Here is a 57,450-nt window from a genome sequence, read left to right on the forward strand (position 1 = left end):
TCTGGCAACACCTGCGCATTGAAAAAGCTTCGTCTTTTGCTTATTGTTGGGCAGAAGCATGACTTTGTACGCGCGAATCATCTTCTCCCAGCCCCTTTTTGACTTTTTTTACATAAAATGATCATCAGATTTTTACAAAATTTTTATAAATATTTATACATTTATCATGAACAGTCAAAAGCCTCCCTTTTTTTGTACGTTGGTTGGGAGTGATAGACGACAGAAAGAGGGGAATCCCCCTCTCTGCCTTTTACAAATATCGGCGCAAAGTCTCCACTAATTGCGACACATGTACTTCTTCTGTTTCACCTGTTTTGCGAACTTTTACTTCGACAATTCCTTCACTTGCACGTTTTCCGACTGTTACACGCACAGGTAAGCCGATTAAATCGCTGTCAGCGAATTTCACACCCGGACGCTCGGCACGATCGTCATACAACACTTCAAATCCTTCTTGTTGCAAACGTACGTACCATTCATCAGCAAGTTCTCGTTGCTCGTCCACTTTCGGATTGACAGAAATGAGGTGGACGTGGAACGGAGCAACAGCTGTCGGCCAAATAAGTCCATGCTCATCATTATATTGTTCAGCAATCGCTGCAAGTGTGCGAGAGACACCAATACCATAGCAACCCATAATCATCGGTTGCGTACGTCCATTTTCATCTAAGTATGTTGCATTCATCGCTTCACTGTAACGCGTGCCGAGTTTAAATACATGCCCTACTTCAATTCCGCGCGCAAAGCGAATCGTTCCTTTTCCATCTGGTGATGGATCCCCTTCTTGAATGAAACGAACATCCGCGTATTGCGCAACAAAATCACGATCCGGATTGACCCCTTTATAATGATAGTGTGCTTCATTTGCCCCGCATACACCGTTGACAATCGCTTTTACCGCGTGGTCTGCCAAAACGAGCACATCGTTTCGGACACCGATTGGGCCAAGTGAACCGATTTCGCAATTCATCACTTGTTTCGTTTCTTCTGGTGTCGCCAACTCCACCACTGTTGCTTCTAATATATTTTTTACTTTTACGTCATTGACTTCATGATCGCCGCGCACAAGAACGAGCACATAGCGATCATCTACTTTAAATAATAGCGACTTAATGCATTTTTCTTTTGGCACTTGAAGGAATTGACTTACTTCTTCAATTGTACGTTGTTCTGGTGTATGCACTTTTTCAAGCGACTCATGCGGTTCATCGCTCCGCTCATATGTCGTAATGACAGGAGCCATTTCAATGTTCGCAGCATAGTCAGACGAGTCTGAATATGCAATTGTATCTTCACCGACATCGGATAAAACCATAAATTCATGCGTATCTTTTCCGCCCATCGCCCCAGAATCGGCAATGACAGCGCGGAAATTTAATCCGCAACGACGGAACACATTGGCATAAGCTTCGTACATTTTATTGTATACTTCATCCAAACTTTCGTGTGAAGCGTGAAATGAATATGCATCTTTCATAATAAACTCACGGCCACGAAGCAAACCGAAACGTGGACGCTTTTCGTCACGAAACTTTGTTTGAATTTGATAAAGCGTAAGCGGCAAACGTTTATACGATTTCACTTCATCACGCACAAGTGCCGTAATGACTTCTTCATGAGTTGCACCGAGCGCAAAGTCACGCTCGTGGCGATCTTTTAAACGCATTAATTCAGGTCCGTATGAATACCAGCGACCTGACTCTTGCCACAACTCTGCTTGTTGAAGCGCTGGCATTAGTAGCTCTACCGCGCCTGCTCGCTCCATTTCTTCACGAATGATCGCTTCAATTTTTTGTAATACACGTTTACCAAGCGGTAAGAAGCTATATACTCCGCTCGCGTTTTGACGAATAAAACCGGCACGGAGGAGAAGTTGATGACTTTTAATTTCTGCATCTGCCGGTACTTCACGTAATGTAGGAATAAACGACATGCTTTGTTTCATCTTTTTTAGCACCTCTTACTTCATTGATTTATAGGAAAAATTTTTGAATATCGTTCCATGTAACAACAAGCATAAGCAACATGAGAAGAGCAAAACCGATAAAATGTACAATACCCTCTTTTTGGCGATCAATTGGTTTTCCACGTAACGCCTCAATCGCAAAAAACGTTAATCGTCCGCCATCGAGTGCCGGAAGTGGAAGCAAGTTAATAATCCCTAAGTTAATGCTTAAAATAGCTCCCCATTTCATTAAGTAATACACGCCAGATTGGGCGACTTTGTGAGTCGAAACCGCAATACCAACAGGTCCAGATAACATATCAAATGAAAATTTCCCTGTCAATAAATGACCTAGCCCAACTATAATTTCTTTTGTCCAATAGTACGTTTCTAACGCTCCTTGTTTGATCGCACCTGCAATCGATTTTTCCATTGGCCCATACACACCGATTAGCCCAATCGTCTCACCTTCGATCGTTTTCTTTTCAGGTGTAACGATGAGATCAATTATTTGACCGTTGCGATTTACTTGAAACTGGAGCGGTTTTTCTGGGCTTTTCCGAATCATTGTCACCACATCCGTCCATGAAGACATCGACTGGCTATCAATCGAAATAACGATATCCCCTTGCTTTAATCCGGCTTTAAGCGCAGCCCCATCTTCCGTCAATTCACCAATGATCGGTTTATCGACAGGATAACCTTGTAATAGTCCAATAACAATGAAGATGACAAGCGCTAGCACGAAATTCATAAGCGGACCAGCGAAAATGGCCATCGCTCGCTGCCCGAGCGTTTTTGAACCAAACTGACGATGATACGGTGCAATTTGCACTTCTTCCCGATCAATAACGATGTAAGCTGGATCGCTTAATTCAAAGCGTTGTAAGTGATCATCATCACCTTCATAGCCTTCAATATATAGCTCATGTTCAAAGTCAGCGCGCTCCACTTCAATGATTTTGGCATCTCGATATTCGTCTTTATGATTGACGATTACTTTTTTCACTTTGCCTTCCGAGTCAAACAATAATCCGACAACTTGACCGCGCTTAACATCAATCATTTCAGGGTCTTCGCCAGCCATGCGCACAAAACCGCCGAGTGGAAGTAAACGAATGGTGTACGTCGTTTCCCCTTTTTTCATCGAAAACACTTTTGGACCAAATCCGATCGCAAACTCACGGCATAAAATGCCTGCCCGCTTAGCAAAAATGAAATGTCCTAATTCATGAAAAAATACAAGCGCACCAAAAATAACAATAAAAGAAATAACCGTTTCCAAAGTTTCAACCACCTTTTACATGTATAGTGATTTTACATATTGTCGCGTTTCGCGATCAACTGTACGAATCGTTTCCAAATCCGGATGAGCGATCGGTACGTGCCAATTCATTGCTTGTTCAATGTATTGTTCAATCGCTAAAAACGATATTCGTCCAGTTAAAAAGGCCGACACCGCTTCTTCGTTGGCCGCATTTAATACGGTCGGCATCGTTCCGCCGATTTTTCCTGCTTCATAAGCAAATTGTAAACAACGGAATCGGTCCATGTCCACTTTTTGAAAGTGCAACGTGGCTACTTGTGCTAAGTTTAGCCGTTCAATATGTAGCGGAAAACGGTCTGGGTATGTTAATGCATATTGAATCGGTACGCGCATATCTGGCGTTCCTAGTTGAGCGATAACACTTCCGTCGTGAAATTGCACCATCGAATGAATAATGCTTTCTTTATGTAACAGCACGTCAATTTGTTCATACGGTAAGTGGAACAACCAGTGTGCTTCGATCACTTCGAGTCCTTTGTTCATCATTGTTGCAGAATCAATTGTAATTTTCGCTCCCATCGACCAATTCGGATGTTTTAACGCCTCTTCCACCGTAACATGCTGTAGTTGTTCGCGCGTCCGATCGCGAAAACTCCCACCAGATGCCGTCAAAATAATATATTCGATATTTTTTTGTTGTTCCCCTTGCAAACATTGAAAAATAGCTGAATGTTCACTATCGACAGGCAAAATGGTTACGCCATAATCGGCAGCATGTTTCATAACAAGATGACCTGCGGTAACTAACGTTTCTTTATTCGCTAACGCAATCGTTTTTTTCGCCTCAATCGCCTTTAACGTAGGAACTAGCCCAACGCTCCCAACAACTGCGTTGACAACAATATCCGCTTCTTGAACTGTTGCTACTTCAATGAGCCCGTCTTCACCGAAAACGATGCGTACTCGTCCCTTATATTCGCTTTGTAACCGTTCAGCATCTTCCTTTTGCGCGACGCATACAACATTTGGTGAAAATTGCTCAATAATACGTCGAGCCTGCTCAATGTTTCGTCCGGCTGAAAAAGCAACGAGACGAAACGCATTAGAATGGGCGCGAATGACATCTAACGTTTGCATGCCGATCGAGCCAGTCGCTCCTAATAGACTAATTGCTCGCAAACTATTCACTCCTTTTTAAGCCACAAGGTAAAACAAATGTAAAATAGGCAAAATAAATAACAAACTATCGAAGCGATCTAAAATGCCGCCATGTCCAGGCAAAATCGCTCCTGAGTCTTTTACTCCGTAATGACGTTTAAAAGCGGATTCTACTAAATCTCCAAGCTGGCCGAAAACGGATAAAATGACTGTCGCAATGAGCAACATGAGAAAAGACGGGGAAAACGGCGATAGCCACTCATAAATACTCACAACAACAAGAGCACATACAATGCCACCAATCGCCCCTTCAACCGTTTTATTTGGGCTAATATGCTCCCATAACTTTCGTTTTCCGAATGCACGACCAATAAAGTATGCACCACTATCTGTTGCCCAAATTAAAAAGAGGGCATAAAAAATGTATGATAATCCGGCTTCACGCACTTGAACAAAAGAGTAAAAACCGACACCTACGTATAGTAAAGCGGCAACCATAAACGCTGCATCATCAAACGTAAACGCATTTTTCGATATGACCGTATAAATGAGCAACAAAAAGAGACTGATGATCAAGATCCATATATTTATCATATGTTCATGTGGATATAAAAAGAGCCATAATGAAAGAAAACTAACAACGCTAGGAAATGAAAACACGGACATGCGCTTCATACGAATGAGTTCAAATAAACCAACTGTAGCTAGTACATACGTTAAAACGAAAAATGGCCATCCGCCATATATGACGATTGGTAAAAAGATTGAAGCTGCAATAATTGCTGTTATAATTCTTTGTTTCATATGAAATTACACGCCTCCAAATCGACGGCTTCGTTGTTGAAATTCATGTACCGCCTGTAAAAAATGTTGTTCGGTGAAATCTGGCCACAATATATCCGTAAACCAAAATTCTGTATAAGCTAGTTGCCAAAGCATAAAATTACTTAAACGAATCTCACCGCTTGTGCGAATAAGCAAATCCGGGTCAGGCAAATCGTTTGTCATTAAATATGAATGGAATAGTTGTTCATTCACATCGCTTGCTTGAATCGCTCCGTTTTGCACATCGTCAACGAGCTTTTGAACGGCATGCACGATTTCTGCACGACTTCCGTAGTTTAACGCAAAGTTTAAGATTAACCCCGTATTTTGTTTCGTCTCTTCAATCGCCTTATTAACCGCACGCAGCGTATGTGAAGGTAATTGCTCTTTATGTCCCATGACGCGTACTTGCACGTTTTCCTCGATTAACTCTGGCAAAAATGTGTTCAAAAATTGTTCCGGCAACTGCATTAAATAATCGACCTCTGTTTTCGGTCGTTTCCAATTTTCTGTTGAAAATGCGTATAACGTTAACACTTTTACGCCGAGTTCATTCGCAAAGCGCGTAATTTTCCGAACCGTTTGCATCCCTTCATAATGCCCAGCCATGCGTGGCAATGCACGCTTTTTCGCCCATCGTCCGTTTCCATCCATAATGATTGCCACATGCGCAGGGATCGGACCTTGTAAAATCGTTTCTTTTTCATGCCCTTCTTCTTTGTTTTTCCATCTTTTCATCTTTTCAAACATTAGCGCGTATCCTCCAGCTTTGATCCAACATGATTAGGCTGTGCGCCCTATTTCGTAATTATAGCAAAAAACCCTCTATAAACATAGAGGGACTTATACTTCCATGACTTCTTTCTCTTTTTCTTTCGTAATCGCATCAATTTTTGCGATATGATCATCCGTCAATTTTTGGATATCCTCTGTATAACCACGTAACTCATCTTCTGTAATTTCGCCATTTTTTTCGAGTTTTTTCAACTCGTCGTTTGCATCGCGACGAATGTTGCGCACAGCAACTTTCGCTTCTTCAGCATATTTTTTTACAAGTTTAACAAGCTCGCGACGACGCTCTTCCGTTAGTGGCGGAATAGAGATGCGGATAACTGAACCGTCGTTTGAAGGTGTTAAACCTAAGTCAGATGCTAAAATCGCTTTTTCAATTTCTTTCAATACAGATTTGTCATACGGCTGAATGACAAGAAGACGCGCTTCTGGCACTTGGATGCCTGCTAATTGAATGATTGGTGTTGGCATGCCGTAGTAATCTACTGTAATTTTTTCTAACAACGCAGGATTGGCACGACCTGCACGAATGGTTGCGAGCTCACGCGAAAAAGCTTGAACAGCTTTATCCATTTTTTCTTTTGCGTTCGTTAATACTTGCATCTTATTTCCCCCTTACAATTGTTCCAATATTTTCGCCTAATACAGCACGTTTAATATTTCCTTCTTCCATAATCGAGAAAACGATAAGCGGAATATCGTTATCCATACATAACGATGAGGCGGTCGAATCCATGACGCCCAATCCTTGTTTAATGACGTCTAAATAAGATAGCTCGTCATATTTGACTGCATTTTTATCTACTTTCGGATCGGCACTATATACGCCATCTACGTTGTTTTTCGCCATTAAAATGACGTCTGCTTCGATTTCGGCAGCACGAAGCGCAGCTGTCGTATCCGTTGAAAAGTACGGGTTTCCTGTTCCTGCCGCGAAAATGACGACGCGTTTTTTCTCTAAGTGACGAATCGCTCGTCGACGAATGTACGGCTCTGCCACTTGACGCATGTCAATCGATGTTTGTACGCGCGTTTGTACCCCAAGTTGCTCGAGGCTGTCTTGCAAAGCGAGCGAATTCATGACTGTTGCTAACATACCCATGTAATCGGCTGTGGCGCGATCCATGCCCATTTCACTGCCGATTTTTCCACGCCAAATGTTCCCACCACCAACAACGACCGCTACTTCAACTCCAAGTTCCGCGACTTCTTTTACTTGTTGAGCAATCGATTTAATGACAGACGGATTAATGCCAAATCCTTGGTCACCAGCTAACGCTTCACCGCTTAATTTTAAAACGACACGTTTATACTTTGGGCTTTTCATTGTAAACCTCCATACCGTTCTTTAAAAATAGGGAACACGTATGTGTTCCCTATTTGTCTTCATTACTTACGAACTTGGCTCATAACTTCTTCAGCGAAGTTATCTTGACGCTTTTCAATGCCTTCGCCTACTTCGTAACGGATGAAGCTTTTTACAGTTGCGCCATTAGATTCTACAAATTGACGTACTTTCACATCAGGATTTTTTACGAAGCTTTGCTCAAGTAAGCAAATGTCTTCGAAAAATTTACCTAAACGACCTTCAACCATTTTTTCAACGATGTTTTCTGGTTTTCCTTCATTTAATGCTTGTTGTTTTAATACTTCACGCTCACGAGCGATTTCGTCTGCAGATACTTCATCGCGAGAAACGTATTTTGGATTAATAGCAGCAATGTGCATCGCTACATCTTTTGCAATGTCGCTATTTGTTGTGCCTTCTAGTACTGTTAATACAGCAATGCGACCACCCATGTGCAAATAGGCACCGAATGCTGCGTTGTCGCCTTTTTCTACAACAGCAAAGCGACGCAACGTAATTTTTTCACCGATTTTAGCAATCGCCGCGTTGATGTGCTCTTCTACTGTTGCACCGTTGTCCATTTTTTGTTGTAACGCTTCTTCTACTGTTGCAGGTTTATGTTTTAATAAATGATCCGCCAATTCTTTTACTAATGTTTTAAATCCTTCGTTTTTCGCAACGAAGTCTGTTTCAGAGTTTACTTCTAAAATGACAGCTGCATTTCCATCAACTTCGATTAATGTTGTTCCTTCAGCTGCAATGCGATCTGCCTTTTTCGCTGCCTTCGCCATTCCTTTTTCACGAAGCCAGTCGATCGCTTTTTCCATATCGCCGTTTGTTTCTGTTAACGCTTTTTTGCAGTCCATCATTCCTGCGCCAGTTTTTTCGCGCAATTCTTTTACCATTTGAGCAGTAATTGCCATGTTAAACATCCTCCTTTTTATGTGCCTCGTATGTATACAAACCGAAACGGTTCGCAGGCTTAGTATGCCCAACTTTCTTAAAAAAAGGTGATAAAAGGCTCCCCCCTCTTATCACCTTTCGCATGCTTACTCAGCTGTGACAACAGCTTCTTCGCCTTGCTTTGCTTCTAAAATCGCATCAGCAATTTTAGAAGTAAGAAGTTTCACAGCACGAATCGCATCGTCGTTTGCAGGAATGACGTAGTCGATTTCGTCTGGATCACAGTTTGTATCCACGATTCCGATGATCGGAATGTTTAATTTACGAGCTTCCGCAACGGCAATGCGCTCTTTGCGTGGATCGATGACAAACAATGCATCTGGCAATTCTTTCATTTCTTTAATACCGCCTAAAAACTTTTCAAGACGCTCTAACTCTTTCTTTAGTTTTACCACTTCTTTTTTAGGCAATACATCGAATGTGCCATCTTCAGCCATTCTTTCGATTTCTTTTAAGCGTTTAATACGCTTTTGAATTGTTGCAAAGTTTGTTAACGTTCCACCTAACCAACGTTGGTTCACGTAAAACATGCCAGAACGTTCTGCTTCTTCTTTCACAGAATCTTGCGCTTGTTTTTTCGTACCAACGAATAAAATTTTGCCGCCGTTTGCCGCAAGTTCTTTGACGAAGTTATACGCTTCTTCTACTTTTTTCACTGTTTTTTGCAAGTCAATGATATAAATACCATTGCGCTCAGTGAAAATATACTTTTTCATTTTTGGGTTCCAACGACGTGTTTGATGCCCGAAGTGAACCCCTGCTTCAAGCAACTGCTTCATTGAAATAACAGACATTTTTCATCCTCCTACACGGTTTTTTTCCTCCGCTCATGTCATTTTTAAGCAAGACTGCGATGCAGCACCGTTGCTTAAATCGATGAGCGTGTGTATTCACACCAAGTAGAACTATATCATAATTAAAAAACACATTCAACTACTTTTGGTGAAATTTAAGCAAAAGCTCCATTTCTGTCTTCCCACGTTTTAGTATTTTTGCGATTTCATCGATCGTTTTTCCTTGTTGTTGCAGTTTTAATGCTTCCGAAACGAGCGAGTCGAGCGATTGCTCTCCCTTTGGTGTAGTTGTTGATAACTCGATGCGGTCAACAACGTCGTCAATCGGAAGCGACGGTTGTTCTTCTCGAAGCGAAGGCGGAGTTTCTCTTTTCTTTTGACGAACAGCCGATGATGTGATTTGTTTAACAAAGCGCTCATTTTCCTCTTTAAATTGCATTAAATACGTTGTCATCATCGTTTCCATCTCACGAATAAGCTCCGCTTGCTCTCTTTCCGTCTCTTTAATTTTTACCCATTTTAAAGACAAAAGAATAATAAGAAAGAGCGAAATACCGTGCAAAACGAAGCTAGCAAACCATAAAAACGTCGTCATATCATCCCTCTTATCCGATAAAATCAATATGCGTTCCTTTGTAAGGATGTTTGCTTTTTTCTTTTTGCTCAGATTGTTTTTTCCATTTAGCACGCTCGCTTTGTTCAGCTTTCGTCACTTGTTGGCGAATGCGCTCGTCTTGTTTTTTCATTTCTGCTGCAAGCTGTTGTTGAGCAAGCTGTCCGTACTGTTGCATATGTTCTTGCCACTTCCCGAGCTCATGCGTTTTCGGTAACGCTATTTGTAACTCGATTAACTTTAAACTCATCGTTTTCACTTCCTTCATAAAGATTGATGAAGGACTGTCATACTGCTTGCTCAATCAATTTGCGCATTTTAAACAACGCTTTTGCATGGATTTGGGAAATTCGTGACGTCGACAGCCCCATAATATGCCCGATTTCTGTGAACGTCAGTTCCTCTTTGTAAAACAAACTAATCACTAACTGTTCTTTTTCATTCAATTGTTGGATGACTTGGGCCAATTGGGCAATTTGTTCTTCCCGCAATATATGTTCTTCAGGTGACGGTGAGTGATCGTCGCGTATCGTAAACGACGGTTGATCATCTTCATCGTCAAACGGCCGTTCATCAAGCGATAAAACATTCGCGAAAAACTGTTCATTCATGACCGCATACACTTCATCTTCTGATATATTTAACGCATCCGCCACTTCTTTGGCGCTCACGTCACGCATATGCATTTGTTGCAACCGCTCGATCGTCGCTTCGATTTTTTTTGCTTTTTCTCGTACGCTGCGCGGAAGCCAATCTTCTTTGCGCAATCCATCTAAAATGGCACCACGAATACGAAATGAAGCATACGTGTCAAACTTCAAATCACGTGAAGGATCAAATTTTTCTAACGCATCGTACAAGCCGAGTAACGCTAAGCTTTTCAAGTCTTCTTTTTTTACGCTTTTTGGAAGGGATGAAGCGATGCGTTGGACGTGATAATCGACAAGTGGCATGTACTTCTCAATAAGTTGATCACCCGCTTCACGATCGCGAGTATCTATCCACTTTTGCCAGCACAATATGTCATCCCCCCTAAGCTACGCTTTTGCATTTATTTTTCTTCGTGATTTAACAGTTGACGAATATACTCGGCTACTTTTTGTTGTTCTTCTTCGCTTAAGCTTTCCATCATCTGTTCAACTTCTATGTCGTTCGTTTGTGTAAATGAAACGTTCGGTGTTGATTCATCTCGTTGGATAAATGCGATCATCCAACGAATCATAAATGCAAAAACAAAGAACACGATAAATGTGATGAAAGCTCGAATCGTAGAAGTCCATATACTATTTTGTAGTAACGAAGAGAAAAAGGCGATCATACAGCCGAATAAAGCAAAGCTAACGTTAAATTTCCATGTACCAGCCATTACATTTCCCGTACCCCTTGATTTACTGTTCGAATGAGCAACATTCCTGTTTTCGGATGAAATTCAATCGTTCGTCCGCTATTTCCCCCGACATCTTCGGCGACAATCGGAATGCGAAAGCGCTGAAGCTGCTCACGAACAGCTTCAACGTTGCGTGGCCCGATACGCATCATATCCGTCGTCCCTGTACGAAATTGGAACATTTGTGCACCACCAGCCATTTTTGCTTTCAAATGACCGTTTCTTCCTCCTGCCCCAATGACGCGCCGAACCAATTCTTCTATTGCGGTATCGGCATATTTCGCTACATTCATTGTTTCGGATTTTGCTAACGATGAATCTGGCAACATCACGTGCGCCATGCCAGCCACTTCTTTCACTAAATCATATACAACAACACCGACGCACGAGCCGAGTCCACATGTACGGATGACATGTGGCGCCTTTACAACGTTCATATCAGCAATGCCGACTTTTACAACTTGAACAATTTCACTCATCACGGTCCACACCTAAAGCGCGAAAGATGATATGAAATGATTCAGGGTCGGGAAGCAAGAAAAAGTGGCCATTTACTCGATCATTCGGCTGATGCTCCTCATGAATTGCCGTATCAACGACGATGACATGGTCACCGACACGTGACATTTCTATTAATCCATAACCTAAAATTGCGCCGATCATATCGATGCTGAGTGCCGGAACAGATGGATATAAATTTAAACGTGTAAAGTCTGATAAAGATGATAAATACGAGCCTGCTAAAATGTTACCCAGCTCTTGCAATGCGGACAACGATAATTCCGAACAATCTTGTTCTAATTTAAATTGTTCGTCACCAATCATTTGTTGGATAAATCGTTCCGCTTGCTCGATCGATAATACAAAAAACATATTGCCAGGCGCATCCCCTTCAATGCGCAAAAAAACAGCAGCAACGACATTGTCAGCTCCTCCAACAATGTCCATCATTTCATCAAATGAAATGATGCGCACATCCGGAATCGTCATTTCAATTCTTTTATTTAACAGCTTTGATAACGCTGTTGCTGCGTGACCCGCACCAATATTTCCAATCTCTTTTAGTATGTCCATATGGACGGCATCCATCCGTTCAAAATATGACATGGACGATTTATCCTTTCTCTGTTTTTAATACTTTTTCTAAGTTTAATAAAATGAAAAGTCTTTTTTCAATTTTTACAACACCGTTAATATAATCTGCGGTTGTTGCATCAACCACTTCTGGTGGCGGTTCGATTGCTTCTGTCGAAATATCAACGACGTCGTTTGCAGCATCAACAATTAAGCCGACTTCAATGTCATCAAGCGCCACGATAATAACGCGCGTATGATCGGAAAATTGCGCTTCTTCTAACCCGAAACGCATGCGTAAATCAATAATTGGTGTAACGACTCCACGCAAATTGATAACACCTTTCACATATTTCGGAACGCGAGGAACGCGTGTAATATGTTGAATTTTTTCAATGGAGCGTACTTGTTGCACTGGAATCGCATATTCTTCGTCTTTTAATTGAAACACAATTACTTTCAGCTCAGCCACATCAAATTCCCCCTCTCGCTTGTCCCTACTTAATTAGCGCGTTGCAATCAACAATGAGCGCCACTTGTCCGTCACCTAAAATGGTCGCGCCAGAAATGGCAAACACAGACGTTAAGTAGTTGCCAAGCGATTTTAACACCACTTCTTGTTGACCGATAAACGAGTCGACGACAAGTCCAGCCATTTTCTCACCTTTTCGCACAATAACAACAGATAAGAAATCATCGTCTTCCTTCACAACAGGCACTTCAAAAATATCTTTCAAAAATAAGAGCGGAACAACTTTTCCACGGAAATCAATGACTTTTTGATTATGGGCATGTAAAATGTCTTCTTTTTTCACGATGGCTGTCTCGATGATCGATGACAACGGAATCGCATATTTTTCCTTTTGAATTTCAACGAGCATAACAGAAATAATGGATAGTGTAAGCGGTAGTTGAATCGAAAAGATCGAGCCGACTCCTTCCTCTGAATCAATCGACACGGATCCACCAAGCGATTCAATTGTATTTTTGACGACGTCTAAACCAACACCGCGTCCTGAAATATCCGATACTTTATCCGCTGTAGAAAAACCTGAAGCAAAAATAAGCTCATATACTTGTTTATCCGTTAAGTTCGCCGCATTTTGTTCAGAAATAATGCCTTTACTAATGGCTTTTTTCAGCACTTTTTCGCGACTAATGCCCGCACCATCGTCTTCAATTTCAATAAATACATGATTGCCACTATGATATGCTTTTAATTTGACTGTTCCCTCTTCCGGTTTTCCTTTTGCGCGACGTACATCTGGCGTTTCTATGCCGTGATCGATGGCGTTGCGCAATAAATGAACGAGCGGATCGCCAATTTCATCAATGACTGTTCGATCGAGTTCTGTTTCAGCACCGATAATTTCAAGATTAATTTTCTTTCCTAAATCGCGAGCTAATTGACGAACCATGCGCGGAAAGCGGTTAAATACCGTTTCAACGGGCACCATGCGCATATTTAAAATAATGTTTTGTAAATCTCCTGAAATGCGCGACATCCGTTCAACCGTTTCGTGTAATTCTGGATTGTTTAGCTCACGTGAAATTTGTTCTAAACGTCCACGGTCAATGACAAGTTCCTCAAACAAATTCATGAGTACGTCAAGCCGCTCGATGTTGACGCGAATCGTTTTGTTGCTCACTTGTTTGCCAGTCGTTTTTTCTTCTTGTGCTTCTTGTTTTTTCTCGACTGTTTTCTCAACAGTTTTCGTCTCTTCTTTTTGTTCCTCTTTTGATTCTTCTTTTTGCTCCACTAGAGGCTCAGATCGACGTAGGTCAACCGATCGGACGTTTACTTCTTCTACTTCAGACACTTTCATAATGCGCTTTTGTAATTCATCTTGTGACACTTTTGTCACGACGGTCACGACAAATTGATCGTCGAACTGTTCGGCCTCTAACATTTCAACGGTCGGAACAGATTTAATCACTTCTCCAATTTGTTCAATCACTTCAAAAATCATAAATACACGAGCAGCTTTTAATAGACAGTCAGAACGTAGTTTGATCGTGACTTCATAACTGTGGAATCCTTGTTCAGCGGACTGCTTTAAAATGGTATATTCAAATTCATCATACGTTTGTTCATACGTTGAGTTGCTTTTTTGAGGGACTGCAACAACATCCCCTTTTTCAATTTGCTTTAACTGCGCAACGACTTCGGTGACGTCACGCTTTCCGTCTCCACCTTCTGAAATAGAGACGACCATCGCTTCTAAATCATCAACAGCGCGAAAAATGACATCAAGCAGTTCAGGCGTAACCGCAATTTTCCCATTTCGTATTCCATCGAGTACATTTTCCATTTGATGCGTTAAATTTGCTAAGTCCTCAAATCCCATCGTTGCTGACATTCCTTTTAGCGTATGGGCAGAGCGGAAAATTTCATTAACGATCGCCACATCGTCTGGATTTTTTTCAAGTTCTAGCAGTTGCTCGTTAATCGTTTGTAAATGCTCTTTACTTTCATCAATAAACACTTCGAGGTATTGACTCATGTCCATTGTTCCTATCCCCCTCAAACTTGTACGTGTTTCATTACCACTTTAGCAATATCGTCAACGTGAACGATTTCATCAACAACGTTTGCAGCAATGGCTGACTTAGGCATACCAAACACAACGGAAGATTCAGCAGATTCAGCAACGACAAACGTGTTGCCAGATGCCTTTAACTGTTTTAATCCTGCTGTACCGTCTGACCCCATGCCTGTCATAATAACAGCTACTTTTTCGTAATCTGTTAAAGCGCTTAACGATTCAAACATCACGTCAACAGAAGGTCGATGCCCATTGCGCGGCGCTCCTTCATCTAAATGAATGGCTAACGATGTGCCTACGCGTTTCACATATAAATGATTCCCACCTGGGGCGATATATGCTGTCCCTTTTTGAATCACTTCTCCATCTTCTGCTTCTTTGACGCGAATGTTGCATAACGAATCAAGTCTTGTCGCTAACGATTTTGTAAACCCTTTCGGCATATGTTGGACGATTAAAATCGGCGCGTCAATGGTCGCTGGAAATTTCGTTAATACGTGTTGAAGCGCGCGTGGTCCGCCTGTTGATGTGCCGATGGCGATGATTTTTTTCTTTCCGATTGCGTTGTTCCGTTCGCTTATTCCTATTTTACTATATTGCTTTTGTGGCAACATAGACATTTTTTGCTTTATTTTCACTGTTCGCAAATTCGCTTCGCTTGCTAAGAGCACTTTTTCGATCATCTTGTCTTTAATTTTATATAAATCTAGTGAGATGGCCCCTGAAGGCTTCGCAATAAAGTCAACCGCCCCGTATTGCAACGCTAAAATTGTATTTTCCGCTCCTTCTGTCGTCGTACTTGAAATCATGACGACAGGAAGTGGCTTTTTTTGCATAATATGCTTTAACGTCTCAAGCCCGTTCATGACAGGCATCTCAACATCTAACGTCACGACATCCGGATTGAGTTGCTCAATTTTTTGCAACGCTTCTTGTCCGTCACGCGCTGTACCTACGACGTGCAAACGCGGATGTTCTGACAAAAAATCGCTAATTAATTTTCGCATAAAAGCAGAGTCATCAACGACGAGCACTTTCACCTTATTCACAGCGATGATAACCTACCTTTCCAAAAAGTATTGGCGAAGCTTTGCAAAAAAGTGAAACGGACGTTTCGTTTGCTCCTCGTGTTCCCCGTTCGCTAAGTAGCGATCAGTCATTCGCATAAGCGCCTTGCTTGCTTTTGCACTCGGATCAAATAAAAGGAAAGGCGTTTGATGAATGACAGCGTTACTTACCGTTCGGTCTTCAGGTACATATCCTAATGCGTGTAATTCTTTTCCTAAAAAACGTTTTGCCACTTGTTTTAAACGCTGTAGTGTCTCTACTCCTTCTTTATCCGAGCGTGCGCGATTGACTAACACATAAATCGGGAGTTGCGGATCTGCTAAGTGAATGTATTTCATCGTTGCATATGCATCTGTCAAAGCGGTCGGTTCCGGAGTTGTTACGATAAAAATATCATCAACCGCTTTGAGCAGCTGCAGACGATCTTCGGACATCCCTGCTCCCATATCGAAAATAAGATAATCGTATTGCTCGGAAACGAGTTGCAATTGTTCAATAAAATACTCGACTTTTTGTTCGTCCATATGAAAAATTTCTGTGAACCCTGTTCCGCCAGCAATGAAAGATAACTGTTCAGGTCCTGTCTTTATAATATCATGAATGGTGACGTTTGGACGAAAAATATCGATCATTGTATAAGATGACGATTGCCCAAGTAAAATATCGATATTCCCCATGCCAATATCCATATCAAACAACAATACATGTTTTTCGCGTTGGCGTAACGCCAATGAAAAGTTTAACGAAACGTTCGACTTTCCAACTCCGCCTTTGCCGCTTAATACAGCAATCGTTTTCGTTTCTGTTCCGTGCTGCATTTTTTTCACGCGTAAACGTAAGCTTTCCGCTTGATCTCTCATCATCGTAGCTCGACCCCGGTAACCATATTTGCAACAAGCTGTGGAGTGGCTTCAACAATATCATCGGGCACGTTTTGTCCGTGCGTCATGTACGCTGCGCCGATACGGCATTGAATCATCATATTTAACATCGCACCGTGTCGGCTCGTTTCATCTACTTTTGTAAAAATAAATTTATGAATCGGAATGAGTGAAAACTGTGTATAAATGTCTTTCATATCTCTCCATTTTGCTGTGAGTGATAACACAAGAAACGTTTCCATTTCCTCATTAAAGTCGATCATTTCTTTTAAGTCGTTCACATATTGAGCGTTGCGAAAATTTCGTCCTGCCGTATCAATAAATACAATGTCATACGATGCGAGCTTCTCTTTCGCTTTACGAAAATCGTCGAGATTGTAACATACTTCAAGAGGAACGTTTAAAATTTTTGCATATGTTTTCAACTGATCAATGGCGGCAATGCGGTACGTATCTGTCGTAATAAATGCGACTTTTTTCCGATGTTTAATGACGCAATCAGCGGCCATTTTCGCAAGCGTCGTCGTTTTGCCAACCCCCGTTGGTCCAACAACGTTAATAAATTTTTTTTGAAACGAAATTCCCCCAAACGAAAGCGAAGATAATGCACGAACGATTTCTTCATGAAGCCATTGCTTCACCTCGTCATATGTGGCGTTTTTTTCCGATGTATACCAACGCTGCAACAACGTGGACATCAGCATCGCTCGCACATCGTCGCTTATTTCTTGGTCGATTAAATGCGCATCGATTGCTTTTAATGGAGTAGGGTAATGCTCAACCCCTCCTCCTTGCGATAATTGACGAATCGTTGCTTTTAATTCATGGATTTCCTTTAATAACTGTTCATCACGCATCGATTCTGTGCGCTCTTTTCGTTTTTCTTTTATTTTTTGAACGGGCGGAGTGGCTGGTTTTGGATCAACAGCAGCAATCACTTCAATATTTTTTCGGGAAAATAATCCAAGAAAACCTTTTTTTTGCACAACTTTCGAATTTAAAATGACGGCGTCATTGCCAAGTTCCGCTCGAATCATTTTCATCGCTTCTGGCATAGACGAAGCGACAAACTTTTTTACTTTCATTCCACATTCACCACCCCAACACTTTGAACTTCCACATTTGCTTCAAGTTCATTATACGACAATACTGGAACGTGACGGAAATATCGTTCAGTCAATTGTCTCACATACATGCGCACAGCCGGTGAACAAAGTAAAATTGGCGTTTGATCTTGAAACGGAAATTGTTCAATTTGCATCGCAATCGCTTCAACGATCGCTTGCGAGACGACCGGATCAAGCGCTAAATAATTGCCATGTTCCGTTTGTTGCACACCTTCGGCAATCATTTTCTCTACTTTTCCTGATAATGTAATTACCCGTAATGGCTGTCCTTCAACAACGTATTGGCTCGTAATTTGACGGGCGAGCGCTTGACGAACATATTCTGTTAAAAGATCTGGATCTGTCGTCATTCGTCCAAAATCCGCAAGCGTTTCAAAAATAACCGGCAAATTGCGAATTGATACTTTTTCACGTAATAAGTTCGCAAGCACTTTTTGAATATCGCCAACGGATAACGGATTTGGCGTCACTTCTTCCACTAAAATCGGATACGACTCTTTCACATGGTCGATTAACTGTTTCGTTTCTTGACGACCGAGCAATTCATGTGCGTGCGCCTTCAACAGCTCAGTAATATGCGTAGATACGACAGATGGTGGATCAACGACCGTATAGCCAAACATTTCTGCTCGTTCTTTCATTTCTTCAGAAATCCATTTCGCTGGTAATCCGAACGCTGGCTCTACTGTATCAATTCCCTCAATGGCATCATCATCAATGCCAGGGCTCATCGCTAAATAATGATCAAGTAACAACTCGCCACGCGCCACTTCATTGCCTTTAATTTTTAATCGGTACTCATTTGGCTGCAGCTGAATGTTATCGCGAATACGAACAACGGGAATAACGATGCCGAGCTCTAAAGCGAGTTGTCGACGAATCATGACGATACGGTCTAATAAATCTCCACCTTGATTCGCATCAGCAAGCGGTATTAATCCGTATCCAAATTCAAACTCAATCGGATCAACGCTAAGTAAACTTACAACACTTTCTGGACTTTTCATTTGATCCATTTCGATTTCTTCTTCAGTCTCTTCTGTTGTTGCTTCAGGCGCATCGGCTTGTTTTGTAAATTGGTATGCCCCAAAAGCGAGCAACGAAGCAATCGGAATTGTTAACAAATCATTAATTGGGGTAAATAGCCCAAGTAGAAAAATCGTCCCTGCTGTCACATATAACATTTTTGGGTACGCAAACAATTGCCGCATAATATCGGCGCCTAAGTTGTCGTCCGAAGCGGCGCGCGTAACAACAATTCCTGTTGCAGTTGAAATTAATAGCGCTGGAATTTGGCTAACGATCCCATCCCCTACTGTTAGCAACGTATATCGTCTCGCCGCTTCGCCAATATCCATGCCTTGCTGTACCATGCCAATGACGATACCAAATAACATATTGATTAATACGATGATAATTCCTGCGATGGCATCACCTTTCACGAATTTACTTGCTCCGTCCATCGCTCCATAAAAATCAGCTTCTTGTGCAATTTTTTCGCGTCGTTCTCTCGCTTGTTGTTCGGAAATGATGCCAGCATTTAAATCGGCATCGATGCTCATTTGTTTTCCCGGCATCGCGTCGAGTGTAAAGCGAGCAGCCACTTCTGATACGCGCTCTGCCCCTTTTGTGATAACAACGAATTGGATAATAACTAAAATTAAAAATACGACGAAACCGACAACAACATTGCCACCAATGACAAACGTTCCGAACGTTTCAACAACTCCTCCCGCTTCTCCTTTGCTTAAAATTGAGCGGGTCGTTGAAACGTTTAAACCGAGACGGAATAAGGTAAGCAAAAGGAGGAGCGAAGGGAAGATCGAAAATTGGAGCGGTTCGCGCATATTCATCGACGTTAAGAGAACGAGCAACGCAAGAGAAATGTTCATAATAATGAGGACACTAAGCAACCATGATGGTAGAGGAATGATGAGCATCGCTACAATTAATACAACCATAATTAATACAGATAAGTCCCTTGCCGACATAAACGTTCTCTCCTGTTCGCATACATAAAATTAAAGTTTATTTTTCGTTTTGTAAACGTACGCTAAAATTTCTGCTACTGCTTTGAAAAAAGCTTCTGGAATGACCATCCCGACATCTGTTTGATCGTATAACGCACGTGCAAGCGGCCGATTTTCAACGATCATGACGTCATTTTTTTTCGCGATATCTTTTATTTTTTGCGCCATATAATCTGCTCCTTTCGCGACAACGATCGGAGCGTCTGCTTGCTGTTCATCGTACTTTAACGCCACAGCAAAATGCGTCGGGTTTGTAATGACGACATCTGCTTTCGGCACTTCTTGCATCATGCGGCGCATCGCCATTTCTCGTTGCTTTTGCTTAATGCGTGATTTAATTAACGGGTCTCCTTCTGTCTTTTTGTATTCGTCTTTAATATCTTGTTTTGACATACGAATATTTTTTTCAAAATCATACCGTTGATACAAATAATCGAACAGCGAAAGAAATAGTAAAGCGACAGAAGCAACAAGCCCCATTTGAATCGTTAAACGTCCAAGCGTCGCGGCAATTGCTCCAATTGATTTATGCGATAACGATAAAATATCATCGATGTTCATCCATAAAATAGAGAATGTGACAACACCAACAAACAATACTTTTAAAATCGATTTGAGCAATTCTACAAGGGCGCGGAGCGAAAAAATGCGTTTAAACCCTTGGATCGGGTCAAGTTTACTTAACTTCATTTGTAGAGGTTCCGTCGTAAATAAAAAACCGACTTGCACAAAATTAGCAAATAACGCCGCCGCGATCGCCGCTAAAAAAATAGGTCCAACGAGCAATGCAAGTTGCTGTAGGAGATCAACGAAAATGAGCTGTACAGAATCGATCGTCACATCCATGAAAAAATAATGTTGAAACGACTGGCGAAATAGCCGAGTAATTGCATCTCCCCACATACCGGAAGAAAAAGAGAGGACGAGAAAAACGATAAGCATTAAAAAGGCAGCTGTCACATCTGCACTTTTTGCTACTTGTCCCTTTTTACGCACTTCTTGCCGTTTTCTTGGCGTCGCTTTTTCTGTTTTTTCTCCTGCAAAAAACTGCAGATCGACCGACAACCAGCTCACGCTACGCCCCTCCTAACAATTTCATCATGCCGCGCATCGATATAAAAGCGAATTCAAACAATTGCTTTGTGACGGCAAACATACTTGAAAATACGATGACAAACAGCACAAAACTAACGATAATTTTTACGGGAAGACCGATCACAAAAATGTTCATTTGTGGGACAGTTCGCGCGACAATACCAAGTGCTACATCGACTAAAAACAAACATCCAACAATCGGAATAGCCATTTGTAAAGCAATGACGAACATCGCTTGAAATAAACGAACAACTTGTTCTGCGATTTGTTCATTTCCAAACGAAACGAGATGATCGAGCGGAATGAATTGATAGCTATAAAAAATACCGTCTAACAACATATGATGTCCATTGACGGCGAGTAAAAAAAACAAAGCGATCGTGTATAAATATTGTCCCATTAATGGGCTTTGGGCGCCTGTTTGCGGATCGATGACGTTTGCAATCGCAAACCCCATTTGAAAATCGATGAATCCGCCCGCAATTTGAATAGCCGACATAATGATAAATGCAACAAGCCCAATCAATAATCCGACAAGCACTTCTTTAATTAACAACATCATATACGTCCCGTCAATATCCAATGGCTTTGGATCAAGCGAAAAAAACATGAGCCAACTAATAAAAAAGGCAAAACCGATTTTATGAACGTTTGGCACGTTTCGATATGAGAAAAGCGGCATCGTCACAAAGAATGAAGCGACGCGCGCAAAAATAAGTAAAAAAGTTGGTACATACGTGTATAGCTCCATACGCTTCATCCTACAAATTTACTTAAGTTGCTAAAAATATTGTATGCATATGACACCATGCGCGAAAGCATCCACGGTCCGAAAAAAACGAGACCGAGTAACACGGCAACAATTTTAGGAACAAACGCTAACGTTTGTTCTTGAATTTGCGTCGTCGCTTGCAAAATGCTAATCAATAGCCCGACCGCAAGCGCAAGCAACATGAGCGGTCCGCATACGACAAGCACCATATACACACCGCGTTCCGCGACTTGAATGACAAAATCGGGACTCATTTTTCCCACCTACTTTAAAAGCTTTCTAATAATGATTTCACAACTAAATACCAACCATCCACAAGAACAAACAGTAAAATTTTAAACGGTAACGAAATCATGACCGGCGGTAACATCATCATTCCCATCGACATTAATACGCTTGCCACAATCATATCAATGACTAAAAACGGAATGAATAGCATGAAACCGATTTGAAACGCTGTTTTTAATTCGCTAATCGCAAAAGCAGGGACGAGCGCTGACATCGGAATATCTTGTACTGTTTTTGGCTGTTCAGCCCCTGCGTAGCTCAAAAATAAAGCTAAATCTTTTTGTCGCGTATGTTTGCTCATAAACTCTTTTAATGGTGCTTCGGCTCGTTCATATGCTTGCTCTAAATTAATTTTTTCATCAAACAGCGGCTGCAAGGCGTCACGATTAATTTGTTGAAACGTCGGTGCCATAATAAAAAATGTTAAAAATAAAGATAGCCCGATAATGACTTGGTTCGGCGGCATTTGTTGCGTGCCGAGCGCTGTTCTGACAAACGATAAGACGATCACGATGCGCGTAAACGACGTCACCATAATTAAAATGCCTGGCGCAATCGATAAGACCGTCAGCAACAATAACAGCTTCACAGATGTCGCTACGTTTTCGGGCGCGCTATTATTAAAAAACTGCATCACTTCATTCATGTGAATCCCTTTCTTTTTCCAGCGCTCTCATCGCTTGTTTTCGCTTCTCAACCAACTGTTGTAACTCTCGATCGAACAATTGGCGAAAACGAGGCTCGTTTGTTTTTCGCTGTAAAAGCGATTGCAATGATTTCCATACGTTTGTATCAAGCAATGAATCGAGGCGCGCTTCATGTTGCTTAAGCAACTCCTCAATTTCTTGCTCATCCGTAATTTCTTTGAGCAAGTGAATCGATTCACCTACACCAACAACTAACACACGCCGACCGACTTTCACAATTTGAATCGTTCGGTTTGTACCTAAACTTGTCCCACCTAAATGTTGAATGAGCCCTTTTCGCTCATAAAATCGGTTTTGTTTATTTAACCATTTTAAAAGCGCATATAACAAAAATATAACAAAAGCAGTTGCACCAATCAGTTTAACGAAATCCCAAACGGTAATCGGAGTCGATTCCGAAACTGTTGCCGTTTGAGTTGCCTCATTCGTTTGTTGTTCTTTACACTTTTCTGGATGTTCTACACATTCTTTTACGCTATTCGTTTGTTCTGCAAAAGCAGGAGAAACTGCTTGCAGAACAACGAACGCGCACAACATGATGATGCGAATATAGCGCAATGAATTCCACCTCTAACCGAGCGTTTTATTAATCGCTTCAATGACGCGATCTGCTTGGAACGGTTTGACAATAAAATCTTTTGCTCCTGCTTGAATCGCATCGATAACCATCGCTTGTTGCCCCATGGCTGAACACATAATGACTTTTGCGTTGCTGTCAATTTTTTTAATTTCTTTCAACGCCGTAATGCCATCCATCTCTGGCATCGTAATGTCCATTGTGACTAAGTCTGGGCGAAACTCTTTATATTTTTCGACCGCTTGCGCCCCATCAGCTGCTTCCGCAACAACTTCGTGCCCGTTTTTCGTTAAAATATCTTTAATCATCATTCTCATAAATGCTGCATCATCAACAATTAAAATTCTCGCCATTCTCCAAAAACCTCCCGAATTATCGTAATTTGTTTAACCGATCGCTTTGGCTAATAATGCTCGTCACACGCACGCCGAAATTTTCATCGATGACGACAACTTCACCTTTCGCGATCAATTTGTTATTAACTAAAATGTCAACCGGTTCACCAGCCAGCTTATCAAGTTCAATGATGGAGCCTGATGATAAACTTAAAATATCTTGCACAGAGCGCTTCGTTCGCCCGAGTTCCACCGTCACTTGCAACGGAATATCAAGCAACATATCAAGATTGCGTGATTCCGCTTCTGGCAATGGCGCTGGTTCAAAACTTGCAAAAGCAACAGGCTGGACGTTGACAGGCTGCTGCACGGCTCCCGTCCCAAAATGTTGAGGAGCTTCTTTTTGCGTTTGTTGAGCCGATGAAGGCGCTGGTTTCGTCTGTGCGGATGGCGCGGTTTGATGTGGCTCGTTCGTATTTATTGTAGCTGATGTTTCGGTCTTTGTACTAGACGGATTTAATAAATTTTCGACTAATTCTTTCGCAAAATGAATTGGCAACAGTTGCATAATATTCGAATCAATTAAATTGCCTACTTTTAAACGGAACGATACTTTAACAAGTACGTCGTCCGGCGGTAAATATTCAAATCCTTCGCCTTCCGATAAATCAAGTAAGTGTAAACTTGGTGGCGAAATATCAACTTTTTTGCTAAAGATCGTCGACATCGACGTCGCAGCCGAACCCATCATTTGGTTCATCGCTTCTTGTACAGCACTCAATTGAATTTCGTCCATAAAATCGGGTGGATTTGTGCCATCTCCCCCCATCATTAAATCTGCGATAATCGCAGCGTCAGATTGTTTAATGACAAGTAAATTTGTTCCTAAAAACCCTTCGGTATAGCTGACTTGAATCGCAACGTACGGATGCGGAAACTCTTCTGCTACGCGCGCACGTTCGATGAGTGAAACGCTCGGCGTTGTAATTTCAACTTTTTGATTTAATAACATCGATAACGCTGTCGCTGAACTACCAAACGAAATATTTCCAATTTCACCAAGCGCATCTTGCTCGATTGGTGTTAATACTTCATCGATCGACATTGTGCTAGACGGCATCGGGTCTTCGTCAATTCCTCGCAACAACGCATCAATCTCATCTTGAGATAACATATCGTCACTCATCATCGCCGTCTTCCCCCTTTATCACATCTAAAATTTGTATAGCTAATCGTTTATTCATTTTTCCTGGCTGCCCGATAAATTTCGGCACATCTCCTACTTTAATCACGAGTGGATCACGTACCGTTTGATCGAGTTGAATGACATCACCAACAGAGAGTTGCAAAAATTCTTGAATGGAGATCGTCGATGTACCGAGCTCTGCGATCATTGGCACCTTCGTTTGCTTTAATCGCTTTTGCAACGTCGCAACTTCTTCAGGTTCACGAGCCTTTTTTTGCGTTTGCATCCAATAATGAACAGATAATTTCGGAATGATTGGTTCTAACACAACGTGCGGAATACAAATGTTAATCATTCCGCTCGTATCACCAATTTGTGTATTTAACGAAATAACGACAACCGTCTCATTTGGTGATACCATTTGTAAAAATTGTGGATTGACTTCAAAATCTGTGAGCATCGGATCGATGTCTGCGACGGACTCCCACGCTTCACGCAAGTTGCTAAACGCTTTTTCAAACAAACTGGACATAATTTTTGTTTCAATTTCGGTTAAATTTTCGATTTTATTTAAACTTACACCTCTGCCTCCCAATACGCGATCAAGCATAGCATAGGCGATGTTTGGGTTGACCTCTAACAGCACGCGTCCATCCAAAGGTGGAACTTCAAACACCGTTAAAATCGTCATTTTCGGAATAGAGCGAATAAACTCTTCGTATGGCAATTGATCAGCCGATGCGACGGAAATTTGCACATATGTGCGCAATTGCGCGGAAAAAAACGTCGTCAATAGTCGAGCAAAGTTTTCATGTATGCGCGTTAAACTGCGAATTTGATCTTTTGAAAACCGCAACGCCCGTTTAAAGTCATACACTTTCACTTTTTTCTCTGCTTCTTCTTTTTTCAGCTCATCCGCGTCCATCTCTCCAGCAGACAACGCTGCAAGCAAGGCATCAATTTCACTTTGTGATAAAACTTCTCCTGACACTGTTCTCACCTCCTACTCCTATTCATTTTATTTACTGGAGAATAAAGGAGGTTATATAAATTTTCTCAACTTTTCCTTCTTGCATAAGCTCATTGATGCGTTCACGCAATTTTTTCTCTAGAAGCAGTTTTCCTTGTTTTCCTTTAAACTGTTCCGCCGTCATTTCGGATAATTCTTCAATAATGATGTTTTTAATTTGAAAATCGCGTTTTTCCGCTTCTTCTTTTGCTTTTTCGCTATCTGTTTGAACTTTAAACGCGATTTTAATAAAGCTTCCATCCATTAAATTCGTCATCATTTCCGGGACATCAAACGAGCTGGCGACGATTTCATCAACCGTCGGTTCTTTTGGCTCATTATTGCCCATAAATTTCATGACAACAACAAGGGCAACGACGCTAACAAGCGTAATCACTCCCATAATAATTAGCATCATCTTTAACATCTTATTGTCTTTCAACGTCGGATCCCTCCGCCTCTCTCCTTAATCCGAGCACAGAAATGTTACGATAAAACGTTTCTACTAGTAACATAACATCTTCTACAGACTCCCGCACGACAAACTTTTTGCCATTTGTTAACGTAATGGTCGTGTCTGGAAACGCTTCAACTTGTTCTATGTATATCGCGTTTAGTGTGAATTGTTTTCCATTTAACCGCGTTAATGTAATCATATGTATGCGGGCACTAGACAGAGCCTAGTGCCCTCCCCTCCCTTATTATTTCTTTAAGTTAACTAATTCTTGTAAAATCTCGTCCGATGTTGTAATAATGCGCGTGTTTGCTTGGAATCCGCGTTGCGCAACAATCATTTCCGTAAACTCTTCGGATAAGTCTACGTTCGACATTTCGAGCGCACCGGAAATAATTTCACCGGCACCGTTTAAACCTGGGCGCGACAACTCATTAATCGTCAAGCCGTCTGCATTGCGGTCAAGTTTACCAGAGTTGTTCGTTTCTTTAAACGTATTCCCCCCCATTTTCTCTAAACCTGTTGGGTTTGGAAATTGCGCTAATAAAATTTGACCTGCAATTTTTAATTGTCCATTGCTATCGATGAACGTCACTTTTCCATCCGCTGTAATCCCGAAGCTTTTCGCCGTTTTTGGAATTTGAATGAGGCCCGGTTCAAAGCTTGTGACATTTCCGTATTTCGGCTCGCTGTAGTCTTGCAACACTTGTTGAACACTTTCAACAAAACCACTAATTCCTTCTAAATATGGTCCCATCATTTTTTCTGCTTCTGCTAACGTATCCGGCCAATCCGCCCCGTTTGCTGGAAGCAAAGGAACAGGGTTAATGCTAGCTTTAGGAGATACGCGATCATTAAAATATGTCCCAGCTGCTGCAAGCGTTGTATCGTTCGGATCCGTCTTCCCTGTTATTTTCTCGTTTAAGGTGCTTAATTCATTGTTAAAGTTGTTAATAAAAGTAATAAAATCCGTTTGTGTCGTTGGATCGTTATCAGGATCTTTCGTGAACTCTTCTTTCCATTTTTTTATAAAGTTTACAAGACCGTTTGCACTATTAAGAAATGTTTCTAAATCACGTCTTGCTTGAGCTACATGCGGCGCATTCGTAATGACTGTATCCACATCTTTAATCGCTGCTTCACCGATCAAATATTGTCCATCGGAGTTCACAATATAACCATACTCATCTAAATAAAAGTTCCCTGCACGTGTAAAGCTTAAATTAAAGACGCGGTCAATAGGTACTCCTGTATTTACTTTATTTGTCCCTAGTTTTCCAGCTGGTCCGTCCATGCTAATTAATGTGACATCATTAATCGATCCGACAACGAAAAAACCGTCGCCACCGAGCGCTAAGTCAAGTGGACGTGATGTCGTTTGCGTCGATCCTTGCGTATGAATCGTTTCGATTGAACCGAGACCGCTTCCCAATCCGATTTGTTTACCGTTAATTCCCCCGCGCGTTCCTGTCGATGATGTCGCGGCGGAAATTTGTTGGGAAACGAGATCTTTAAATGTGACGCGCGCTTTTTTATAGCCATACGTATTGACGTTAGAAATATTGTTACCAATGACGTCTAATTTATATTGAAAGTTGCGAATACCACCAATTCCAGTAAACATGGAACGTAACATATAATCCTCTCCTTTTCTTTGTTTGAGCGGCTTCTGTCATTCCGCACGCTCGAAGGCTTCCTGTAAAGGTCCAGCCTTATATAATAATGGCTCCGTTAATATTCGTAAACAATTGGCTCTGTGCTTCATGGCGATCCATTGCAGTAATGACCGTTTGGTTTACTGCGCTAACAATTAATGCCGCCTCATTTGTAATGATGAGCGAGTCGCGTACCCCTTTTTGTTTTGCCTCGACAACTTTTTGTCCAATCAAGGCCCATTGTTCATCGTTAATATGAATATTTCGCTCTTGCAATCGTTGTTGGGCGTGTTTGCTTATTTTTAGCGTTTGCTCTGCTTTGACAAGCGCATCGCGAAACGATTGTTGCTCTGTTTGGACAGCCGCCTGTTTTTTCGGCGGAATCAACGGGGTGTGCGGGAAAAATTGAATGCGATTCATTTTCTCACCTCCTTTATTGCGACACTTTTGTGACGCGAGAGGCTAACACCGTTTCTCCTTGTTCAAGCTCTAACCATATGTCTGTTCCTTTTTGGACGACAGCTCTCACTACACCGCTTTGTTCATCCCATGTAACCGTCTTTCCAATCCATTCGCTATATTGAGCGAGCGACGGCGCAGACTGTTGCTGGATAAGCTTTTGCAATGCATCTAATGTGCCTACAAGTTTTTCCGATGTACCCGTTTGTGTCTCAATAAACTTGCTCATCATATTCGACATATTGACCATTTGTTCAAGCGATGAGAAATTCGCCATTTGTGAAATAAATTCACGGTCTTCCATCGGATTTAACGGATCTTGATGTTGCAATTGGGCAATTAAAATTTTTAAAAAATCATCTTTTCCTAATGAGCTTTTTCCTGTTTCACGCTGCGCGACTTGGCGTTGCGATAAAAGCAAACTTGGATCGATCGCAGTCATATGATCACCTCTATTCAAAGTCAAACCACTCTTTTAACCACTCATCAAACGATTGATCACGCTCATTCTTCTCTTCTCTCTGTTGCTCTTGTTGTTGCTGTTGCTGCTTTTGTTGCTGGAATGAATGATCGCGAAATTTCGCTTGGTCAAATACGTTAAATTGTTCAACCGTAATGTGATCGGCAATATGAGCAAGCTGATGAATATGTTGTTCCACTAGCTGTTTCGCCGCTTCAGTCGATGTAATCATTTTTGCCGTTAGCTTTCCTTTTTGTTGAATAAGCTTAATTGTTATATATCCTAAATGTTCAGGTTGAAGGCGAATCAGCATTTGCGCATTGCCGTTTTTCCATCGCGTGAATTGACTTGAACGAACAATTCGCTCAAACTGTGCGACAAACGGTGTTTCATTCGTCGTATCAATCGTTGGTCGGTCAAACGGTACATATTTATCATCTGATTGTTGAACAGCGTGTACCAAATGAGACAACTGACTCGTCCATTGTTTGCGCTCTTGTGGCAATTGTACAACTTTCTTCTGTACAGGATCAGGGAATTGCTCTGTTTGGAAACGTGTATTTGCTGATTGCGCATAAGAATGTACTGAATATTTTTGCAACGCTTCATCGTTTACGTTTCCATCTGTTAAACGTTGTTCAACATTTGGAGTTAACCGCTCACGAGCAAATAAAAGTGATTTCCATGTTTCACCATGTTGTATGTTTTCATTCGTTTCCCATCGCTTTTGGCTGTCTATCATCGTTTGAATCATCGCTGTAATTGTTCCACTTCGCTCATCATGTGCCTCAAACAAATGGCGTAACGTTGCACGTGCCTGTTCAATTATTGGTTCTGGAATCGTCCATTGCTTCTGTTCTAGTTGAAATAAAGCAATGATGAGCATCAGTTCATCTTTTTCATCATGGTCATCGGACGCCGAAAACATCGTTTCAAACGGTGGCTCAGCTGAAAATTGTTGAACAATTTGCTCTTTCGTTTCTTCTGGTAAAAGAGAAAGAAACGATTGTATCATTTCAGTTGATAATATGTGCTTGTCTGCATACCCATCGTGCGTTGGCAGCTGTTGAAACCATTGCTGCAACTGTTCCCAATCGACTTGTTGTACCACATTTTGTTCATTTTGTTGCTTGGACAATGGTTGTAACGATTGTGACGTCTGGCGCAACGATAAAACCAATTGGGAAAATGCATCCCCATCACCTTTTTGAACGGTTGCTTGCTGATTAGATCCAAATGGAGCCATGAAAGAAACTCCGGCGATATTCATTTCTTCACCTCCTTTCAATTGTTCGCTTTTTTCGCAAGCAAGCTCGTATATTTCGCGGCGTTTGCGGCATCCATTTTTTCTAAAATGGCCGCCACTTTGTCTGTTTTTAACTTTGATAATAAATGAACCGCTTCTTGATCTGACATTTGCGGAATAATTTCCGCTGCCTTTTTTGGTGACATCGTTTCATACATTTTCACAACGTCTACACGCGTAGCATCTGTCTGCTCTGTTGACGGTGTTGTCGGCTGTTGTGCTTGTTCTTTTTCCGTCTGCAAACGTGCGATTTCTTGCTTAAGCGCATCAATTTCTGCATCTTTTTCTTTTATAGTATCTTTCGTTTTTGTAAGCTCCTTTTCTTTCTCAACAATGGTTGCTTTTAGCTCAACGATTTGCTCTTCTAGTTTCTTTTTTTCGTTCGCTTCTGTTCCTTCAATCCATTGAGAAACAAATGGCAATTGCCCCGCATATTTTTTCCCTTGTTCAAATACGTTAATACCAGAGAACGTTAGAATAAGTAAAACAACGGAGATGGTGAATAAAAGCGGGATGAAGACGATAAAAAGAAACCATTGAAGCTTGCTCGCTTTTTTCGTCTCTTCTTCTTTTTTTTCAAATTGTTCCATCAACACTCACCTTGTTTCTCGATAACAATATTGTTGAATTGAAATATCATCCATTTGCTTTTGTTCTGCAATTCGCATTTGTTGCGCGATCATTTCATCATGTTTTTCTTTTATTTTTTCGTATTTTTTCACCTCTACATTCAATTCAACTAACTTTAGTTGTTTCAACTCCATTTGTTGACGCGCTTGCATAACAAGATGCTGGTAATGGTCGATGACGCGCTGCAAATTGTTCATAAATTGTTGAAACGAACGGATATGTTGAACAGCCAACCCTGATTGTAATTGTTGTTTATGTTGTTCCTCGTAGTCTTCTTTTTGTTTTAAAAAGTGGTACAGTTTTTCTGCCACTTCTTCAAAGCGACGGCGCGCCTCTTCATATTCGTGTAGCGCTTTTTGTTTTTCATACTCTTTTAAATTTAAAATTTTCGTTAATTGAAATGATGTCATCGCCTATTCACCCTTGTTCGATAAGTTGAAACAACTGTTGAACACTTTCGTTTATTGTATAACATTCATGAACATCTTGTTTTAAAAACGAAATAATTTTCGGATAATAACGGATCGCTTCGTCGATTTCTCGCGACGATCCTCGTTTATAGGCACCGATTTGAATTAAATCTTCAGACTGCACATACGTCGCCAACAACTCACGCAATTTTTCTGCCACTTTTCGATGCTCTGGCGTCACAATGTAGTTCATGACGCGGCTTACACTTTTTAATACGTTAATTGCTGGATATTGACCTTTATTGGCTAGTTGGCGTTCTAATACGAAATGACCATCTAAAATGCCTCGAACTGTATCAGCAATCGGTTCATTCATATCATCGCCATCAACGAGCACCGTATAAAAAGCGGTAATCGTTCCATGTTCATTCGTTCCTGTCCGTTCAAGTAGTTTTGGTAAAATCGCAAAAACGGACGGCGTATATCCTTTCGTTGTCGGTGGCTCACCGACAGCTAATCCAACTTCACGTTGCGCCATCGCCACACGCGTGACGGAATCCATCATAAACATGACGTTTAGTCCTTGATCGCGAAAATATTCCGCAATGGCTGTCGCTGTATACGCCCCTTTGATGCGCATGAGGGCAGGCTGATCAGATGTCGCAACAACGACAATGGAGCGTTTTAATCCTTCGGGACCAAGATCGCGTTCAATAAATTCTCGCACTTCGCGTCCGCGTTCACCGATGAGTGCGATAACGTTTAAATCCGCATTTGTATTGCGAGCAATCATCCCCATTAACGTACTTTTTCCAACACCTGAACCAGCAAAAATACCAACACGTTGCCCTTTTCCGACCGTTAATAAACTATCGATCATTTTCACCCCGACTTCAATTGGCTCTGAAATCGGAGGACGCGTCATTGGATTGGGCGGTTGGCGATCGATTGGAACAGCCGTCAATCCTTTTGGAAGCGGTTGACCGTCAAGCGGGGCTCCTAATGCGTCAATAACACGTCCGACAAGCGCTGAACCGACTTTTATTTCAAGCGGAGCCCCCGTTGCCTCTACAATGCAACCTGGGGCGATGTCTTGAACGGTTGCATACGGCATTAAAAGCACATATTCATCACGAAAGCCGACGACTTCCGCTTGAATTTTTTTCTTTTTTTTGTGGCCGATATGAATGTAGCACACATCACCAATTGAACTTTCCGGGCCTTTTGCTTCGATCATTAAACCGATAACGCGTGTGACTTTGCCAAATCGTTTATATGGGTCGAGCAACTCAATTTCATTGATGAGTGCTTGCCAGTTCATTCGTTTGCCCCCTCAATTCGCTCAAGCAATTGTAGTTTCAATTGCTCGAGTTGCGTGTCAACGCTTGCATCAATACGTCCGAACGGCGTTTCAACAATACAACTTGTTTCGTTTAACGTTTCATCAGGATAAATAAACAAATGAACCTCATGACTAAACAACGCCTTTAACTCATCTTTTTGCCGAACGACGACATCATAGTACGATGGATGCACGTACATTTTTACTTCTTCATGTTCACGAACTTCTTGAATGACTTGTTTCACAAGGCCAAGAAAATGTTCTTTATTTTCAGCAAGACGCTCACCGATAATTCGTTCCGCTACTTTGCATGCAACAAGTAAAATCGTTTCATCGGCCGACTGCAACATGTGATAAAACTGTTCATTGGCGGATTGTGCAATCTTCTTCGCTTCACGAATTGCCTCCATGTACTGTTGAAATCCTTCTTCGCGCCCTTGTTCCAAACCGATCGCATATCCTTCTTGACGCGCTTCGTTTATCCATTCGCTTCGTTCTTCTTCCCATCGCTTTCGCTCTTCCGCAATTTGTTGTTGGACAGATGCGTAATACATGTCCGCTTCTTGACGAATGTGTGCGGCTTGTTGCTCCGCTTGCTCGATTAACGTTTGTGCATGTTGCATCATCGTTTCGGCAGCAGGTTGTTCATGTTCTTCTTGTTGCACGTCAGACCATACTTTTCTCACTTGAATGACCGCCCGTTGCTCGGTACTTGTACGGGCAAACGGGGCTTTAATGACTTTAGACAATAATATCATCTCCTCCGCCACGAGCGACGACAATTTCACCCGCTTCTTCGAGACGGCGAATGACTGCAACAATACGAGATTGTGCTTCTTCTACGTCGCGAAGGCGAACAGGACCCATAAACTCCATTTCTTCTTTGAACGTTTCCGCCATGCGCGAAGACATGTTGCGGAATACAACTTCCTTCACCTCATCGCTAGATACTTTTAACGCAAGCAACAAGTCGGCGTTGTCCACTTCGCGAATAACGCGTTGAATAGCGCGATTATCAAGCGTAACAATATCTTCAAAGACAAACATGCGCTTTTTAATTTCTTCTGCTAATTCTGGATCTTGAATTTCGAGTGCATCTAAAATCGTTCGTTCCGTTGCTCGATCGACGCCATTTAACACTTCGACAACCGCCTCAATACCGCCTGTTTGCGTGTAATCTTGTACAACTGTCGTCGATAATTTCCGTTCAAGCACTTGTTCGACTTCATTAATCATTTCTGGCGATGTGCGATCCATCAACGCAATGCGGCGTGCGACATCCGCTTGCATTTCTTGCGGAAGCGCCGATAAAATTTGACCTGCTTGCGTTGGTTCTAAATACGACAATACAAGCGCAATCGTTTGTGGATGTTCATTTTGCAAAAAGTTTAAAATTTGTGCTGGATCCGCCTTGCGCGCAAAATCAAACGGGCGCACTTGAAGCGCAGACGTGAGACGGTTAATAATGTTCATCGCCTGCTCTGGTCCAAGCGCTTTTTCAAGCACTTGTTTCGCATAAGCAATACCGCCTTGTGAAATGTAGTCTTGCGCTAAGGCGATTTGATGAAACTCTTCTAAAATCGTTTCTTTTTTCTCGGCATCCACTTGGCGCACGTTTGAAATTTCGAGCGTCAATTTTTCGATTTCTTCTTCAGATAAATGTTTATATACAGATGCTGAAACGTCTGGTCCTAATGAAATGAGGAGAATGGCTGCTTTTTGCTTTCCTGTTAATTCACCTTTTTTTGCCATACAATCCCCTCCTTTATTCCTCAGCAAGCCATGTTCTTAGCAATTTCGCAAATTCTTCTGGTTTTTCTTTTGCGAGTTTTTCAAGTTGCTTGCGACGCAATGTGGATTCTGTTTCGACTTCTTCGTTTACATCTGGAATTTGTACTGCCACTTGTTCTTCTTGTAATGGCAGTTCGTCCATTTCTTCTTTCTTCCGTTTGCGCAACCATAAAAAGACGATGAGCGCAAGAAGCACTACAAGCACACCGCCACCGGCAATATATGCCCATGTCGGAATAGTTGATGTTTGCTCATTAAACTGCACTTTTCCATTGAACGGCTGCACAGAAACGACGACGCGATTTTGTAAATCCGCATCCGTCCATTGTCCTGCAACGTCTTTATCGACTGACGTCCGCACAATCGTTCCTAAAATTTTTGTAATATCATCTACCGTTTGTGCAGGAAGCGAGTTTGGATCGTTCGGTGTTGGCGGTTCAACCATCACTTGAATGCCTAAATCTTTTACTTTATAAGGACTTGCAACAATTTCCTTTTTTATTCTATTAACCTCGTTATTAATTGTTTCCTCAATTCGCTCATAATCCCCGTTTGTCTCGCCATTTGCTCCTTGATAACCTGGTACAGTGTTTTCTCCAACGCCTGTCGTGCCGCCTGGTTGAGCCCCTTGTCCAGAAAACGTCTCTGTAATGCGCTGTACGCTTACAGCGATGCCTTCCATATTTTCTTTATCTACTGGCTCAACAAGTTCTTCTTGACGATTTTCTTGTGTAAAATCAACGTCGGCTGTGACAGAAACGACGACTTTATCTTGTCCCATCATCGTTCCTAACATTTGTTGCACGCGGCGTTGAATGTCGCGTTCAATTTGTTGTTTCACTTCATATTGTTCAGCAAACGTCTTGCCGGACGAAAAATTTTCTTCATTTTTTAAATCAAAGTACTCAAAATATTGGTTCATAATGACGATATTATCAGTAGGAAGGTTCGGCACGCTTTTGGAAACAAGGTGGTATAATGATTTAATTTGCTGCTCATTAAATTTATATCCCGCTTTTGTTTTCAAAACGATCGATGCAGATGCCTCTTCCTGTTGGTCGCCAACAAAGATCGTCGGCTGGGGTAGATTAATCATCACCTTTGCGTCTTCTACCCCGTCGATACTTTTTATTAAATTGGCAAGTTCGGTTTGCATCGCCTCAATTTTTAATACGTTAAATTCGTTATCTGTCATACCGAAACCAGAGTTTTTTCCGAAAAACGAATAATCGATGCTTCCGCTATCGGGAATGCCTTCGGCGGCTAGTTCGACTTTTAACGTATTGACAAGCTGTTCCGGCACTAAAATCGTCGTGCCGTTATCCGTAATTTGCGACTTAATCCCCCGCTGGTCAAGCGTCGCTTTAATTTGTCCCGCTTCTTGCGGCGATAAATTGCTGTAGAGAGGAACAAAATTCGTTCGCGTCGCCAAAAAAGCGGTAAGCGCAACGGCAACAACCAACAATCCTACAAGACCTAAAGCCATCATTTTTTGTTGTTTTGTTCTCTCGCTCCAAAACAATTTTAATCGTTCTATCGCTTGTTTTAATCGCTCGTTCATATGCTTCCTCCGCTATCTCATGAGGTCTATACTTGCATTCTCATCACTTCTTGATATGCTTCGATCACTTTATTGCGCACTTCAATTGCTAATTGAAGCGACACACTTGCTTTTTGTGAAGCGATCATCACATTGTGCAAATCAACGTTTTCTCCTTTTGCTAACTTCGTTGTCAGCTGGTCTGACTCAATTTGTTGTTTATTAACTTCATGAATTGCTTCCTTTAGAAATTGTGAAAATGCTCGCTGTGCTTCAGCAGGCTTGATCGCTTGCTGCTGTACAGTTGGCGATAAAGCTATACGTTGAATGCGATCAATCATCGCTTATTCCCCCTATTTTCCGATTTCTAACGCCTTCATTAACATTCCTTTCGTTGCGTTTAACACCGTCACATTCGCTTCATACGAGCGTGTGGCGCTCATTAAATCGACCATTTCTTTTAACGGATCTACGTTTGGTAGCTGCACATATCCGTTTTCATCTGCATCCGGATGAGATGGGTCATAGACAAGTTTAAATGGCGTTTGATCCTCAACAATTTTCGTTACTTTTACTCCACCTGCTGACCGCTCGTTCATCGCTTTGTTTAAAAAAGAGGAAAACGATTCGTTTGGTTGCATGACAACCATTTTGCGACGATATGGCTGCCATTTCCCATCGACCATTTTCGCACGAGTCGTATCGACGTTTGCCATATTTGCGGAAATGACATCCATGCGTAACCGCTGAGCTGTTAACGCAGAGGCGGATACATTGAAACTTTGAAACATATATTATTTTCCTCCCTTAATGACCGTTTTCAAAGAGTTAAACTTTCCGTTCAACCGTTCAACTAACGCGTTGTAATAAATTTGGTTTTGCGCTAAATCCGACATTTCTTTATCTAAATCGACATTATTGTTATTATGATTGTAAACGAGATCGTTTTTAGTTGTCACGAGAAATTTGCTTGTTCCGCCTTTAAATTCAAAATGGCGCGGATCGGTGCGATATGCTTGCAATGCTTGATGGAATTCCGTTCGAAATTGAACGTCTTTCGCTTTAAAATTCGGTGTATCGACATTCGCAATGTTGTTGGCGATTACTTTTTGTTTCAACGATGAATAATTTAACCCTTGTTCTAATATTTGTATTGTATTCGAAAACAATTTCACGACATATTCCTCCTTGTAAAGACACCGTTCGACATCTTACCCTTATTGTAAAAAATTATTTACATAATGTATATAGGGAACATTGGACTATTTTTCACATACTTTAACAAAAGAGGCATCTTCGCGAGAAAGATGCCTGCTTGTTTTTAATGATGTTTTAATTTCTCAAGTTCTGTTAAAAACTTATCGTTTAATACTTTAATGTACGTTCCTTTCATCCCGAGCGAACGAGATTCAATAACTCCGGCACTTTCTAGTTTGCGAAGCGCATTAACAATGACTGAACGTGTAATACCGACGCGGTCAGCAATTTTGCTTGCCACAAGCAAGCCTTCTGTCCCATCTAATTCTTCAAAAATATGTTCGATCGCTTCTAATTCACTATAGGAAAGTGAGCTAATTGCCATTTGAACAACCGCTTTGCTACGCGCTTCCTCTTCAATTTCTTCCGCTTTTTCACGTAAAATTTCCATTCCGACAACGGTTGCTCCGTATTCAGCTAAAATTAAATCGTCATCATGAAACTCTTTGTCTAAGCGAGATAAAATAAGTGTTCCAAGGCGCTCACCGCCACCGATAATCGGCACGATCGTCGTTAAACCGTTTTTAAATAAGTCTTTATTTTCGACAGGAAATGCGGTATACTCGCTATTAATATCAAGGTTTGGTGATGTTTCCGTAATGTTAAATAAATTTTTCGTATACTCTTCTGGAAATTGACGATCAGCTAACATTTTTTTCATTCGTTCGTTTTCAATCGTTTGTTTAATCGCAAAGCCGAGTAGCTTCCCACGACGACTTAAAACGAACACGTTTGCCTCGATCACTTCGCAAAGCGTTTCTGCCATTTCTTTAAAGTTTACTGGTTTTCCAGCTGCGTTTTGTAACATCGCATTAATTTTTCTTGTTTTTTCAAGTAAATTCATATTGCATCCTCCTTATAAAATAAACTGACTTAAATCTTTATTTCGCACAATGTTACCTAGTTTCTTCTCAACATATTGTGGGGTGATCACAATCTTTTCCAAATGCACATCCGGCGCTTCATACAACAAATCTTCTAACAGTTTTTCCATAATCGTATGAAGACGGCGCGCGCCGATGTTATCTGTTTGTTGATTGACTTCAAAAGCAACTTCGGCAATTTTACGAATAGCATCGTCAGAAAATTCAAGTTGTATACCTTCTGTCGCAAGCAAAGCAACATATTGTTTTAAAAGTGCGTTATTTGGTTCGACTAATATTTTGACGAAATCATCGACGGTAAGCTTCGTCAATTCTACGCGAATCGGAAAACGTCCTTGCAATTCTGGAATTAAATCAGACGGTTTCGCCATATGAAACGCCCCGGCCGCAATAAATAACATGTAGTCCGTTTTAACTGGTCCATATTTCGTCATGACGGTTGAACCTTCAACAATCGGCAAAATGTCGCGCTGCACACCTTCACGCGAAACGTCAGCTGATGAACCAGCTTGCCCTTTTCGAGCAATTTTATCAATTTCATCAATAAAAATAATACCTGATTGTTCTGCTAGCCGAATCGCTTCTTGCGTCACTTCGTCCATGTCAATAAGCTTTTGCGCTTCTTCGTTTGCTAGTACATGACGGGCTTCTCTGACTTTCAATTTTCTTTTTTTCCGCTTTTTCGGCATAAAGCTACTGAGCATGTCTTGCATATTCACGCCCATTTGCTCCATGCCAGCGCCTTGAAATAAATCAAACATAAGCGGTTGCTGCTCTTCAATTTCCACGGTGACCAATTCATCCTCCAGCTCACCGTTTGCTAGTTTCCAAGCGATTTGTCTCCGCTTCTCAGCAATATGCTGTTCTTCGTGCCCGCTATCCGCCTGCTCTTGCGTACCACCAAACAAAAGTTCGAACGGATTTTTCATCGGTTGTTTTGTTTTTCCGGGTACAAGCAGTTCAACAAGCCGTTTGTTCGCCAATTGCTCCGCTTGCTCTTTTACTTCGTTCATTTTTTTCTCTTTGACGATGCGCACAGACGTTTCAACGAGGTCGCGTACCATCGATTCAACGTCGCGACCAACATAACCGACTTCCGTAAATTTTGTTGCCTCTACTTTTACGAATGGAGCGCCAACAAGTTTCGCTAATCGCCGCGCAATTTCTGTTTTTCCGACACCTGTTGGTCCAATCATTAAAATATTTTTCGGCACGACTTCATCGCGCAATTTTTCATCTAATAAACTGCGACGGTAACGATTTCTCAGCGCAATGGCCACCGCTTTTTTTGCTTCATGCTGACCGACGATAAATTGATCAAGCTTTTCGACAATTTGTTTTGGCGTTAACATGCCGCTCCCCCCTCTACAGCTCTTCGACAATAATGCAATCGTTTGTGTACACGCAAATATCGCTCGCCACTTTTAATGCTGCTTGTGCAATTTGCTTCGCTGTTAAATGTTCACCTGCGTACGCTTTTAACGCTCTACCAGCTGCTAACGCATAATTTCCACCGGAGCCGATCGCTAATATGCCATCGTCTGGCTCGATAACTTCGCCCGTTCCAGAAATAAGTAGTAAATGCGTGGCGTCCATGACGATCAACATCGCTTCTAATCGGCGTAACACTTTGTCGCTCCGCCATTCTTTCGCCAATTCAACCGCAGCACGCTGTAAATTCCCGTTATATTCTTCTAACTTCCCTTCAAACATTTCAAACAGCGTAAACGCATCCGCCACTGCTCCCGCAAAACCAGCTAACACGTTACCATGAAAAAGTTTACGAATTTTCCGGGCGGTATGTTTCATCACTACAGCGTTGCCGAACGTCACTTGACCATCACCCGCCATCGCTCCTTTTCCTTGATGGCGAATTGCAAATATCGTCGTCGCATGAAATTGACTCATAAACATCCTCCTTTTTATGCCCGCGGATGGGAATGTAAATAAACGTAGCGCAAATGATCTTTCGTTACATGTGTATACACTTGCGTTGATGAAAGATGTGCATGACCTAACAATTCCTGCACCGAACGTAAATCAGCCCCTTCATTCAACAAGTGTGTCGCAAACGTATGGCGAAACGTATGGGGGCTTACTTTCAAAGAAAGTGCCGCTCGTTCGACGATGTCATTTAAAATGTGACGCACTCCTCTTGGCGTCAATGCACCTCCACGCGCATTTAAAAAAAGTGCATCCGTCGGTGTCTTCGCTTTGCTTGCTAGCTGCTGACGTCCGTCTTGTATATATCGTTCAAGTGCTTCTTTCGCATACGTACCAAACGGAACATAGCGCTGTTTGTTTCCTTTGCCGGAAATTAAAATGGTACATACGGAAAAATCAATATGCGATAAGCGAATGTTACAACATTCACTTACGCGAATACCTGTTGCATACAACAGTTCGATCATCGCCTGATTTCGTTGACCGATCGCCGTATTCAAATCATTGACAACAAACAGCTGTTCTAATTCGTCTGGGTACAAAAAGTGTGGAATTTTCTGCTCTTTTTTCGGCAGCGATGCAAGCGCAAACGGATTTTCGGACACGATTTTTTCTCGCAATAAAAATTTATAAAAGCTACGCAAGCTTGACATTTTTCGGGCAATCGAACGACTTGACTGCTTTCGTTGATGAAGCTCGGTTAAAAATAAACGGACGTCACTATAAGATACTTGTTGCAATTGTTTAATTTGTTCACGCTCCATAAATTCGAAAAATTCGCCAATATCATGCTTATAACACGCAATTGTATATTCTGAATAATTTTTTTCTATTTGTAAATATTCAATGAACAAATTTAACGTAAAATTCACATTTCCCATTCGATCACCCCATAAGAGCTACTAAATAGTAGCACAATTTAGTAGCTCTTGCAATGAATTTTACAACTTTTTTAAAAAATTCTGAATCGTTTCTAATGCCCGTTGTGCATACCGTTCATTTTTTATCTTTTTGTCTTTAATCGTCTCATCAAGCGGAGCGAAAAGGCCAAAGTTTGCATTCATCGGTTGAAAATGTTTCGGATTCGCTGATGTAATATAATGAGCCATGCTGCCGATTGCCGTTTCTTGCGGAAACACAACAAGCTCTTTTCCGAGCACATAATGCGCGGCATTAATCCCCGCCACAAGTCCTGATGCTGCCGACTCAACATATCCTTCAACACCGGTCATTTGTCCTGCGAAAAATAAATCTTCTCTTTCTTTATATTGATACGTCGGTTTTAATAATTTCGGCGAATTAATAAACGTATTGCGATGCATCACGCCATATCGCACAATTTCAGCTTGTTCAAGCCCTGGAATGAGGCGAATGACTTCTTTTTGTGCCCCCCATTTTAAATGCGTTTGGAAACCGACAATATTGTACAACGTTCCAGCGGCATCATCTTGACGAAGCTGGACGACGGCAAAAGGACGTTTGCCTGTACGTGGATCTTCTAAACCGACTGGTTTCATTGGTCCAAACAACAACGTCTTTTTTCCACGTCGCGCCATCACTTCAATGGGCATACATCCTTCAAAATAAATTTCTTTTTCAAACTCTTTTAAAGGCACCGTTTCAGCAGAAATGAGCGCATCATAAAATCGTTCAAACTCCTCTTCTGTCATCGGGCAGTTAATATATGCTGCTTCCCCTTTGTCATAGCGAGACTTTATATATACTTTTTCCATATCAATGCTTTCTTTCTCAACAATCGGTGCAGCGGCATCGTAAAAATATAAATATGCTTCTCCTGTTAACGCTTGAAGCTGTTCCGAAAGCGGTTGCGATGTTAACGGACCGGTTGCTATAATCGTCGGACCGGTTGGAATCGACGTCACTTCCTCACGCACAACAGTCACATTCGGATGATTCGTAACCATTTCTGTTACTTTGGCAGCAAATTCATGACGGTCAACAGCTAAAGCTCCACCAGCTGGCACGGAACAAGAGTCCGCTGCTTTCATAATGACAGAGTCTAATCGGCGCATTTCTTCTTTTAACACGCCAACTGCATTCGTTAATGTATTCGCACGCAACGAGTTACTGCATACGAGTTCAGCAAATTTGTCGGTATGATGCGCAGGAGTTTGTTTCACCGGACGCATTTCATACAATTTGACACGAATGCCACGTTTGGCAAGTTGCCATGCGGCTTCGCTTCCTGCTAATCCTGCTCCAATTACTGTTACTTCCATTCATATTCCCTCCTCGATAAAATGGGTGAGGGTATGCGCCTCACCTTACTGTTGTTCGTTATATTCGCATTGCGTGCATTGAATGTGCACGCTCTTTTTCCCTTTTTTCTCGACAAGCATGCCACCGCATTTCGGACACGGACGACTGATCGGTTTATCCCATGAAACAAAGTCGCACGTCGGAAAACGATCGCAGCCGTAAAACATTCGTTTCTTTTTGCTTTTTCGTTCCACAATGTTCCCTTCATGGCAACGCGGACATTTCACACCGATGTCTTTAACGATCGCTTTTGTATTGCGACATTGTGGGAAGTTTGAGCAGGCGATAAACTTTCCGAAGCGTCCCATTTTGTACACCATCGGGCTTCCACATACTTCGCAATCGACATCTGCTGATTCATCGGCTATTTCAACTTTTTCCATTTCAACTTCCGCAATTTTTAACCGTTTTTCAAACTCGCGATAAAATTCATCGATGATGCGCACCCATTCGACTTTTCCTTCTTCAATATCGTCTAAGCTTTTTTCCATTTTTGCTGTAAATTCGACGTCTAAAATTTCCGGGAAAAACTGCATCATTAAATCAAGTACAATTTCCCCAAGTTCGGTCGGGACAAATCGCTTATTTTCAAGCGTTACGTAATTCCGTTTTTGAATCGTATCAAGCGTTGGTGCATATGTCGATGGGCGACCGATGCCGAGCTCTTCTAGCGTTTTCACAAGGCGGGCTTCCGTATAGCGCGGTGGAGGCTGCGTGAAATGCTGTTTTCCTTCGATATCTTTACTAAATACGCGCTCTCCTTCAACAAAGTCTGGCAATAGTCGTTGTTGCTCATCTTTCGGATCGTCCGTTCCTTCCACATACACTTTCATAAAACCTGGAAACTTGACTGTAGAACCAGTCGCACGAAAGACGACCGAGCCGTTTGATAGCTCGATTGCTACCGTATCGAGCACAGCTGGCGCCATTTGGCTTGCGATAAAGCGCTCCCAAATGAGTTTGTATAGCTGATATTGATCGCGTGTGACATGCGGCTTAATCGCGCTAGGATGACGCCAGACGGACGTTGGCCGAATCGCTTCGTGTGCGTCTTGCGCATTCGCTTTTTGTTTTTCTTTTCTTTTTTCTGTCGCTACATATGATGTACCGAATGTCTGTTCAATATACTGTATCGCCTCTTGTTGAGCGCTTTCTGATACGCGCGTGGAGTCTGTACGCATATATGTAATTAAACCGACCGTTCCTTCGCTTCCAAGGTCAATCCCCTCATATAGTTGCTGAGCAACCATCATCGTCTTTCTCGTACGGAAATTTAATTTTCGCGCCGCCTCTTGTTGCAATGACGATGTAATAAACGGGGCAACAGGATTGCGTTTTCGCTCTTTTTTCGTTACCGCTGTAACGAAAAATTCATTGCCTTGAATATGATTTAATACATGTTGTACGTCTTGCTCCGTCTTTAAATCAAATGATTCGCTGCCCAAACGATAAAATTGCGCTTCAAATGTGTCGTTTCCCTTCATGAACGTGCCTTGAATCGTCCAATATTCTTCAGGTTGAAACGATTGAATTTCTTTTTCGCGATCAATAATTAGGCGAAGGGCAACAGACTGCACGCGTCCTGCGCTTAACCCTTTTTTTACTTTTTTCCAAAGCAATGGGCTAATGTTGTAGCCGACAAGACGATCGAGTACACGACGCGCTTGTTGTGCATGAACTAAATGCATATTAATGGTGCGCGGCTGTTCAAATGACTGTTTAATCGCATCTTTCGTAATTTCGTTAAATACGACGCGACATGGTGAATCCGTATTTAAGTCAAGTACATGTGCTAAATGCCAAGCAATCGCTTCCCCTTCGCGATCCGGGTCAGCTGCAAGAAATACTTTTTTTGCTTTTTTCGCCGCTGTTTTCAATTCTTTAATAACCGAACCTTTTCCGCGAATCGTAATATACTTCGGTTCATAATCATTTTGTATGTCAACGCCCATTTGACTTTTTGGCAAATCGCGCACGTGGCCCATTGATGCTTTTACTTTATACTTTTTTCCTAAATATCTTTCAATCGTTTTCGCCTTGGCTGGCGACTCTACAATGACTAAGTAGTCTGACATTATTTTGCCCTCCCTCAAGAGGTAATTCGTAAAGTAAAATCCTCATTATTATTAATGATGATTCGTTCATTTGTCAAACATCATTTTTCGATTTTCTCTTTCATTCATGTAAAAAGATGTCGAAATTCCTCCTCAATATCTTCACTTGACAATATTAATTTTGCTCCTTGTTGAATCAACCGATTAGTCCCGAGCGCCTCTTTTGTTGTGATGTCACCGGGAATCGCAAACACTTCTCTTCCTTGCTGGAGCGCAAAATGAGCGGTGATGAGCGAGCCGCTTCGCTCTTTTGCTTGTACAACAAGCGTACCGAGCGACAAACCGCTAATGATGCGATTGCGCATCGGAAAATGCCACGTCTGTGGGCGAACGAATGGTGGATATTCTGAAATAATTAATTGCGTTGTCACTAATTGTCGAAATAATGATTCATTTTCAGGTGGGTATATGTAATGCAATCCGCCCGCAATGACCGCAATTGTTTCACCATGATGCCGTAAACATAAACGATGTGCTTCAGCATCAATACCTTTTGCTAGTCCGCTCACAACGATCCAGCCGTTTTGAATGAGGGGCGGAAGGACGATATGCATCGCTGCGATTCCTTGACGAGTGGGCGTCCGTGTCCCTACGACGCTAATTATTTTTTTTCGCTTAAGCAACGCTACGTTTCCTTTCGCATATAGTACCCACGGTGGATCATATATATGTTTCAGCCACTCCGGATAACCATCATCTTTTATTGTTACAATATGAATGTTTTGTTCCTCATATGTTTTTATCATACGTTTCAATTTGTGACAATGCAAATCATGGAAAAAAGCAGTGAAATGTTTTTGGGGGATCGGAAGTAGTCGTTGAAGTTGTTGTGACGAAAGATGAAAAATGGAGGCTAGCGATGGGTCTGCATGAAGCAAGCGTGCGATACTTTTCCACCCGATGCCACGACAATGATGCAAATGGATGAGCCGTTCGCGAGTTGTATCGTACATGATATCCCTCCTATTTATAAAAATCGTCCTAAGGTTTGTGCCTTAGGACGATTCGCGATTATTAATGTGTTTTACACTTTTCGTATAAGCCGCGTTCTTTTAATACAGAGATGAGCGTTTCGCCAATCACTGCTGGCGTTTCTGCGACTTTAATGCCGCATGCTGTCATCGTTTTAATTTTTTCTTCCGCCGTTCCTTTTCCGCCAGAAATGATCGCACCAGCATGTCCCATGCGCTTTCCTGGAGGTGCTGTTTGTCCGCCGATAAAGCCGACAACCGGTTTTGTCATGTTCGCTTTTACCCATTCGGCCGCTTCTTCTTCTGCCGTTCCACCAATTTCTCCGATCATAATGACCGCATATGTGTCTTCATCTTCGTTAAACGCCTTTAATACGTCGATGAAGTTTGTTCCATTGACTGGGTCACCGCCAATCCCAACCGCTGTCGATTGCCCGATGCCTGCTTGTGTTAATTGGTGAACCGCTTCATACGTTAACGTACCAGAGCGCGAAACGATGCCGACATGCCCTTTTTTATGAATATAGCCTGGCATAATACCAATTTTACATTCTTCTGGTGTGATAACGCCTGGGCAGTTTGGTCCAATTAAGCGCGTTTTCTTGCCTTCCATGTAGCGCTTCACTTTGACCATATCTAATACAGGGATGCCTTCTGTAATACAAACAACTAAGTCGATTTCTGCATCAACTGCTTCCATAATAGCATCTGCCGCAAATGCTGGCGGAACATAAATGACTGAAGCGTTCGCTCCTGTTTTTTCAACCGCTTCTGAAACCGTATCAAACACAGGTACGCCTTCTACTTCTGTACCGCCTTTTCCTGGTGTCACCCCACCAACGATGTTTGTACCATATTCAATCATTTGTTTCGTATGGAACAATCCTTGTGAACCTGTAATTCCTTGCACGATTACTTTCGTATCTTTATTAACAAAAACGCTCACGTTTCTCCCATCCCTTCTATTAGCTTACTAACGAAACGATTTTTTGCGCGCCGTCCGCCATCGATTCAGCCGCTGTAATGTTTAGTCCGGATTCCTCTAAAATCTTTTTCCCTAATTCGACGTTCGTTCCTTCTAAACGAACGACAAGCGGAAGGTTTAAACCGACTTGCTTCGTCGCTTCAACAATGCCGTTTGCGATGACGTCACATTTCATAATGCCGCCAAAAATGTTAACGAAAATGCCTTTGACGTTCGGGTCGGATAAAATGATTTTAAACGCTTCTGTGACTTTCTCTGTCGTCGCACCGCCACCAACGTCTAAAAAGTTTGCTGGCTCGCCGCCATAATACTTAATAATGTCCATTGTTGCCATCGCTAAGCCCGCACCGTTTACCATGCAACCAATGTTTCCGTCAAGCGAAATGTAGTTTAAGTCGTATTTTGACGCTTCCACTTCTTTTGGATCTTCTTCGTCTAAATCGCGGTATTCTAAAATGTCTTTATGACGATATAGCGCGTTCGAATCGAAGTTAAGCTTTGCATCAAGCGCCATCACTTTTCCGTCGCCAGTCACGACAAGCGGGTTAATTTCAGCAATCGAACAATCTTTTTCAACGAACACTTGGTATAACCCTAACATAAATTTGACTGCTTGGTTGACGAGCTCTTTTGGAATGTTGATGTTAAACGCCATACGACGCGCTTGAAACGCTTGTAAGCCGACAGCTGGGTCGATGTACTCTTTAAAAATTTTCTCTGGCGTTTTCGCTGCGACTTCTTCAATTTCTGTTCCGCCTTCTTCTGATCCCATTAAAACAACGCGGGATGTCGCACGATCAACAACAAGCCCGATGTAATATTCTTTTTTAATGTCGCATCCTTCTTCGATTAAAAGACGCTTTACTTCTTTTCCTTCTGGACCTGTTTGATGTGTGACAAGCACTTTCCCTAACAGCTCACTCGCATATGTACGAACTTCTTCTAAACTTTTTGCGACTTTTACTCCCCCTGCTTTTCCGCGACCGCCGGCATGAATTTGCGCTTTCACGACACAAACGCTACTGCCGAGCTCTTTCGCCGCCTCAACCGCTTCTTCAACCGTGAACGCCACACGGCCGTTCGGCACGCTCACTCCGTAGCTTCTGAGGATCTCTTTTCCTTGATACTCATGAATATTCATACCCCATCCTCCTATGTATAAAAATAAAAGTACTAGCGCTTTCATTGTATAATGATACTTTGTCAGTTGTCTACCATTTAGACAGAAAATTCTTTAACAAAAGAAAAAGAAGCGATCGTTGTCATCGCCCCTCCACCTTTTTTTCGACTTGATAAATAAATGCAAATACTTCAGCAACAACTTTGTACAGTTCTTCTGGAATCGTTTCGTTTAATTGTAATTGACCGAGCATCGTTGCGAGCGTTTCATCTTCATAAATGGGGACGTCGTATTGTTTCGCGCGTTCAATGATGCGATCAGCCACAGCTCCTTCTCCTTTTGCTACAACGACAGGGGCGATATGTTGTTCGTCGTACGATAAAGCAACGGCGCGCTTTCGTTTCATATGCGATAATCGACTCCTTTATAAGAAAATGGTTCAACAAGTAAACGGTCACTTCGCTTGTTCATCGGCGTTTTAACGGAAATAGAAGAAAGCGTGTAGCCATGTTCAGCAAGCTTCTCCTTTAGTGGCGGCTCAAGGGCGGATGCATACAGTTCCACACCGGGCGTGTCATTGATGATCGAAATATGAACGATACGTTGTTGAATATGAACGTCTACAATCGTTTCTTTTAACGTCGCAAGCGTCAAATAAAATAAAATGCGACAATAGTCTGTATCCATTTTTCCGTTTTCTCGTTGTTTTCCGCGCCATTGAATCGTCACATCTGTTGCATGCGTCCCGATGAATAACGGAAATTGAGTAAATATATGTTGGAGCGAATCGTTGTTTGTTGATAACAACTGATATGCTTTCACTCGATCAAGTAATGAGATAATCTCCGTTTTTAACTCACCTGGCGCTTCTTCTGCTGCTGTTTGCAATAAAACGAGCCATTCATCTTGTTGTTTCATCGTCTCTTCAAGCAGTTGTCGAATATGTTCAGGCGAAAAAGAAGAAAGCGTCGGCATATGGCGCAAATAAGAAGAAAGTTTTGCTAACGTTCCTTTCGGGTGAAAGCCATCGATCATCATCGCCAGCGTGAGTTGTTGTTCATATAGCGGTCGATCATCTTGCAAAGCAACGAACGCACGAAATATATCATCACGAAGCGGCAAATCGTGCATGAACAGCCATTTGATTGCTTGGGCTTCTTTTTTACCACCTGTTTGCAACCATTGTCGAATGAGGGACATGTCATGTTTTTTAAATGTAAAAGATTCATCCATCATCCAACGAACGAGCGCCTTCGTTTGTTCATTCATCGGTAAACGAAAATAACGGCTGACGCTTTCTTCATCTGTCAGCTTTGCTGTATGTTGCAATATTTTCAGCTCAAGTGGGGATGTTTTTTGCACGTGAAACGTATATGTTTCACCTTCTTTAACGGGTGACTGCAGTTCGGCCGTCAGCGTATGACTGCCGATCCGAACGAGCGCTGTCCGATCTTCGGTTATTTTTTCGATTTTTCCATAAATGATGTCACCAACGTGAAACGTCGGTGCTTTCGGTAAACGTATCGTTTGTGCATCATCAAATAACGTACGCAACCATTGAACGTTCATCTCATTCTCCTCGCTTTAATCGTTCGCGAATCGGCGCAAACGAACGACGATGTTCTTCAATGACTCCATATCGCTCAATCGCTTGCAAATGCTCTTTCGTGCCGTATCCCATATGCTTTTCAAATCCGTATTGTGGATATTTCTCACCTAACTGTTTCATCATGCGATCGCGCGTCACTTTCGCGATAATGGAACTTGCTGCAATGGAGACGCTATGCGCATCCCCTTTAATGATCGATGTTTGTGGAATAGATAGTGGAATGTGCATCGCATCAATGAGCAAATGCTCGGGAGCGATCGCAAGCGCGTGGACAGCTTGCATCATCGCTTTTTTCGTCGCTTCGTAAATGTTTAGCTCATCAATTTCGCGTGCGCTAACGATGCCAATACCGATCGCAAGCGCCGTTTGTTGAATGATAGAAAACAACTGCTCTCGCTTCATTTCCGATAGTTTTTTTGAATCGTCTACATGAGGGAGATACACATCTTTTGGTAAAATCACTGCTGCGGCAACAACCGGACCAGCTAGCGGCCCTCGTCCTACTTCATCTACCCCCGCGATGTAGCGGATTCCTTTGTCGTATAGCGCCTGTTCATATTGCAACATATGCAAAAAACGTTCGCGTTCCCGTTTTTCTTCTTCTTTTTGCTTATACCATTGTTGAATGAGACGCTGGACGCCTTTTCGTTCATCATGCAAAAGTTGTTGAAACCATTCATCTGTTTCATCGTGAATCGTTTGTAGTCTTTTTTTTATTTCTTGTATATTCACCGTCATCACCCCTTACCTCTTTTATCGACAAATAAACAAAAAAATAAAGGCTCGCTTATGCGAACCTTACAGACGGTCAAAACTGAGTCGGCCTAATTTTTCTGTACGAATATCGCGCAACACAAGCTCAGCAACTTTATCGTAGTCGACGACACCACCAGCGGCTAAACATCCTCGTTTTTTTCCGATGTCATCAAACAATTGGACGATGTCTTCTGGAATGTCCGCAAGCGCATATCGTTCTTTTAAACGATCGGGATAATGAGTAGATAAAAAACGTAACGCATACACAGCAACGTCTTGTAAGTTTAAAATGGTATCTTTAATCGCTCCCGTCGTTGCAAGTTTGTATCCGACTTCTTCATCTTCAAACTTCGGCCATAAAATTCCGGGCGTATCAAGTAGCTCGAGCTCTTTGCCGACTTTAATCCATTGTTGCGCTTTTGTCACTCCCGGTGTATCGCCTGTTTTGGCAATATGTTTTCCTGCGAGTCGGTTAATGAGCGTTGATTTTCCGACGTTTGGAATGCCGACAATAAGCGCACGCATCGCCCGAGGACGTTTAATTCCCTTCGCTATCATTTTTTCAAATTTTGGGCGCAACTTCTCTTTTGCGACCGCTACCATTTGCTTGACGCCTGTTCCGCTTTGCGAATCGATCGCAATGGCGTCAATTTGCTGTGCAGCGAAAAAGTCGATCCATTGTTTTGTCACATCGGGATCAGCCATATCCGCTTTGTTTAACAATATGATGCGCGGTTTATTCGCCACAATTTCATCAATTAACGGATTGCGCGATGAAATAGGAATGCGGGCATCTACTAGCTCAAATACGATATCGATAAGTTTTAATTTTTCTGTCACTTCCCGTTTCGCTTTTGCCATATGGCCGGGGAACCATTGAATCGTCATCGTTGCCACCTACTTTAGTTATGTTATTCAACAATGCGCGCATCAGAAAGAGGCCAATAAACGACCGACGTTTTCCCTACAACTTTTTCCATCGGAATAAATCCGATATGGCGGCTATCTTTGCTGTATCTGCGATTATCTCCGAGTACGAATAAATGACCTTCAGGAACGGTTTTTCTTCCCCACAACTCTTCAAGTGTAAACGACTCTGTTAATGGGCCATCAAACAGTTGTTTTTTCTCGTCATCTAAGTAAGGTTCTTTGTAAGGCTTCCCGTTGACGTATAACGTATCATTTTTATATTCAATCCGGTCGCCTGGCAATCCAATGACGCGCTTAATATAATCTTTTCCTTCTTCGGCATGAAACACAATAATATCAAACCGTTCTGGCTCGCCAATTTTATAGGCGATTTTATTGACGATCATTCGGTCTTGATTATGTAACGTCGGCATCATCGACTCCCCTTCAACGATGATTGGGGCGAAAATGAAATAGCGAATACCTCCTGCTAATGCCACCGCAATGAAAATCGCTTTTAACCATTCAAACCATTCATTCTTTTGTTTTTCCATCCTTCTCCCACCTATATGATGAATGTTGAAAAAGGAGCTTGATGATCAAGCTCCTTGCAATCATTTCTTTTGTGTTAGATGATTTCTTTGATGCGTGCTGCTTTACCGCGGAGTTGACGCAAGTAGTACAATTTCGCACGACGAACTTTACCGCGACGAACAACTTCTAATTTAGCAATCTTCGGCGTGTGTAATGGGAATGTACGCTCAACACCTACACCGTAAGATACTTTACGAACTGTAAATGTTTCGCTAATTCCACCACCACGGCGCTTGATAACAACGCCCTCGAATACTTGGATACGTTCACGGTTTCCTTCAACAACTTTCACGTGAACGCGCACCGTGTCACCAGGGCGAAATTCTGGAAGATCGTTACGTAGTTGTTCTTTTGTAATTTCTTGAATTAAATGATGCATCATCTTCATCTCCTTCCAACAGATGCTCATGCTTATGTGTATCGTTCATAGCAGCGGAACATCGTTTTACGTGCGACATAAGTCACAACGTTTATACTATCATAAAGATGTAACGGATGCAATAGTTACCGTTCGTTTTTTTTCCATTGTTCGATCCATTTTTTTTGTTGTTCCGTTAACTCATACGTTTCGAGCAAATCTGGCCGGCGCAACCATGTGCGGCGCAACGATTCTTTTTGACGCCACTCTTCAATTAAACGGTGATTACCTGAGAGAAGGACATCTGGTACTTTCATGCCACGAAAATCGGCTGGGCGCGTATAATGTGGGTGTTCGAGCAAACCAGAGCTATAAGAATCAAGCATAGAGGAATGCTCGTTGCCGAGCACGCCAGGAAGCAAACGAACGACGCTATCAATGACGACCATCGCTGCCAGTTCTCCGCCCGTTAAGACGTAATCGCCAATGGAAATTTCGTCCGTCACGAGATGTTCACGAATGCGTTCGTCATATCCTTCGTAATGTCCGCAAATGAAAATGATGTGTCGTTCTTTAGCGAGTTCCTCCGCTTTTTTTTGCGTATATCGTTCACCTTGAGGACAAAGCAAAATCACGCGCGGACGATGCTCGCTTTGCTTCGTTAAATGATCAACCGCATCAAAAATCGGTTGCGGCTTCAATACCATGCCAGCCCCACCGCCGTAAGGGTAGTCGTCTACCGTCTGATGTTTATTATCGGCAAATTCGCGAAAATTGACGAGCTGAAATGTAACAGCACCTTTTTCTTGCGCACGTTTTAAAATCGACTCGTTCAACACGCCAGTAAACATATTTGGAAATAAGGTGAGCACATCGATTTTCATTCGTCAAGCAATCCTTCCATCACATGAATCGTAATCGTTTTGTTTTCAACATCGACTTGTTTGACGACATCATCAATGTAAGGGATTAACACATCTCCGCGTTTTTTTCGTTTGACGACCCATACGTCATTTGCACCTGGCGTTAAAATTTCTTTTATTTCGCCAATCGGTTCACCATCTTCGGTCACAACTGTACAACCGATAATTTCGTGAAAATAATATTCTCCTTCGTTAAGCGGTTGCAATTGCGTTTCTGGTATTTTAATAATCGCCCCTTTAAATGGTTCGACTAAGTTGATGTTATCGTATCCTTCGAACGTTAATAAATCGAACGACTTATGAACTCGATGACTCGCCACTTTGACTTCAACCGGTGGCTTATTTTCCATAAAAATATATAATACATTCCCGATTTTATACCGCTCTTCTGCAAAATCTGTGCGTGAAATGACGCGCACTTCACCGCGAATACCGTGCGTATTGACAATTTTTCCGACATGAAACCATTTCACAACGATCACCCCTCGCGTATATCCACAACGATTCCGTCTTCAATGACAATCGTTTTCGGAGGCGACCAACGCGCACCAATGTGGACGTCGATAATCGCCTCGACTTCTCTTTCTTTAATTTCGCTTCCTATCGGTAATATGCGCAACTGTTCAAGAAGGAAATCAAGTTCCGCTATTTTTTGGCGGCGAATTTGCATTTCTCGTCCAAATTTTTCTTTAATTTGTTTTTGTGAAAACGATGTTTGTTTTTCCATTCGTTTTTGTTCAAAGATGAGCTGCTCACATTGTTGTTCAAGCTGCTGTTTTTGCGCGGTAAATTGTTGCATGAGCTGTTGTTTACTTTTTTCTGTCAATCGCTGTCTTACTTCAACCGTTTGAATGATTTTCATGGCGCACCGCCTTTCTGAACGAAAAAAGGGGAGGTGTCTTCCCTCTCCCTTACTCTTCGATGCGTACGTCTATTCGCTTCTTTGACTCATTGGCTGCTTGAACAACGGTGCGAATGGCTTGAATCATTCGCCCGTTTTTTCCGATCACTTTCCCAACGTCTTCGTGATGAAGCGCGATCGCATATGTGATCGATTGTTGTTGTTCCGTTTCGCGAATGACGACGCATTCCGGATGATCGACAAGTGACCGAACAATCGTCTCAAGCAACGTTTTCATATATTACTTTCCGTACTTTAAGTTGTGGAATTTTTCTAAAATTCCTTGTTTTGAAAGCAAGTTGCGCACTGTGTCAGATGGTTTTGCGCCGTTTTGCAACCATTTTAATGCAAGCTCTTCATTAATTTTAATTTCTGCAGGCTCTGTTAACGGATTGTATGTGCCGATTGTTTCGATGAAACGACCGTCACGTGGAGAACGAGAGTCTGCAACAACGATACGATAAAATGGTGATTTTTTTGCACCCATACGTTTTAAACGAATTTTTACTGCCATGATTATAGCACCTCCGAAAATATTTCACACAAGATAGTATATTAGCAATAAACGTTTTGTTTGTAAAGTGTTTTTTCTTAACACTGTTATTTTGTTTACATGAACGGGAAACGGAACCCTTTCTTTTTCCCCTTTGGCATGGTTGTCATCATTTTCATCATTTTTTTCATTTCGTCAAACTGTTTCAGCAAGCGGTTGACGTCTTGAACCGTCGTTCCGCTCCCTTTTGCAATTCGCTTTTTGCGACTAGAGTTAATGATGTCTGGGTTCATTTTTTCTTCTTTTGTCATCGAACGAATAATCGCTTCGACGCGGCTAATTTGCTTTTCGTCAATTTGTAAGTTGTTTAAACCTTTCACTTTGTTAGCGCCCGGCAACATTTTTAAAAGTTCATCGAGCGGACCGAGTTTGCGCACTTGCCCAAGCTGTTCTAAAAAGTCGTCAAGTGTAAATGATGCGGTGCGCATTTTTTGTTCGAGCTCTTTTGCCTTTTCTTCATCGACAGCGGCCTGCGCTTTTTCAATGAGCGTCAACACGTCCCCCATACCTAAAATGCGCGACGCCATCCGCTCCGGATGAAATGGCTCAAGCGCATCGAGCTTTTCGCCCATACCGACAAACTTAATTGGCGTATTTGTGACCGCTTTAATCGATAAGGCTGCCCCGCCTCGCGTATCACCATCAAGCTTCGTCAAAATGACGCCCGTCAGTCCAAGTTGTTCGTTAAAGCTTTGCGCGACGTTGACCGCATCTTGTCCTGTCATCGCATCGACAACGAGAAAAATTTCATCGGGTTTCGTCACTTCTTTAATTTGCTTTAGTTCGTCCATGAGCGCTTCATCAATGTGCAAGCGTCCGGCCGTATCGATTAATACGTAATCATAATGCTCTTCTTTTGCCTTTGCGATCGCTTGTTTCGCAATTTCCACCGGACTCACTTGATCGCCGAGCGAAAACACAGGGATGTTCAACTGCTTCCCTAACGTCTCAAGCTGTTTAATCGCTGCTGGGCGATAAATGTCAGCTGCGACAAGCAACGGTTTACGATTATGTTTTTTACGTAATAAATTCGCTAATTTTCCCGTTGTCGTCGTTTTTCCTGCCCCTTGCAAACCGACCATCATGACAACCGTTGGCGGACGGCTCGCTACGGCAATTTTACTGTTTTCTCCCCCCATCAGCTCCGTCAATTCTTCTTTCACAACTTTAATGACTTGCTGCCCCGGGGTCAAACTTTTCATTACTTCTTGCCCGACAGCTCGTTCGCTTACTTTTTTCACGAAGTCTTTGACGACTTTAAAATTGACGTCCGCTTCTAATAGCGCGAGCCGCACTTCACGCATCATTTCTTTTACATCGGCTTCCGTGACTTTGCCTTTGCCACGAATTTTATTCATGACATGTTGCAGACGGTCGGCCAATCCTTCAAATGCCATCGTTACCGCCCCCTACTCTAATTTCTCCAACTCCATAACGAGCCTCATCAGCTCCTCATCGTTCGGATAGCGTTCAGCTATATGCGTTTTTAATCGGTGCAATAGTTTGTGACGTTGTTGAAACTTTTGAAAGAGCAATAGCTTTTGCTCATAATCTTCTAGCATCGCTTCCGTCCGTTTAATGTTATCGTATACAGCTTGACGACTCACTTCGTACTCTTCGGCAATTTCACCGAGGGAGTAATCGTCTAAATAATAAAGGGACATATAGTTTCGTTGCTTCGGCGTCAACAACGATTGGTAAAAGTCGTATAAATAGTTCATTCTCGTTGTTTTTTCTAGCATGAAACTCCCCCCTGTTAAGTGAAACGCCTTTACATGAATTTAGTGTATATGTTTTAGCTGATACTGTCAAGTTATTCTCCTTGCGCCTCTTCTCGTTCCATAAACGATGAAAATAACCCATACACGAATTGTTCGGCGTTAAACGGCTCTAAATCGTCTATTTTCTCTCCTAAACCGACAAATTTCACCGGAATGTTTAACTCATGGCGGATCGCTAATACGATGCCACCTTTTGCTGTTCCATCCAGTTTCGTAAGCACAATGCCGGTGACGTTCGTCGCTTCTTTAAATGTTTTTGCTTGGCTCATCGCATTTTGCCCTGTCGTTGCATCTAGCACGAGCAATACTTCGTGCGGTGCGCCCGGCACTTCGCGTTCAATGACACGTTTCACTTTTTCAAGCTCTTTCATTAAATTCACTTTATTTTGTAAGCGGCCAGCTGTATCACACAACAAAATGTCAACGTTGCGCGATTTTGCTGCTTGAATCGCATCGTACATCACCGCCGCTGGATCAGAGCCAGCAGACTGTTTAATGACTTCCACACCAACGCGCTCGCCCCATACTTCAAGTTGTTCAATCGCGCCCGCACGGAACGTATCGCCAGCGGCAAGCATCACTTTTTTTCCTTCGCTTTTTAATTTATATGCGAGTTTCCCGATCGTCGTCGTTTTTCCAACGCCGTTGACACCGACAAATAAAATGACCGTCAAGCCGTTTGGTTGAATGTTTAGTTCTGTCGTTTCATCGCCGCTTGCTTCGTAAATATCAATCAATTTTTCGGAAATGACGCTATACATTTCTTTCGGGTCTTGAATGTTGCGACGTTTCACTTCCATTTTTAACTCATCGATAAAATCCATGACCGTTGCAACACCAACGTCTGAGGCGATTAAAATTTCTTCTAGCTCCTCAAAAAACTCTTCATCTACTTTTCGATAACGCGCGATTAGATCGTTCACTTTTCCTGCGAAAGAGTCGCGCGTTTTTTCTAAACCACGTTTAAACTTTTCCGTTACTGTATCCGCTTGTTTTGCGATTTTTTCTTTTAATTTTTTAAAAAAGCTCACCGTTTCTCATCCTTTCTTTTCAGCTACTTCTTCTAGTCGAACAGAAACGAGCTTCGATACACCTGATTGTTGCATCGTTACTCCATATAGTACATCTGCTTCTTCCATCGTTCCTTTTCGATGGGTAATGACGATAAATTGTGTATCGTCGCTAAACTTCTTTAAATATTTCGCATATCGTTGTACGTTCGCCTCATCAAGTGCTGCTTCTACTTCATCAAGCACGCAAAACGGAACAGGTCGAACATTTAAAATGGCGAACAAAAGCGCAATCGCCGTCAATGCTCGCTCCCCGCCTGATAATAAACTTAAATGTTGCAGTTTTTTTCCCGGTGGCTGTGCGACAATGTCGACACCCGTATGGAGTAAATCGTTCGGATCAGTCAACTGTAAATCGGCCTTTCCTCCTCCAAACAATTCAACGAACACGCGTGCAAATTGCGTCCGAATTTGCTCAAACGTTGTCGCAAATCTTCGTTTCATTTCATCGTCCATTTCATCAATCACTTGATATAACGTATCTTTTGCCTGTTGTAAGTCTTCTTTTTGTTCAGTTAAAAAGCGGTGGCGTTCAGAGACACGTTCATATTCTTCAATCGCACCGAGATTGACCGTTCCAAGTTCATCAATAGCGAGCTGGATGAGC

Annotated in this window: 69 protein-coding genes (1 of these 69 only partly in view); all 69 read right to left on the reverse strand. The window is 42.1% G+C overall.

Annotation, left to right across the window (positions count from 1 at the left end):
• On the reverse strand, positions 1-81 hold an 81-nt coding region (locus LD028_RS05695; protein WP_255721570.1), incomplete at its 3' end, for a helix-turn-helix domain-containing protein.
• A gap of 169 nt (positions 82-250) precedes the next feature.
• The gene (locus LD028_RS05700; RefSeq protein ID WP_237810554.1) at positions 251-1,945 is read right to left on the reverse strand and encodes a proline--tRNA ligase; all 1,695 of its coding nucleotides are present in this window, start codon (positions 1,943-1,945) and stop codon (positions 251-253) included.
• A gap of 28 nt (positions 1,946-1,973) precedes the next feature.
• The gene (gene rseP, locus LD028_RS05705; RefSeq protein ID WP_077429651.1) at positions 1,974-3,230 is read right to left on the reverse strand and encodes an RIP metalloprotease RseP; all 1,257 of its coding nucleotides are present in this window, start codon (positions 3,228-3,230) and stop codon (positions 1,974-1,976) included.
• A 15-nt stretch (positions 3,231-3,245) separates the two neighbouring features.
• Complete coding sequence (gene dxr, locus LD028_RS05710; RefSeq protein WP_077429650.1) at positions 3,246-4,400, reverse strand: 1-deoxy-D-xylulose-5-phosphate reductoisomerase; 1,155 nt, start codon at positions 4,398-4,400, stop codon at positions 3,246-3,248.
• A gap of 6 nt (positions 4,401-4,406) precedes the next feature.
• Positions 4,407-5,174: a phosphatidate cytidylyltransferase gene (locus LD028_RS05715; protein ID WP_077429649.1), complete on the reverse strand. Its 768-nt coding sequence runs from the start codon at positions 5,172-5,174 to the stop codon at positions 4,407-4,409.
• 6 nt (positions 5,175-5,180) lie between these two features.
• Positions 5,181-5,945 (reverse strand): undecaprenyl pyrophosphate synthase, encoded by a 765-nt coding sequence (locus tag LD028_RS05720; protein ID WP_077429648.1) that lies wholly within the window; start codon positions 5,943-5,945, stop codon positions 5,181-5,183.
• Positions 5,946-6,038: 93 nt separating this feature from the next.
• The gene (gene frr / locus LD028_RS05725; protein WP_006322344.1) at positions 6,039-6,590 is read right to left on the reverse strand and encodes a ribosome recycling factor; all 552 of its coding nucleotides are present in this window, start codon (positions 6,588-6,590) and stop codon (positions 6,039-6,041) included.
• 1 nt (position 6,591) lies between these two features.
• On the reverse strand, positions 6,592-7,314 hold the full coding sequence (gene pyrH, locus LD028_RS05730) for a UMP kinase (RefSeq protein WP_237810553.1): 723 nt from the start codon (positions 7,312-7,314) through the stop codon (positions 6,592-6,594).
• Between the two features lie 62 nt (positions 7,315-7,376).
• Positions 7,377-8,258: a translation elongation factor Ts gene (gene tsf / locus LD028_RS05735; protein WP_004891028.1), complete on the reverse strand. Its 882-nt coding sequence runs from the start codon at positions 8,256-8,258 to the stop codon at positions 7,377-7,379.
• Positions 8,259-8,384: 126 nt separating this feature from the next.
• On the reverse strand, positions 8,385-9,092 hold the full coding sequence (rpsB, locus tag LD028_RS05740) for a 30S ribosomal protein S2 (protein ID WP_004891029.1): 708 nt from the start codon (positions 9,090-9,092) through the stop codon (positions 8,385-8,387).
• A 139-nt stretch (positions 9,093-9,231) separates the two neighbouring features.
• Complete coding sequence (locus LD028_RS05745) at positions 9,232-9,687, reverse strand: hypothetical protein (RefSeq protein ID WP_171699796.1); 456 nt, start codon at positions 9,685-9,687, stop codon at positions 9,232-9,234.
• 10 nt (positions 9,688-9,697) lie between these two features.
• Complete coding sequence (locus LD028_RS05750) at positions 9,698-9,955, reverse strand: hypothetical protein (protein WP_237810552.1); 258 nt, start codon at positions 9,953-9,955, stop codon at positions 9,698-9,700.
• A 37-nt stretch (positions 9,956-9,992) separates the two neighbouring features.
• Positions 9,993-10,724 (reverse strand): FliA/WhiG family RNA polymerase sigma factor, encoded by a 732-nt coding sequence (locus LD028_RS05755; protein ID WP_255707027.1) that lies wholly within the window; start codon positions 10,722-10,724, stop codon positions 9,993-9,995.
• A 32-nt stretch (positions 10,725-10,756) separates the two neighbouring features.
• Complete coding sequence (locus tag LD028_RS05760; RefSeq protein WP_237810550.1) at positions 10,757-11,071, reverse strand: hypothetical protein; 315 nt, start codon at positions 11,069-11,071, stop codon at positions 10,757-10,759.
• A complete protein-coding gene (locus tag LD028_RS05765; protein ID WP_237810549.1) occupies positions 11,071-11,571 on the reverse strand; it encodes a chemotaxis protein CheD in 501 nt (166 codons plus the stop codon). Before LD028_RS05765 ends, LD028_RS05760 begins: the two co-directional genes overlap by 1 nt.
• On the reverse strand, positions 11,564-12,199 hold the full coding sequence (locus LD028_RS05770; RefSeq protein ID WP_237810548.1) for a chemotaxis protein CheC: 636 nt from the start codon (positions 12,197-12,199) through the stop codon (positions 11,564-11,566). The genes LD028_RS05765 and LD028_RS05770 overlap by 8 nt, the downstream gene beginning before the upstream one ends.
• Before the next feature lie 7 nt (positions 12,200-12,206).
• Complete coding sequence (locus LD028_RS05775; protein ID WP_077429643.1) at positions 12,207-12,638, reverse strand: chemotaxis protein CheW; 432 nt, start codon at positions 12,636-12,638, stop codon at positions 12,207-12,209.
• A gap of 25 nt (positions 12,639-12,663) precedes the next feature.
• On the reverse strand, positions 12,664-14,676 hold the full coding sequence (locus tag LD028_RS05780) for a chemotaxis protein CheA (protein ID WP_237810547.1): 2,013 nt from the start codon (positions 14,674-14,676) through the stop codon (positions 12,664-12,666).
• A 14-nt stretch (positions 14,677-14,690) separates the two neighbouring features.
• The gene (locus LD028_RS05785) at positions 14,691-15,761 is read right to left on the reverse strand and encodes a protein-glutamate methylesterase/protein-glutamine glutaminase (protein ID WP_237810546.1); all 1,071 of its coding nucleotides are present in this window, start codon (positions 15,759-15,761) and stop codon (positions 14,691-14,693) included.
• 12 nt (positions 15,762-15,773) lie between these two features.
• Positions 15,774-16,643 carry a MinD/ParA family protein gene (locus LD028_RS05790; protein WP_237810545.1) on the reverse strand — a complete coding sequence of 290 codons (870 nt, stop codon included), beginning with the start codon at positions 16,641-16,643 and terminating at the stop codon, positions 15,774-15,776.
• On the reverse strand, positions 16,640-17,746 hold the full coding sequence (flhF, locus tag LD028_RS05795) for a flagellar biosynthesis GTPase FlhF (RefSeq protein WP_012575292.1): 1,107 nt from the start codon (positions 17,744-17,746) through the stop codon (positions 16,640-16,642). The genes LD028_RS05790 and flhF overlap by 4 nt, the downstream gene beginning before the upstream one ends.
• Positions 17,743-19,779, reverse strand: coding sequence for a flagellar biosynthesis protein FlhA (gene flhA / locus LD028_RS05800; RefSeq protein WP_237811252.1), 2,037 nt, complete (start codon positions 19,777-19,779; stop codon positions 17,743-17,745). Before flhA ends, flhF begins: the two co-directional genes overlap by 4 nt.
• Before the next feature lie 30 nt (positions 19,780-19,809).
• Positions 19,810-20,892: a flagellar biosynthesis protein FlhB gene (gene flhB / locus LD028_RS05805; RefSeq protein ID WP_237811253.1), complete on the reverse strand. Its 1,083-nt coding sequence runs from the start codon at positions 20,890-20,892 to the stop codon at positions 19,810-19,812.
• 1 nt (position 20,893) lies between these two features.
• Complete coding sequence (fliR, locus tag LD028_RS05810) at positions 20,894-21,673, reverse strand: flagellar biosynthetic protein FliR (protein ID WP_004891044.1); 780 nt, start codon at positions 21,671-21,673, stop codon at positions 20,894-20,896.
• Positions 21,670-21,939 (reverse strand): flagellar biosynthesis protein FliQ, encoded by a 270-nt coding sequence (fliQ, locus tag LD028_RS05815; protein ID WP_035018732.1) that lies wholly within the window; start codon positions 21,937-21,939, stop codon positions 21,670-21,672. Before fliQ ends, fliR begins: the two co-directional genes overlap by 4 nt.
• Positions 21,940-21,953: 14 nt before the next feature.
• Complete coding sequence (gene fliP, locus LD028_RS05820; protein ID WP_006323082.1) at positions 21,954-22,619, reverse strand: flagellar type III secretion system pore protein FliP; 666 nt, start codon at positions 22,617-22,619, stop codon at positions 21,954-21,956.
• Positions 22,612-23,238, reverse strand: a complete 627-nt coding sequence (gene fliZ / locus LD028_RS05825) for a flagella biosynthesis regulatory protein FliZ (protein ID WP_237811254.1) — start codon at positions 23,236-23,238, stop codon at positions 22,612-22,614. Before fliZ ends, fliP begins: the two co-directional genes overlap by 8 nt.
• A 12-nt stretch (positions 23,239-23,250) precedes the next feature.
• Positions 23,251-23,610, reverse strand: coding sequence for a chemotaxis protein CheY (locus LD028_RS05830; protein WP_003394872.1), 360 nt, complete (start codon positions 23,608-23,610; stop codon positions 23,251-23,253).
• Positions 23,611-23,629: 19 nt separating this feature from the next.
• Positions 23,630-24,781 (reverse strand): flagellar motor switch phosphatase FliY, encoded by a 1,152-nt coding sequence (gene fliY / locus LD028_RS05835; protein ID WP_077429635.1) that lies wholly within the window; start codon positions 24,779-24,781, stop codon positions 23,630-23,632.
• A complete protein-coding gene (fliM, locus tag LD028_RS05840) occupies positions 24,771-25,769 on the reverse strand; it encodes a flagellar motor switch protein FliM (RefSeq protein ID WP_237811255.1) in 999 nt (332 codons plus the stop codon). Before fliM ends, fliY begins: the two co-directional genes overlap by 11 nt.
• 31 nt (positions 25,770-25,800) lie before the next feature.
• A complete protein-coding gene (gene fliL, locus LD028_RS05845) occupies positions 25,801-26,214 on the reverse strand; it encodes a flagellar basal body-associated protein FliL (protein WP_237811275.1) in 414 nt (137 codons plus the stop codon).
• Position 26,215: 1 nt separating this feature from the next.
• Positions 26,216-26,443 (reverse strand): flagellar FlbD family protein, encoded by a 228-nt coding sequence (locus LD028_RS05850; protein WP_237811256.1) that lies wholly within the window; start codon positions 26,441-26,443, stop codon positions 26,216-26,218.
• 45 nt (positions 26,444-26,488) lie between these two features.
• Positions 26,489-27,877: a flagellar hook-basal body complex protein gene (locus LD028_RS05855; protein ID WP_237811257.1), complete on the reverse strand. Its 1,389-nt coding sequence runs from the start codon at positions 27,875-27,877 to the stop codon at positions 26,489-26,491.
• Between the two features lie 76 nt (positions 27,878-27,953).
• Complete coding sequence (locus LD028_RS05860) at positions 27,954-28,316, reverse strand: TIGR02530 family flagellar biosynthesis protein (RefSeq protein ID WP_237811258.1); 363 nt, start codon at positions 28,314-28,316, stop codon at positions 27,954-27,956.
• 13 nt (positions 28,317-28,329) lie between these two features.
• On the reverse strand, positions 28,330-28,797 hold the full coding sequence (locus tag LD028_RS05865) for a FlgD family protein (protein ID WP_006323065.1): 468 nt from the start codon (positions 28,795-28,797) through the stop codon (positions 28,330-28,332).
• 10 nt (positions 28,798-28,807) lie between these two features.
• A complete protein-coding gene (locus LD028_RS05870; protein ID WP_237811259.1) occupies positions 28,808-30,085 on the reverse strand; it encodes a flagellar hook-length control protein FliK in 1,278 nt (425 codons plus the stop codon).
• Positions 30,086-30,099: 14 nt separating this feature from the next.
• Positions 30,100-30,711 (reverse strand): MotE family protein, encoded by a 612-nt coding sequence (locus LD028_RS05875; RefSeq protein ID WP_237811260.1) that lies wholly within the window; start codon positions 30,709-30,711, stop codon positions 30,100-30,102.
• Positions 30,712-30,717: 6 nt separating this feature from the next.
• Positions 30,718-31,161 (reverse strand): flagellar export protein FliJ, encoded by a 444-nt coding sequence (gene fliJ / locus LD028_RS05880; protein WP_077429190.1) that lies wholly within the window; start codon positions 31,159-31,161, stop codon positions 30,718-30,720.
• Between the two features lie 7 nt (positions 31,162-31,168).
• The gene (gene fliI / locus LD028_RS05885) at positions 31,169-32,482 is read right to left on the reverse strand and encodes a flagellar protein export ATPase FliI (RefSeq protein WP_237811261.1); all 1,314 of its coding nucleotides are present in this window, start codon (positions 32,480-32,482) and stop codon (positions 31,169-31,171) included.
• Positions 32,479-33,261 carry a flagellar assembly protein FliH gene (fliH, locus tag LD028_RS05890; RefSeq protein ID WP_237811262.1) on the reverse strand — a complete coding sequence of 261 codons (783 nt, stop codon included), beginning with the start codon at positions 33,259-33,261 and terminating at the stop codon, positions 32,479-32,481. The genes fliI and fliH overlap by 4 nt, the downstream gene beginning before the upstream one ends.
• The gene (fliG, locus tag LD028_RS05895) at positions 33,245-34,255 is read right to left on the reverse strand and encodes a flagellar motor switch protein FliG (RefSeq protein WP_006323055.1); all 1,011 of its coding nucleotides are present in this window, start codon (positions 34,253-34,255) and stop codon (positions 33,245-33,247) included. Before fliG ends, fliH begins: the two co-directional genes overlap by 17 nt.
• Positions 34,256-34,268: 13 nt before the next feature.
• Entirely contained in the window at positions 34,269-35,855 is a 1,587-nt protein-coding gene (gene fliF / locus LD028_RS05900) for a flagellar basal-body MS-ring/collar protein FliF (RefSeq protein ID WP_237811263.1), read from the reverse strand.
• A gap of 26 nt (positions 35,856-35,881) precedes the next feature.
• Positions 35,882-36,175: a flagellar hook-basal body complex protein FliE gene (fliE, locus tag LD028_RS05905; RefSeq protein ID WP_006323044.1), complete on the reverse strand. Its 294-nt coding sequence runs from the start codon at positions 36,173-36,175 to the stop codon at positions 35,882-35,884.
• A gap of 12 nt (positions 36,176-36,187) precedes the next feature.
• Positions 36,188-36,625: a flagellar basal body rod protein FlgC gene (flgC, locus tag LD028_RS05910; RefSeq protein WP_004891074.1), complete on the reverse strand. Its 438-nt coding sequence runs from the start codon at positions 36,623-36,625 to the stop codon at positions 36,188-36,190.
• Positions 36,626-36,628: 3 nt separating this feature from the next.
• On the reverse strand, positions 36,629-37,009 hold the full coding sequence (gene flgB / locus LD028_RS05915) for a flagellar basal body rod protein FlgB (RefSeq protein ID WP_006323042.1): 381 nt from the start codon (positions 37,007-37,009) through the stop codon (positions 36,629-36,631).
• Between the two features lie 146 nt (positions 37,010-37,155).
• Positions 37,156-37,935 carry a GTP-sensing pleiotropic transcriptional regulator CodY gene (gene codY / locus LD028_RS05920; protein WP_006323041.1) on the reverse strand — a complete coding sequence of 260 codons (780 nt, stop codon included), beginning with the start codon at positions 37,933-37,935 and terminating at the stop codon, positions 37,156-37,158.
• Positions 37,936-37,947: 12 nt separating this feature from the next.
• Positions 37,948-39,327: an ATP-dependent protease ATPase subunit HslU gene (gene hslU / locus LD028_RS05925; RefSeq protein ID WP_237811264.1), complete on the reverse strand. Its 1,380-nt coding sequence runs from the start codon at positions 39,325-39,327 to the stop codon at positions 37,948-37,950.
• A gap of 13 nt (positions 39,328-39,340) precedes the next feature.
• Positions 39,341-39,889 carry an ATP-dependent protease subunit HslV gene (gene hslV / locus LD028_RS05930; protein WP_006323039.1) on the reverse strand — a complete coding sequence of 183 codons (549 nt, stop codon included), beginning with the start codon at positions 39,887-39,889 and terminating at the stop codon, positions 39,341-39,343.
• 8 nt (positions 39,890-39,897) lie between these two features.
• Positions 39,898-40,800 carry a tyrosine recombinase XerC gene (gene xerC / locus LD028_RS05935; protein ID WP_237811265.1) on the reverse strand — a complete coding sequence of 301 codons (903 nt, stop codon included), beginning with the start codon at positions 40,798-40,800 and terminating at the stop codon, positions 39,898-39,900.
• Positions 40,801-40,860: 60 nt separating this feature from the next.
• The gene (gene trmFO, locus LD028_RS05940) at positions 40,861-42,159 is read right to left on the reverse strand and encodes an FADH(2)-oxidizing methylenetetrahydrofolate--tRNA-(uracil(54)-C(5))-methyltransferase TrmFO (RefSeq protein WP_237811266.1); all 1,299 of its coding nucleotides are present in this window, start codon (positions 42,157-42,159) and stop codon (positions 40,861-40,863) included.
• A 45-nt stretch (positions 42,160-42,204) separates the two neighbouring features.
• Positions 42,205-44,274, reverse strand: coding sequence for a type I DNA topoisomerase (topA, locus tag LD028_RS05945; RefSeq protein ID WP_237811267.1), 2,070 nt, complete (start codon positions 44,272-44,274; stop codon positions 42,205-42,207).
• A gap of 104 nt (positions 44,275-44,378) precedes the next feature.
• Positions 44,379-45,266, reverse strand: a complete 888-nt coding sequence (dprA, locus tag LD028_RS05950) for a DNA-processing protein DprA (protein ID WP_077429204.1) — start codon at positions 45,264-45,266, stop codon at positions 44,379-44,381.
• 61 nt (positions 45,267-45,327) lie between these two features.
• Complete coding sequence (gene sucD / locus LD028_RS05955; RefSeq protein WP_012575319.1) at positions 45,328-46,230, reverse strand: succinate--CoA ligase subunit alpha; 903 nt, start codon at positions 46,228-46,230, stop codon at positions 45,328-45,330.
• Between the two features lie 19 nt (positions 46,231-46,249).
• Positions 46,250-47,410: an ADP-forming succinate--CoA ligase subunit beta gene (gene sucC, locus LD028_RS05960; protein WP_035020927.1), complete on the reverse strand. Its 1,161-nt coding sequence runs from the start codon at positions 47,408-47,410 to the stop codon at positions 46,250-46,252.
• Positions 47,411-47,531: 121 nt separating this feature from the next.
• The gene (locus LD028_RS05965; RefSeq protein ID WP_006323029.1) at positions 47,532-47,795 is read right to left on the reverse strand and encodes an EscU/YscU/HrcU family type III secretion system export apparatus switch protein; all 264 of its coding nucleotides are present in this window, start codon (positions 47,793-47,795) and stop codon (positions 47,532-47,534) included.
• Positions 47,792-48,958 carry a hypothetical protein gene (locus LD028_RS05970; RefSeq protein ID WP_237811268.1) on the reverse strand — a complete coding sequence of 389 codons (1,167 nt, stop codon included), beginning with the start codon at positions 48,956-48,958 and terminating at the stop codon, positions 47,792-47,794. The genes LD028_RS05965 and LD028_RS05970 overlap by 4 nt, the downstream gene beginning before the upstream one ends.
• Position 48,959: 1 nt before the next feature.
• A complete protein-coding gene (locus tag LD028_RS05975) occupies positions 48,960-49,739 on the reverse strand; it encodes a ribonuclease HII (protein ID WP_237811269.1) in 780 nt (259 codons plus the stop codon).
• 57 nt (positions 49,740-49,796) lie between these two features.
• Positions 49,797-50,651, reverse strand: a complete 855-nt coding sequence (gene ylqF / locus LD028_RS05980; RefSeq protein WP_006323022.1) for a ribosome biogenesis GTPase YlqF — start codon at positions 50,649-50,651, stop codon at positions 49,797-49,799.
• Between the two features lie 14 nt (positions 50,652-50,665).
• Positions 50,666-51,217: a signal peptidase I gene (gene lepB / locus LD028_RS05985; protein ID WP_006323021.1), complete on the reverse strand. Its 552-nt coding sequence runs from the start codon at positions 51,215-51,217 to the stop codon at positions 50,666-50,668.
• A gap of 74 nt (positions 51,218-51,291) precedes the next feature.
• On the reverse strand, positions 51,292-51,636 hold the full coding sequence (gene rplS, locus LD028_RS05990; RefSeq protein ID WP_003394943.1) for a 50S ribosomal protein L19: 345 nt from the start codon (positions 51,634-51,636) through the stop codon (positions 51,292-51,294).
• Positions 51,637-51,761: 125 nt separating this feature from the next.
• Positions 51,762-52,499 carry a tRNA (guanosine(37)-N1)-methyltransferase TrmD gene (gene trmD / locus LD028_RS05995; RefSeq protein WP_077429208.1) on the reverse strand — a complete coding sequence of 246 codons (738 nt, stop codon included), beginning with the start codon at positions 52,497-52,499 and terminating at the stop codon, positions 51,762-51,764.
• On the reverse strand, positions 52,496-53,017 hold the full coding sequence (gene rimM, locus LD028_RS06000) for a ribosome maturation factor RimM (protein ID WP_309240397.1): 522 nt from the start codon (positions 53,015-53,017) through the stop codon (positions 52,496-52,498). The genes trmD and rimM overlap by 4 nt, the downstream gene beginning before the upstream one ends.
• Positions 53,017-53,400: a YlqD family protein gene (locus LD028_RS06005; RefSeq protein ID WP_006323016.1), complete on the reverse strand. Its 384-nt coding sequence runs from the start codon at positions 53,398-53,400 to the stop codon at positions 53,017-53,019. Before LD028_RS06005 ends, rimM begins: the two co-directional genes overlap by 1 nt.
• Before the next feature lie 49 nt (positions 53,401-53,449).
• Complete coding sequence (locus tag LD028_RS06010) at positions 53,450-53,677, reverse strand: KH domain-containing protein (protein ID WP_004891098.1); 228 nt, start codon at positions 53,675-53,677, stop codon at positions 53,450-53,452.
• Positions 53,678-53,680: 3 nt separating this feature from the next.
• A complete protein-coding gene (gene rpsP, locus LD028_RS06015; protein WP_004891099.1) occupies positions 53,681-53,953 on the reverse strand; it encodes a 30S ribosomal protein S16 in 273 nt (90 codons plus the stop codon).
• A 95-nt stretch (positions 53,954-54,048) separates the two neighbouring features.
• The gene (gene ffh / locus LD028_RS06020; RefSeq protein WP_077429210.1) at positions 54,049-55,389 is read right to left on the reverse strand and encodes a signal recognition particle protein; all 1,341 of its coding nucleotides are present in this window, start codon (positions 55,387-55,389) and stop codon (positions 54,049-54,051) included.
• A 12-nt stretch (positions 55,390-55,401) separates the two neighbouring features.
• Complete coding sequence (locus LD028_RS06025) at positions 55,402-55,734, reverse strand: putative DNA-binding protein (RefSeq protein ID WP_004891101.1); 333 nt, start codon at positions 55,732-55,734, stop codon at positions 55,402-55,404.
• 71 nt (positions 55,735-55,805) lie between these two features.
• Positions 55,806-56,804 (reverse strand): signal recognition particle-docking protein FtsY, encoded by a 999-nt coding sequence (gene ftsY, locus LD028_RS06030; RefSeq protein ID WP_237811271.1) that lies wholly within the window; start codon positions 56,802-56,804, stop codon positions 55,806-55,808.
• Between the two features lie 6 nt (positions 56,805-56,810).
• On the reverse strand, positions 56,811-57,450 hold the 3' portion of the coding sequence (gene smc / locus LD028_RS06035) for a chromosome segregation protein SMC (RefSeq protein ID WP_237811272.1). Its footprint extends 2,921 nt past the window's final position; the window shows 640 of its 3,561 coding nt (coding positions 2,922-3,561); the start codon falls outside the window, past its right edge; it ends in the stop codon at positions 56,811-56,813.

Origin of the sequence: Anoxybacillus sp. LAT27, from assembly GCF_022030075.1 — a bacterium.
Lineage (GTDB): Bacteria > Bacillota > Bacilli > Bacillales > Anoxybacillaceae > Anoxybacillus > Anoxybacillus kestanbolensis.

Coding starts and splice junctions, on each gene's coding strand:
- fliG (WP_006323055.1), bottom strand. CDS start 34,255: ATGGCAAAAAAAGGTGAATTAACAGGAAAGCAAAAAGCAGCCATTCTC.
- LD028_RS05860 (WP_237811258.1), bottom strand. CDS start 28,316: ATGAATCGCATTCAATTTTTCCCGCACACCCCGTTGATTCCGCCGAAA.
- fliJ (WP_077429190.1), bottom strand. CDS start 31,161: ATGACATCATTTCAATTAACGAAAATTTTAAATTTAAAAGAGTATGAA.
- lepB (WP_006323021.1), bottom strand. CDS start 51,217: ATGGAAAAACAAAAGAATGAATGGTTTGAATGGTTAAAAGCGATTTTC.
- fliR (WP_004891044.1), bottom strand. CDS start 21,673: ATGAAGCGTATGGAGCTATACACGTATGTACCAACTTTTTTACTTATT.
- fliL (WP_237811275.1), bottom strand. CDS start 26,214: ATGTTAAAGATGATGCTAATTATTATGGGAGTGATTACGCTTGTTAGC.
- LD028_RS05870 (WP_237811259.1), bottom strand. CDS start 30,085: ATGAATATCGCCGGAGTTTCTTTCATGGCTCCATTTGGATCTAATCAG.
- fliY (WP_077429635.1), bottom strand. CDS start 24,781: ATGATGAGTGACGATATGTTATCTCAAGATGAGATTGATGCGTTGTTG.
- LD028_RS05780 (WP_237810547.1), bottom strand. CDS start 14,676: ATGGACATGAGTCAATACCTCGAAGTGTTTATTGATGAAAGTAAAGAG.
- LD028_RS06025 (WP_004891101.1), bottom strand. CDS start 55,734: ATGCTAGAAAAAACAACGAGAATGAACTATTTATACGACTTTTACCAA.
- pyrH (WP_237810553.1), bottom strand. CDS start 7,314: ATGAAAAGCCCAAAGTATAAACGTGTCGTTTTAAAATTAAGCGGTGAA.
- trmD (WP_077429208.1), bottom strand. CDS start 52,499: ATGAAAATCGATGTGCTCACCTTATTTCCAAATATGTTTACTGGCGTG.
- LD028_RS06005 (WP_006323016.1), bottom strand. CDS start 53,400: ATGAAAATCATTCAAACGGTTGAAGTAAGACAGCGATTGACAGAAAAA.
- LD028_RS05855 (WP_237811257.1), bottom strand. CDS start 27,877: ATGTTACGTTCCATGTTTACTGGAATTGGTGGTATTCGCAACTTTCAA.
- LD028_RS05745 (WP_171699796.1), bottom strand. CDS start 9,687: ATGACGACGTTTTTATGGTTTGCTAGCTTCGTTTTGCACGGTATTTCG.
- LD028_RS05965 (WP_006323029.1), bottom strand. CDS start 47,795: ATGAAACGAAAGCGCGCCGTTGCTTTATCGTACGACGAACAACATATC.
- LD028_RS05770 (WP_237810548.1), bottom strand. CDS start 12,199: ATGTCATATTTTGAACGGATGGATGCCGTCCATATGGACATACTAAAA.
- trmFO (WP_237811266.1), bottom strand. CDS start 42,159: ATGGAAGTAACAGTAATTGGAGCAGGATTAGCAGGAAGCGAAGCCGCA.
- LD028_RS05760 (WP_237810550.1), bottom strand. CDS start 11,071: ATGGCTGGTACATGGAAATTTAACGTTAGCTTTGCTTTATTCGGCTGT.
- rplS (WP_003394943.1), bottom strand. CDS start 51,636: ATGCATCATTTAATTCAAGAAATTACAAAAGAACAACTACGTAACGAT.
- flhA (WP_237811252.1), bottom strand. CDS start 19,779: ATGTCGGCAAGGGACTTATCTGTATTAATTATGGTTGTATTAATTGTA.
- flhF (WP_012575292.1), bottom strand. CDS start 17,746: ATGAAAGTAAAAAAGTTTGTCGCTTCGTCTATGCCAGAAGCGATGAAA.
- rpsP (WP_004891099.1), bottom strand. CDS start 53,953: ATGGCAGTAAAAATTCGTTTAAAACGTATGGGTGCAAAAAAATCACCA.
- LD028_RS05850 (WP_237811256.1), bottom strand. CDS start 26,443: ATGATTACATTAACGCGGTTAAATGGAAAACAATTCACACTAAACGCG.
- xerC (WP_237811265.1), bottom strand. CDS start 40,800: ATGGGAAATGTGAATTTTACGTTAAATTTGTTCATTGAATATTTACAA.
- sucC (WP_035020927.1), bottom strand. CDS start 47,410: ATGAATATTCATGAGTATCAAGGAAAAGAGATCCTCAGAAGCTACGGA.
- fliH (WP_237811262.1), bottom strand. CDS start 33,261: ATGATATTATTGTCTAAAGTCATTAAAGCCCCGTTTGCCCGTACAAGT.
- rpsB (WP_004891029.1), bottom strand. CDS start 9,092: ATGTCTGTTATTTCAATGAAGCAGTTGCTTGAAGCAGGGGTTCACTTC.
- LD028_RS05970 (WP_237811268.1), bottom strand. CDS start 48,958: ATGAACGTTCAATGGTTGCGTACGTTATTTGATGATGCACAAACGATA.
- LD028_RS05715 (WP_077429649.1), bottom strand. CDS start 5,174: ATGAAACAAAGAATTATAACAGCAATTATTGCAGCTTCAATCTTTTTA.
- fliQ (WP_035018732.1), bottom strand. CDS start 21,939: ATGAGTCCCGATTTTGTCATTCAAGTCGCGGAACGCGGTGTGTATATG.
- LD028_RS06010 (WP_004891098.1), bottom strand. CDS start 53,677: ATGAAAACGTTGCTTGAGACGATTGTTCGGTCACTTGTCGATCATCCG.
- LD028_RS05830 (WP_003394872.1), bottom strand. CDS start 23,610: ATGGCGAGAATTTTAATTGTTGATGATGCAGCATTTATGAGAATGATG.
- hslU (WP_237811264.1), bottom strand. CDS start 39,327: ATGTTAACGCCAAAACAAATTGTCGAAAAGCTTGATCAATTTATCGTC.
- LD028_RS05750 (WP_237810552.1), bottom strand. CDS start 9,955: ATGAGTTTAAAGTTAATCGAGTTACAAATAGCGTTACCGAAAACGCAT.
- codY (WP_006323041.1), bottom strand. CDS start 37,935: ATGAATTTACTTGAAAAAACAAGAAAAATTAATGCGATGTTACAAAAC.
- LD028_RS05875 (WP_237811260.1), bottom strand. CDS start 30,711: ATGGAACAATTTGAAAAAAAAGAAGAAGAGACGAAAAAAGCGAGCAAG.
- fliF (WP_237811263.1), bottom strand. CDS start 35,855: ATGAACGAGCGATTAAAACAAGCGATAGAACGATTAAAATTGTTTTGG.
- hslV (WP_006323039.1), bottom strand. CDS start 39,889: ATGTTTATGAGTCAATTTCATGCGACGACGATATTTGCAATTCGCCAT.
- tsf (WP_004891028.1), bottom strand. CDS start 8,258: ATGGCAATTACTGCTCAAATGGTAAAAGAATTGCGCGAAAAAACTGGC.
- LD028_RS05865 (WP_006323065.1), bottom strand. CDS start 28,797: ATGACTGCGATCGATCCAAGTTTGCTTTTATCGCAACGCCAAGTCGCG.
- LD028_RS05790 (WP_237810545.1), bottom strand. CDS start 16,643: ATGATGAGAGATCAAGCGGAAAGCTTACGTTTACGCGTGAAAAAAATG.
- fliI (WP_237811261.1), bottom strand. CDS start 32,482: ATGAACTGGCAAGCACTCATCAATGAAATTGAGTTGCTCGACCCATAT.
- fliP (WP_006323082.1), bottom strand. CDS start 22,619: ATGAATGAAGTGATGCAGTTTTTTAATAATAGCGCGCCCGAAAACGTA.
- frr (WP_006322344.1), bottom strand. CDS start 6,590: ATGCAAGTATTAACGAACGCAAAAGAAAAAATGGATAAAGCTGTTCAA.
- fliE (WP_006323044.1), bottom strand. CDS start 36,175: ATGATTGATCGCATTCAACGTATAGCTTTATCGCCAACTGTACAGCAG.
- flgC (WP_004891074.1), bottom strand. CDS start 36,625: ATGTTTCAAAGTTTCAATGTATCCGCCTCTGCGTTAACAGCTCAGCGG.
- dprA (WP_077429204.1), bottom strand. CDS start 45,266: ATGTACGATACAACTCGCGAACGGCTCATCCATTTGCATCATTGTCGT.
- LD028_RS05700 (WP_237810554.1), bottom strand. CDS start 1,945: ATGAAACAAAGCATGTCGTTTATTCCTACATTACGTGAAGTACCGGCA.
- ffh (WP_077429210.1), bottom strand. CDS start 55,389: ATGGCATTTGAAGGATTGGCCGACCGTCTGCAACATGTCATGAATAAA.
- LD028_RS05720 (WP_077429648.1), bottom strand. CDS start 5,945: ATGTTTGAAAAGATGAAAAGATGGAAAAACAAAGAAGAAGGGCATGAA.
- LD028_RS05765 (WP_237810549.1), bottom strand. CDS start 11,571: ATGAGTGAAATTGTTCAAGTTGTAAAAGTCGGCATTGCTGATATGAAC.
- topA (WP_237811267.1), bottom strand. CDS start 44,274: ATGTCAGACTACTTAGTCATTGTAGAGTCGCCAGCCAAGGCGAAAACG.